Source organism: Paenibacillus radicis (ex Xue et al. 2023) (assembly GCF_024722015.1).
Taxonomy (GTDB): domain Bacteria; phylum Bacillota; class Bacilli; order Paenibacillales; family NBRC-103111; genus Paenibacillus_S.
In genome coordinates, this window is sequence record NZ_JANQBD010000014.1 from 173,015 (window position 1) to 230,685 (window position 57,671).

38 protein-coding genes and 1 riboswitch (2 of these 39 running past the window's edge) are annotated in these 57,671 nt (G+C 44.0%); of the genes, 10 read left to right on the top strand and 28 right to left on the bottom strand.

Annotated elements, in window-relative coordinates; translation table 11 throughout:
- Nucleotides 1-375, top strand: partial view of a GGDEF domain-containing protein gene (locus NV381_RS19630; RefSeq protein ID WP_258214974.1) — the 3' end only. Its footprint begins 735 nt before the window's first position; 375 of the gene's 1,110 nt are visible here — the last part of the coding sequence; the start codon falls outside the window, past its left edge; it ends in the stop codon at nt 373-375.
- A 26-nt stretch (nt 376-401) separates the two neighbouring features.
- Here the strand turns inward: NV381_RS19630 and mqnC are convergent, their stop codons facing one another.
- The 5 genes from mqnC to metA form a co-directional block, all read right to left on the bottom strand.
- Nucleotides 402-1,538 carry a cyclic dehypoxanthinyl futalosine synthase gene (gene mqnC / locus NV381_RS19635; RefSeq protein WP_258214975.1) on the bottom strand — a complete coding sequence of 379 codons (1,137 nt, stop codon included), beginning with the start codon at nt 1,536-1,538 and terminating at the stop codon, nt 402-404.
- Nucleotides 1,539-1,714: 176 nt separating this feature from the next.
- A complete protein-coding gene (locus NV381_RS19640) occupies nt 1,715-3,136 on the bottom strand; it encodes an EAL domain-containing protein (RefSeq protein ID WP_258214976.1) in 1,422 nt (473 codons plus the stop codon).
- 150 nt (nt 3,137-3,286) lie between these two features.
- Nucleotides 3,287-4,462, bottom strand: a complete 1,176-nt coding sequence (locus NV381_RS19645) for a trans-sulfuration enzyme family protein (RefSeq protein WP_258214977.1) — start codon at nt 4,460-4,462, stop codon at nt 3,287-3,289.
- A 3-nt stretch (nt 4,463-4,465) separates the two neighbouring features.
- Complete coding sequence (locus NV381_RS19650; protein ID WP_258214978.1) at nt 4,466-5,647, bottom strand: aminotransferase class I/II-fold pyridoxal phosphate-dependent enzyme; 1,182 nt, start codon at nt 5,645-5,647, stop codon at nt 4,466-4,468.
- Nucleotides 5,644-6,570: a homoserine O-acetyltransferase MetA gene (gene metA / locus NV381_RS19655; RefSeq protein WP_258214979.1), complete on the bottom strand. Its 927-nt coding sequence runs from the start codon at nt 6,568-6,570 to the stop codon at nt 5,644-5,646. The genes NV381_RS19650 and metA overlap by 4 nt, the downstream gene beginning before the upstream one ends.
- Before the next feature lie 149 nt (nt 6,571-6,719).
- Nucleotides 6,720-6,860: riboswitch (SAM riboswitch) on the bottom strand.
- Nucleotides 6,861-7,549: 689 nt separating this feature from the next.
- On the opposite strand from metA, the gene corA reads away from it, so the two are divergent.
- Both corA and NV381_RS19665 read left to right on the top strand, forming a co-directional pair.
- On the top strand, nt 7,550-8,485 hold the full coding sequence (gene corA / locus NV381_RS19660) for a magnesium/cobalt transporter CorA (protein ID WP_258214980.1): 936 nt from the start codon (nt 7,550-7,552) through the stop codon (nt 8,483-8,485).
- Between the two features lie 131 nt (nt 8,486-8,616).
- Nucleotides 8,617-9,048 carry a universal stress protein gene (locus NV381_RS19665; protein ID WP_258214981.1) on the top strand — a complete coding sequence of 144 codons (432 nt, stop codon included), beginning with the start codon at nt 8,617-8,619 and terminating at the stop codon, nt 9,046-9,048.
- A gap of 175 nt (nt 9,049-9,223) precedes the next feature.
- Here the strand turns inward: NV381_RS19665 and NV381_RS19670 are convergent, their stop codons facing one another.
- Nucleotides 9,224-10,231, bottom strand: coding sequence for an HRDC domain-containing protein (locus NV381_RS19670; RefSeq protein ID WP_258215014.1), 1,008 nt, complete (start codon nt 10,229-10,231; stop codon nt 9,224-9,226).
- Between the two features lie 233 nt (nt 10,232-10,464).
- On the opposite strand from NV381_RS19670, the gene NV381_RS19675 reads away from it, so the two are divergent.
- Entirely contained in the window at nt 10,465-10,770 is a 306-nt protein-coding gene (locus tag NV381_RS19675) for a hypothetical protein (protein WP_258214982.1), read from the top strand.
- Between the two features lie 76 nt (nt 10,771-10,846).
- On the opposite strand, the gene ilvD is transcribed toward NV381_RS19675, so the two are convergent.
- Nucleotides 10,847-12,532, bottom strand: a complete 1,686-nt coding sequence (gene ilvD / locus NV381_RS19680) for a dihydroxy-acid dehydratase (protein ID WP_258214983.1) — start codon at nt 12,530-12,532, stop codon at nt 10,847-10,849.
- A 200-nt stretch (nt 12,533-12,732) separates the two neighbouring features.
- Here ilvD and NV381_RS19685 point away from each other — a divergent pair, with 200 nt between their 5' ends.
- Nucleotides 12,733-13,026 carry a DUF3055 domain-containing protein gene (locus NV381_RS19685; protein ID WP_258214984.1) on the top strand — a complete coding sequence of 98 codons (294 nt, stop codon included), beginning with the start codon at nt 12,733-12,735 and terminating at the stop codon, nt 13,024-13,026.
- 123 nt (nt 13,027-13,149) lie between these two features.
- Entirely contained in the window at nt 13,150-13,812 is a 663-nt protein-coding gene (locus tag NV381_RS19690) for a GOLPH3/VPS74 family protein (RefSeq protein WP_258214985.1), read from the top strand.
- 116 nt (nt 13,813-13,928) lie between these two features.
- Here NV381_RS19690 and NV381_RS19695 read toward each other — a convergent pair whose 3' ends face one another.
- The 7 genes from NV381_RS19695 to NV381_RS19725 all read right to left on the bottom strand — a co-directional run bounded on the left by NV381_RS19695 (nt 13,929) and on the right by NV381_RS19725 (nt 28,192).
- Nucleotides 13,929-14,246, bottom strand: coding sequence for a cupin domain-containing protein (locus NV381_RS19695; RefSeq protein WP_171650321.1), 318 nt, complete (start codon nt 14,244-14,246; stop codon nt 13,929-13,931).
- 275 nt (nt 14,247-14,521) lie between these two features.
- Nucleotides 14,522-21,535: an S-layer homology domain-containing protein gene (locus NV381_RS19700; RefSeq protein ID WP_258214986.1), complete on the bottom strand. Its 7,014-nt coding sequence runs from the start codon at nt 21,533-21,535 to the stop codon at nt 14,522-14,524.
- A gap of 85 nt (nt 21,536-21,620) precedes the next feature.
- Complete coding sequence (locus NV381_RS19705) at nt 21,621-23,180, bottom strand: extracellular solute-binding protein (protein ID WP_258214987.1); 1,560 nt, start codon at nt 23,178-23,180, stop codon at nt 21,621-21,623.
- 42 nt (nt 23,181-23,222) lie between these two features.
- Nucleotides 23,223-24,290 carry an SGNH/GDSL hydrolase family protein gene (locus NV381_RS19710; protein ID WP_258214988.1) on the bottom strand — a complete coding sequence of 356 codons (1,068 nt, stop codon included), beginning with the start codon at nt 24,288-24,290 and terminating at the stop codon, nt 23,223-23,225.
- A 234-nt stretch (nt 24,291-24,524) separates the two neighbouring features.
- Entirely contained in the window at nt 24,525-25,934 is a 1,410-nt protein-coding gene (locus NV381_RS19715) for an extracellular solute-binding protein (RefSeq protein WP_258214989.1), read from the bottom strand.
- Nucleotides 25,919-27,004: a LacI family DNA-binding transcriptional regulator gene (locus tag NV381_RS19720; RefSeq protein ID WP_258214990.1), complete on the bottom strand. Its 1,086-nt coding sequence runs from the start codon at nt 27,002-27,004 to the stop codon at nt 25,919-25,921. Before NV381_RS19720 ends, NV381_RS19715 begins: the two co-directional genes overlap by 16 nt.
- Before the next feature lie 156 nt (nt 27,005-27,160).
- Nucleotides 27,161-28,192 carry a sugar phosphate isomerase/epimerase family protein gene (locus NV381_RS19725; protein WP_258214991.1) on the bottom strand — a complete coding sequence of 344 codons (1,032 nt, stop codon included), beginning with the start codon at nt 28,190-28,192 and terminating at the stop codon, nt 27,161-27,163.
- Between the two features lie 174 nt (nt 28,193-28,366).
- Between NV381_RS19725 and NV381_RS19730 the strand changes: the two genes are divergently transcribed.
- Nucleotides 28,367-28,813 carry a GNAT family N-acetyltransferase gene (locus tag NV381_RS19730; protein ID WP_258214992.1) on the top strand — a complete coding sequence of 149 codons (447 nt, stop codon included), beginning with the start codon at nt 28,367-28,369 and terminating at the stop codon, nt 28,811-28,813.
- Nucleotides 28,814-28,959: 146 nt separating this feature from the next.
- On the opposite strand, the gene NV381_RS19735 is transcribed toward NV381_RS19730, so the two are convergent.
- The 9 genes from NV381_RS19735 to NV381_RS19775 form a co-directional block, all read right to left on the bottom strand.
- Nucleotides 28,960-30,003 (bottom strand): lactonase family protein, encoded by a 1,044-nt coding sequence (locus tag NV381_RS19735; protein ID WP_258214993.1) that lies wholly within the window; start codon nt 30,001-30,003, stop codon nt 28,960-28,962.
- A 19-nt stretch (nt 30,004-30,022) separates the two neighbouring features.
- Nucleotides 30,023-30,955 carry an aldo/keto reductase gene (locus tag NV381_RS19740; protein WP_258214994.1) on the bottom strand — a complete coding sequence of 311 codons (933 nt, stop codon included), beginning with the start codon at nt 30,953-30,955 and terminating at the stop codon, nt 30,023-30,025.
- A gap of 101 nt (nt 30,956-31,056) precedes the next feature.
- Nucleotides 31,057-31,785 carry an SDR family oxidoreductase gene (locus tag NV381_RS19745; RefSeq protein ID WP_258214995.1) on the bottom strand — a complete coding sequence of 243 codons (729 nt, stop codon included), beginning with the start codon at nt 31,783-31,785 and terminating at the stop codon, nt 31,057-31,059.
- 1,029 nt (nt 31,786-32,814) lie between these two features.
- Nucleotides 32,815-33,894, bottom strand: a complete 1,080-nt coding sequence (locus NV381_RS19750; protein ID WP_258214996.1) for a Gfo/Idh/MocA family protein — start codon at nt 33,892-33,894, stop codon at nt 32,815-32,817.
- Nucleotides 33,895-33,979: 85 nt separating this feature from the next.
- A complete protein-coding gene (locus NV381_RS19755; RefSeq protein WP_258214997.1) occupies nt 33,980-35,146 on the bottom strand; it encodes a Gfo/Idh/MocA family protein in 1,167 nt (388 codons plus the stop codon).
- Nucleotides 35,146-36,666, bottom strand: coding sequence for a tripartite tricarboxylate transporter permease (locus NV381_RS19760; protein ID WP_258214998.1), 1,521 nt, complete (start codon nt 36,664-36,666; stop codon nt 35,146-35,148). The genes NV381_RS19755 and NV381_RS19760 overlap by 1 nt, the downstream gene beginning before the upstream one ends.
- Nucleotides 36,667-36,684: 18 nt before the next feature.
- Complete coding sequence (locus NV381_RS19765) at nt 36,685-37,188, bottom strand: tripartite tricarboxylate transporter TctB family protein (protein WP_258214999.1); 504 nt, start codon at nt 37,186-37,188, stop codon at nt 36,685-36,687.
- Between the two features lie 26 nt (nt 37,189-37,214).
- Complete coding sequence (locus tag NV381_RS19770) at nt 37,215-38,258, bottom strand: Bug family tripartite tricarboxylate transporter substrate binding protein (RefSeq protein WP_258215000.1); 1,044 nt, start codon at nt 38,256-38,258, stop codon at nt 37,215-37,217.
- Between the two features lie 15 nt (nt 38,259-38,273).
- Nucleotides 38,274-39,305 (bottom strand): LacI family DNA-binding transcriptional regulator, encoded by a 1,032-nt coding sequence (locus NV381_RS19775; protein ID WP_258215001.1) that lies wholly within the window; start codon nt 39,303-39,305, stop codon nt 38,274-38,276.
- Between the two features lie 552 nt (nt 39,306-39,857).
- On the opposite strand from NV381_RS19775, the gene NV381_RS19780 reads away from it, so the two are divergent.
- Nucleotides 39,858-41,666 (top strand): S-layer homology domain-containing protein, encoded by a 1,809-nt coding sequence (locus NV381_RS19780; RefSeq protein ID WP_258215002.1) that lies wholly within the window; start codon nt 39,858-39,860, stop codon nt 41,664-41,666.
- A 143-nt stretch (nt 41,667-41,809) separates the two neighbouring features.
- Here NV381_RS19780 and NV381_RS19785 read toward each other — a convergent pair whose 3' ends face one another.
- The 5 genes from NV381_RS19785 to NV381_RS19805 all read right to left on the bottom strand — a co-directional run bounded on the left by NV381_RS19785 (nt 41,810) and on the right by NV381_RS19805 (nt 52,130).
- Complete coding sequence (locus NV381_RS19785; RefSeq protein ID WP_258215003.1) at nt 41,810-46,666, bottom strand: discoidin domain-containing protein; 4,857 nt, start codon at nt 46,664-46,666, stop codon at nt 41,810-41,812.
- Nucleotides 46,667-46,701: 35 nt separating this feature from the next.
- Nucleotides 46,702-48,399, bottom strand: coding sequence for a methyl-accepting chemotaxis protein (locus tag NV381_RS19790; RefSeq protein ID WP_258215004.1), 1,698 nt, complete (start codon nt 48,397-48,399; stop codon nt 46,702-46,704).
- A gap of 270 nt (nt 48,400-48,669) precedes the next feature.
- Nucleotides 48,670-50,253, bottom strand: a complete 1,584-nt coding sequence (locus tag NV381_RS19795) for an extracellular solute-binding protein (RefSeq protein ID WP_258215005.1) — start codon at nt 50,251-50,253, stop codon at nt 48,670-48,672.
- 53 nt (nt 50,254-50,306) lie between these two features.
- Nucleotides 50,307-51,182 (bottom strand): carbohydrate ABC transporter permease, encoded by an 876-nt coding sequence (locus tag NV381_RS19800; protein ID WP_258215006.1) that lies wholly within the window; start codon nt 51,180-51,182, stop codon nt 50,307-50,309.
- 15 nt (nt 51,183-51,197) lie between these two features.
- Nucleotides 51,198-52,130 carry an ABC transporter permease gene (locus NV381_RS19805; protein WP_258215015.1) on the bottom strand — a complete coding sequence of 311 codons (933 nt, stop codon included), beginning with the start codon at nt 52,128-52,130 and terminating at the stop codon, nt 51,198-51,200.
- A gap of 448 nt (nt 52,131-52,578) precedes the next feature.
- On the opposite strand from NV381_RS19805, the gene NV381_RS19810 reads away from it, so the two are divergent.
- Nucleotides 52,579-54,237 carry a TIM barrel protein gene (locus tag NV381_RS19810; protein ID WP_258215007.1) on the top strand — a complete coding sequence of 553 codons (1,659 nt, stop codon included), beginning with the start codon at nt 52,579-52,581 and terminating at the stop codon, nt 54,235-54,237.
- 163 nt (nt 54,238-54,400) lie between these two features.
- Nucleotides 54,401-57,671: the 5' portion of an S-layer homology domain-containing protein gene (locus tag NV381_RS19815; RefSeq protein WP_258215008.1), read on the top strand. Its footprint extends 26 nt past the window's final position; 3,271 of the gene's 3,297 nt are visible here — the first part of the coding sequence; the start codon lies at nt 54,401-54,403; the stop codon falls past the right edge of the window.

A 57,671-nucleotide genomic window follows, 5' to 3' on the forward strand; every position in this document is an offset into this window, starting at 1 on the left:
AATGATACTTTCGGTCACCGGGCAGGAGATATTGTACTGAAGAAGGTCGCTCAGTCGATAACGTCTATGGTATCACCCAATGATTTTACAGCCCGTTATGGCGGCGAGGAATTCGCAGTTATTTTCACAGATATTGAATTAAACGAGTCATTACTGAATCTTGAAAATATTCGCACTTACATTTCTGAGCAGCACCATGAGGAACTGAAGGGCAATGCGGTAACTATAAGCATCGGTGTTCAGGATTATGTAAAGGGCTGTACGAAGGAAGCACTTTTCACAGGAGCCGATCAAGCCTTGTATGAGGCAAAAAGAAATGGCCGTAACCGCACGGTAGTCCATGATCCACAAAAAGAAACAACGAACCCGAATTAATCGGGTTCGTTGTTTTTTATTAGCTATTAATTTTGCATCATAAAGTCGTTTTCAATCTTTTCGTTAACATCGTCAAACACACGTAAAATGTCATACTTCGTATTGCGCTGCGCAGGGATTTTGCCAGCTTCACGAATAATGTCCAAGGTGGATGAAATGTTGACTTTGTGCGTGGTGCCTGCAGCCGAAACAACATTCTCCTCAATCATGGTAGAACCAAAATCATTACAGCCATAATGAAGGGATTGCTTCCCTACCTCCGGTCCCATCGTTACCCAGGAAGATTGGAAATTAGGGATATTGTCCAGCATGATCCGACTGATCGCAACATTCTTCAAATAATCCTGCGGCCCCAGCTTTTCAGCCTTCAAATTCGTATTGTCCGGCTGAAACAACCAAGAAATGAATGCCAGAAATCCTGGCGTCTTATGTTTATTCGCAATACATTCGTCTTGAGCGTCACGGATGCGAAGCAAGTGAAGGGCCCGCTCCTCCATCGACTCACCAAAGCCAATTACCATTGTGCCTGTAGTATGCATGCCGATTTTATGAGCTGTCTGCATGACATCCATCCAATCACGCCAAGATCCTTTCAGACGGCTGATCTTTCTCCGAGTACGGTCATCCAATATTTCAGCGCCACCGCCAGGCAATGAATCTAATCCAGCCTCGTGCAGCTCACGCATAACCTCTTCCAGCGTAAGCCCATCCGATACATCCTTCATCTTCAAAATTTCTGCCGGTGAGAAGGAATGCATTTGAATGGAAAACCGCTTCTTAATTTCGCGAAGCAGATTTGTATAATAAGTAAACGGAAGGTTTGGATTAGTCCCTCCTTGCATCAATATTTCTGTACCGCCCACATCCAACGTTTCTTGAATTTTGTTGAAGATGGTCTCGTCGGACAGAACATAACCTTCCTTGGAGCCAGGAGCACGGTAAAAGGCACAAAACTTACAATACACATCGCAAATATTAGTGTAATTGACATTACGTCCAATGACGAATGTAGTAATCGGCTCCGGATGATGTTTGAGCATAATCCGATTGGCTACATGTCCCATTTTCTCAATCTGATCAGATCCATATAATTCGATGCAGTCTTCAAGACTGATACGGTTTCCTGCTAAAGCATTATCAAGGATGCGGTCAACGGAACTCATCCTGCTCACTCCTTTTATTCTGGCTATATGTTTTGTATACGAAGAAAATCATCTAAACTATCGTACCATAAACGAAGGGCTTAGTCATTAAAAGAAAATCCCGTTTAAAAATTAACAAACAAGAGATTACCCTGAGCAAAATGCTCTTCGGCAATCTCTTGGGTTAGTTCATAGCTCTAGGCGCTGTATACTTGGCGGTTCCCTCTAATCTTCTCTTTCACCAACCGGAACTGTTGAGTTCGGTCTTGATTCGCTATGAAAGGCTCCGGTCTTGCAAAATAAAAGCCTTGCCCCATCTGTACCTGCATTTCATACAGGACATCGGCTTCTTCTTGCCGCTCTACACCCTCCGCAATAACTTGACAATTAATATTTTCCGCAAAATGAAGCATGGCACGAAGCAGTGACTGCTTTACTTCAAATTTGTCGATATTTTGAATAAGCGATCTATCGATTTTGATGATGTCCGGAACGAGCTCCGAGATCGTTTGCAGACTGGAGTATCCTGCGCCGGCGTCATCAACAGCAAAACGAAAGCCATGGGAACGATATTTGGTTAGTAAATGACCCATATAATCAAAATTTCGAATGGCATGGCGTTCTGTAATCTCCAAAACAATCTGCGAAGGTGAAACTTCTGGATGCTGAGACATGACGTCTAGCAGTTCATTTAAAAAAAGCGGATGACACAAGGTTACAGGTGTGATGTTAATAAATACTTGCTCCCGGATCTGTCTGACGGCAATTTCATTAAATGCTTTCTTGATAACTAAAAACTCCATTTTTGATAATAGATCAGCCTGATAAGCAAAATCAAACAATTCAATGGGGGAGTGAAAAGGAGTATTATGCGGGCCTCGAGTCAAAATCTCCCAACCGAAGATTTCACCGGTATTTAAGTTCATAATCGGCTGCGTCAGCACGGAAATATTCTCCGTTTGTATAATATCAACTAAGTGCTGCCTTGATTTAGTAAAATGGGGCGGCAATTTCTTGGTTGCGATCGAATGTGCATAATGGTAGGCACTATGTATGGCCGCTTTCGTATTTTCAATATCCTGGTTTATCATGTAGCAGCCGACCTGAAATGTATATGAAGCTTCCTCATGAAAACGGGCTGGCAAGCGCAGTCTCCGCTCCAACTCATTCCGTAATAGAATCGATTTTCGATGCATCTCGTCATAAGTGAAGCCTTGATGCTCCTTGATGAAAATGCAGAAATCTTCACCGCCAAATTGCTTAATTCCAAGAATATCTTGCTTCTTAAAAAATGTTGGTATAACTTCGCGCATCGTTATGCGTATGTGCTGCTGCAAATTCTGAATAAATGAGTGGGGATAGGTGGCAAAAAGATGATGAAAATCTTCCATATAAAACAAAAGCAAACCGCAATTACCGCCTTGACGCCGATATTGTTGAAGGATCGAGACTATAGGATCGCGTAGTGAAAAATCAGGGGGGAAATACTTCAATGACTTGTTGGAAAAAGGTAAATAACAAATCATTTTTAATTTTTCTTTCCAGTTAGAAAAAGAAAGTACGGTCATTGTATCCCCCATTTTGCCGCCAACAATTGTTGGAAATTTGAAATTAATCATATCATGAGTTAACCATTGGTGAATAGTATAATAACACAAAGATAGTGCTTTCAAAATAAAAATGATGCCGAAGAACTAAACAATTACTCAAAATATATAAAAAACAGCCGAAGAATGTCAACGAACATCCCTTCGGCTGAAAATCTGACATTATTCGGCAAATGATAATGCTTGCTCCAGATCGGCAATCAAGTCTTCGATGCTTTCCAGCCCTACTGAATATCGGATTAGACCGTCCGTAATCCCTCGCTCCAATCGAACCTCCCGTGGCATTGCCGCATGAGACATCATGGCTGGGTAGGACAATATACTTTCAACAGCCCCAAGGCTGACAGCAACCAATGGAATCTCCACCTTGCCCAGCACTTTCTTGGCACGTTCTCCTGAGCCAACATCGAAGGATACGACAGCTCCGTAACCAAGCGATTGTTTCTCGTGGATGGCACGGCCAGGATGACCCGGTAAGCCAGGATAATATACAGCTTCTACTTCAGGATGCTCTGAAAGCCACTCAGCCAAGCGTTGTGCACTTTTCTCATGAGCATCCATGCGTGTTTTCAAGGTTTTCATTCCTCGCATAAGCAGCCAGGAATCAGATACACCTAGAATGGTTCCAAGCCCATTTTGCAGCTGTTTCATACGGATACCCAAGCTTTCGTTGGCAACAACAGCAAGACCAGCAGTGACATCACTGTGACCGCCTAAAAACTTGGTGGCACTGTGCAATACAATATCAACTCCATGTTCTATCGGACGTTGATGGTATGGAGTCATGAATGTGTTGTCAAGCATCGTCAACAGGTCGTGCTGCTTAGCCCATGCTGTGATTTCCCCGATATCCGTAATCTTCAGCGTAGGATTCGATGGAGTTTCCATGAACACAGCCTTGGTATTCGGCTGGAGTGCCGCTTTTACTTTATCCAGATCGGTCATATCGACAAAGGTTGTCTCGACATTCATCCTCGTCATGATCGTGCTCAGCAGCCGATAGGTGCCCCCATACACATCTTCAGTGCATATGACGTGATCGCCTGCGGATAGCAGCATGGCAGCAGCCGAAATAGCTGCCATACCCGATGCGAAAGCAAAACCGCGCGTTCCGCCCTCCAGCACCGCAATGTAATCCTCTAGAGCTTGACGGGTCGGATTTCCTGAGCGTGTGTAATCAAATTCTTGCTGCTCATCCAAAGCTTCTTGATGAAAAGTTGAAGCCTGATAGATTGGAGTACTGGAAGCTCCTGTTGTTGAATCGATGGCTCTATTAAAATGAATGAGCTTCGTTGCGAACTGACGCTCAGCTTGTGCTTCGGTACGGTTGCGTGCCATCGACTAAACCCCCTCGACTTCCGCCTGTGCAAGATCAATCGCTCTAGATAGATCAGCAATCAGATCATCCACGTGCTCAATGCCTACTGAATAACGAAGCAACCGGTCATCCACACCAAGTTGTCGACGTATTTCTTCGGGAATGTCCGCATGAGTCTGGACCGCAGGGTAGGTCATAAGCGATTCTACTCCCCCAAGACTTTCCGCGAAAGCAATTAATTTAATATGACGCAAAATCGGCTCAATGAATCGGGCATCCTTAAGCTTGAAGGAGAAAATACCCGTATTGCCTGAAGATTGCTTCTGCTGAATTTCATAGCCTGGATGAGTTTCCAAAGCCGGATAATATACGCTCTCCACCTGCGGATGCTGCAGAAGGAAGTGGGCCATTTGGGTAGCATTATACTGATGGCGTTCCATACGAATCGCCAACGTCTTCATGCCTCTCATCAACAGCCAGCTGTCCTGAGGGCCTAGTACGGCACCCATGGAATTATGTAAAAATGCCATTTGCTCAGAGAGTTCCTTGCCCTTGGTTACAATCAGACCGGCAAGCACATCATTGTGTCCGCCCAAATACTTCGTCGCACTGTGAATTACAATGTCGGCTCCGAGCTCAATCGGGCGTTGGAAGAAAGGCGTTAACAACGTATTATCGACGATCGATAATATGCCTTTCTTCTGAGCCCATCCGCATACAAGCTCAAGGTCAGTAATCATCATCAACGGGTTCGTCGGTGTTTCGATCAGTATCGCTTTGGTATTCGCAGTATAATGCGATTCCAATGCGTCCAGATCATTCGTGTCCACATAAGTTGCCGTTACACCAAAGCGGGACATGATTTTCTCCAGCAAACGATAAGTGCCTCCGTATAGATCAAGCGAGACAATCAGGTGATCTCCCTGGCTAAACAAGGCAAAGATCGTTTGCAGAGCAGCCATGCCTGAGCTGCAGGCAAAACCCGCGTCGCCGGATTCCAGCTGAGCGATAGCTTCCTCCAGCACCTTGCGCGTCGGACTTTTCGTGCGGGCATAATCAAAGCCGGTGCTTTGACCCAGCTGTGGATGGCGGAAAGCCGTTGCCTGGTAGATTGGGAAGCTCACCGCACCCGTAACCGGCTCCTCGATGGAACCGATTTGAGCCAATCGACTCTCGATTTTCAAATCCTTATTTTGTTCGTTCATATAGAAAAGTCCTCCTTGTGTAAGTCATACGGGGTTTCTTGGTACACGTAGTAGTTCAACCAATTGGAAAACAGCAGATTCGCATGGGCTCTCCATGAAACAAGAGGCGGCTTGGACGGGTCGTCATTAGGATAGTAGTTTTTAGGTACCTTTACGTCCATTCCTTTATTCACGTCACGGTCATATTCAGCCTTCAATGTACAAGCATCGTATTCAGAATGGCCGGTTACAAATATATGCTTGCCATCTTTAGTTCCTACGATATACACACCGGCTTCAGGTGACTCCGATAATATTTCAAGATGAGCCACCTTATCGATATCCTCTTTGCGAACCTCGGTATGACGGGATTGCGGTACCAGAAACATCTCGTCGAAGCCGCGCAGTAATTTAACGTTTTGCTTGGTGGTCACATGCGGGAATACGCCGAACATTTTCTCATCCAAACCGTATTTCGGTATACCAAAATGATAATAAAGTCCTGCCTGCGCTGCCCAACATATATGCAAAGTTGAAGTGACGTTGCTGCGGCTCCATTTCAAAATTTGCTTTAGTTCTTCCCAGTAGGTTACATCTTCAAATTCCAGCTGCTCAACCGGCGCTCCAGTGATGATAAGACCGTCGAACTTCTCATGCCGGACATCCTCAAAGGTTTTATAAAATTGCTCCAAATGTTCAGCAGAAGTATTTTTCGAAGTATGCGTTCCCGGATGCAGCAGCACAAACTCCAACTGCAGCGGTGTATTGCCGATTAATCGCAAAATCTGAGTTTCTGTTGTTTCCTTGGTAGGCATCAAATTCAATATGGCAATCCTCAAGGGGCGGATATCCTGGTGATAAGCCACCGTTTCATCCATCACGAAAATATTCTCATTCAATAGGATGTCCTTAGCTGGCAAGTGGTCGGGGATTTTAATAGGCATGGGTAAATCACTCCTTTAAGTGGTTTCGCAGAAAGCTTGCTTCTTAAGCATTATCTCCGTTGTATATCATCGAAATCCCGCAAAAAGGCACAAAAAAGGCCTTTTTCGCGCAAACGAGAAAGGCCTTGTTATATACTTAACAATGTCCTCTCTCATCTCTCAGAAGCTTGAAGCTTCCGCAAGAATTAGCACCGTGCATTCTTCTATCTACACGCTGTTAGCGTATTGACAAAAGTTTGTCGGTTGCCGGGTGTCATAGGGCTAGTCCCTCCACCTGCTCTTGATAAGAGTTTAAATCTAAAGTTTATTAAGTTGTCATCTGGATCATTCAGCATGGCTGAATTATAAGATTCAGATGTTATAAGAAAAGCTTTCATTCGATGCTTATTCGATGAAGATACATTCGTGTATAAGCGGTAGCTTTTCTTGAAACACCTAAATCATTCAGCTTGGCTGAATTATAAGATTCAGATGTTATAGAAATACTTTATACGAAAACTTCTTTAACGTCAAGCGCTCAAAAAATGTTGAAATGTTGAACCGATCCGCCCATTCTGAGGACCCTCTCCCCGCTTTTTTGCATACAGTATCATACATACAAAAAACATATGGAATCCATTCATTTCACCTTGATGTGTGGAAAATGAAGGGTTATACTAGACAAGTATTAGACAACACTAGCAAAGGGGTGCAGCAATCGAATGGACGGAGACCCGAGGAGTAGTATCTGCGTTCAAGTACAACCGAATATTTCGTTTGGAATGCAGCCGGCTTACGCCGCCGATTTGCTTGCGCCGAACAGACCTTAGCCGCTTTATCCTAATTTTACGGTTGATCTCATCCAATTTTACCTAAGGAGCTGTCTCGCACAAATCGACGACGTTTCTTCTGTGCTGTATTCCTCACGGTTACAGTGCAACCATGACTTCAGACACTATGAAGTTTGGTTGTCACTTATCTATGTGAAGGGGTGGGGCAGATGAAAACACGTTTGGTGCAGGACGGTATTTTTACGTTGGTTGAAGATGTAACACATGCAATGGAAGCGCCGGAGCACGGCTTTTACTGGATTGATGCGGATACTGAGGATTTGGAGATTCTCCAGCCTTTATTCCATCTTCATGAATTGGCTGTAGAGGACTGCTTGACTGAAGAAGAACAACGTCCCAAAATCGAACTTTATGATTCTAATTATTTCATAGTGATTAATAGCATTCGTTTTGATGATGAGGAAATCTTTCTGCGAGCTTTGAACATTTTTCTTGGCAAGCATTATATTATTACGGTTACACGCCAAAAAATTAATGAATTGCGCGCTTTAAAACCCATTTTGTGGGAGGAAGAGGTTGCCGCGCCGGACCGTTTTCTTTATCACTTGATGGATCTTGTAGTTGATAATTATACCAGCGTTGGCGATCGGATTGAGGTTAAGATCGAGAAGCTGGAAGAAGATATATTAATGCACACCAAGAAATCTCACTTGAACGAAATCATCGGTTTGCGAAGTGAAATTTTATGGTTGAAAAAGGTTCTCGTTCCACAAAAAGAAGTAATCTCCACTTTAAACAAAAAGGAACTTAGGTTGATCAGCGAGCCGCTCAAAAAATATTTTGGAGACATTTACGAAAATGCCGTCAAAATCTCAGAAACATTCGATACATTCCGCGATTTGATGGCCAACTTACGTGAGGCCTACCAATCCAGCCTGGCCAACCGAGCGAATGAGATTATGCGTGTTTTTACGGCATTAACTACCATATTCATGCCGCTCACATTTATAACCGGTATTTATGGAATGAACTTCGAATATATCCCTGGTATTCATTGGGAGTATGGCGGGGTTGCCGCTGTCATTTTCATGGTGCTTGTCGGAATATCCATGTTGGTTTTGTTCCGAAAAAAGGATTGGCTGTAACCAATTTTTGCAAAGCTTCTGCCTTGGCATCCAGCCAGCGCGGAGGCTTTTTTCATGAAATTTCACCTCATGTTTCAAAATATTCTGAAATGTTTAATAAATTAGATAAACCGAATAGAGAGGTGATAGCCATGTTCAACAAAATATTGGTTGCCTATGACGGTTCCGAAACAGCGCAAAACGCATTGCATAAAGCTATTGAGATGAAAATGACATTAAAGGATTCTTATCTGGAAGTCGTACATGTATTCCAAGTCGCTAGTGCCGTTCTTGGCGATGCACTCTTAACCGCACCTGTAATGGTGCAAGACGATCTGTATGAAGCAGCTGAGACACTAACAAGTGAAGTCAGACAGCAGATTGCCCATCTTCCCTTTGCAGCGGCTACATTACTTGATGGCGGACCGCCAGCCAAAGTCATTTTAGACTATGCCGAAGAGCATCAATTTGATCTTATCATCTCGGGGAGCAGAGGTTTAGGAACGTTCAAGGAGCTGCTGCTGGGCAGTGTGAGCTACGAAATTGTACAACATGCCAAGATACCCGTGTTAATTGTTAAATAAATTAGCTATAAACCTACTTCAGCTAAACATTAGGCGCATTCACCTGCAGTGATATTTGCCATCATTCTTAATTGATATCTTCACAAAGCCCATATACCAAAAAGGCTTTTCACCCTGCCCTGCAAACCTATGAGGCGAAGTGAAAAGCCTTTTCAAATCATCCAAAAGCCCACTATTAGCCCGCTTCAGCCTGCCTCACCGTATTCACACGGCGGAACTTCATCCGCAGTACTCTTAACCATTCATAAATGCGGTCCACTTCCTTAGCTTCAAGCTCTTCTTGCTTATATAAAGCTTGCAGAACCGGCTTCAAATAACGGTCTCCTTGCAGCTCAAAGGCAGCCCAAGCCAATTCTTGCTCCTCCGCGGATACATCGAGGAGCATTCTCTCGATATATGGCTCCAGATCATAGCCTTCCCGATCCAGCTCCTCAATCCATAGCAGCAGATCTCTTCGCTGCAGCTGAGTCTGCTCCCGCAATGCATCCAAGCTGTCGCCGCGTGTAATAGCTTCAAGCAGCTTGCGCTTGGTATCCCGCTTATTCTGATCTGCCTTCAGCTTGCGGTCCTTCTCATGCTGCAGCCATGCATTGAACTTGGCTGGGTCAACCTCTGCTTCCACCCAATGCAGTGGAAACACAGTGCCTCTTTCATGCTTTTGCGTATACTCAAGCAAGTCATTGCCATAAGCTGCGATCTTGCTTGCACCTAGACCAGGAAGCTGCCGCAGCTCCTCCAGACTATGCGGAAGAAAAGTGCAGATCATACGCAGCAAGCGATTCGTAGCAACCAGAAATGGCGATTTCCCCTCCAAGCTTGACTGCTTTAGCCGCCACTGCCGCAGCTGCTCGTACAGCTCATCATTCACATGGATTTCACTATAATAATGCAAAAGCTGAGCTTGTGCCGCTCTGCTCTCAAGATTTACAGCATCCGACTGAACCCTGCCATCGAATATAGGTGTGAACCCTTGACATTGTTTCGTAAAAATATGAGTTCGGAATACGGTCAGCATTTCTTCCATGCTAATACCCTCATACCATGACTCCTGTAATAACAACACATGTCCATCCATTTCCTTCCAATCCACAAACCAATTCCCTTGATTTTCACTTATGGAAACCTGAGCACTGCGTACCTGATCGTCCCCCACCTTCATCTCCAGGCTGTTCAAAAACATCATATTCAACAAGCATCCCTCCAACATGTATTATTCAAACGCAAAAAAGCACCCCTCCTACAAAAGTAAGAGAGGTGCTTCCTCAACGGTTTGAAATTATTTCCATATTATCACAATATGGGGAATGTGGCAATAGACAAAAGAGAATTCCCTCGAAATACGGCGAAAAATGGATAATAGCTTAAGCAATGGACAACCTATACTCAAAATCACTATTTAAGGAGGTGCCCGCAGCCATGAGTTCTTTTCAAAAGAAAAATAAATTCATCGAAGAGGAACGTCATAAGTATACCGATCTGGCAAGCGTGGAATCTCAGCGCAATGACCTGATAGCCGAGGAATTTCCCGAAGGCCCCTACGGCTCAAGCCTTATATCTGAGACTCTTGGGAAAAGCACGCCTTGGCGTGAGGATCAGCGCCCGCCAAATCGCTTTACCTATGAAAACCGCGAGCTGCACGCAGGTATTTCACGTGATTACCCTGGAGCACACCCAACCCATGATTCCTCAGGCGATGACGATGTGGAAACTCTTGAAGAATAGGCCCTACCCAGATGGTGTAAATGCAAAAACGGCAGAAAGGACATTACTGCCCCTCCTGCCGTATCTTATATTAACATTAGATCTTCATAACTCCGCCAGTACTTGCGGAAGTAACCAGCTTCGAATAACGAGCCAAATATCCTGTTTTAACCTTCGGCTCGAAGCCCTTCCAGTTCGCCTTACGACGTTCCATCTCTTCATCAGAGATTTGAAGGTCAATCGTACGATTAACAAGATCCAGCTCAATAATATCGCCGTCTTCGACGAAAGCTATCGGACCGCCTTCAGCCGCTTCCGGTGAGATATGCCCAAGACTAATTCCGCGGGAAGCGCCGGAGAAGCGGCCATCGGTAATAAGAGCTACCTTGGCGCCTAAGCCCATTCCAACGATTTGCGAAGTAGGTGCAAGCATTTCCGGCATCCCTGGTCCACCCTTCGGACCTTCATAACGGATAACGACAACATGCCCTTCTTTTACTTTACCGTTAGCAATTCCAGACAAAGCTTCATCCTGGGACTCGAAGCAAATAGCAGGTCCTTTATGGTAGCCGCCAACTTCTTTATCGACTGCGCCTACTTTAATAATACTTCCGTGAGGAGCAATATTACCGAATAATACAGCCAATCCGCCTTGCTCGCTATGCGGGTTGTCCAATGGATGGATAACGTCCTTATTCAAAATTTCGCAACCAGCTACATTCTCACGAAGCGTTTGACCGGTTACAGTAATGCAATCCCCATTCAATGCGCCCGGTTTTTTCAACAGCTCATTGATAATTGCACTTACGCCGCCAGCATTATGAACATCCTCAATGTGATAATCGGAAGCCGGAGCAATCTTCGCCAAGTGAGGCACTCGCTTAGCTACTTCGTTGATACGCTCAATCGGATATTCAAATCCTGCTTCATGTGCAAGAGCCAATGTATGAAGTACAGTGTTAGTTGAACCACCCATTGCCATATCAAGAGCAAATGCATTATCGATAGCTTCCAATGTAACGATATCACGTGGCTTGATATCCAGCTTGATAAGCTCCATAAGCTGCTTCGCTGAGCGCTTAACAAATTCCTTACGTTCTTCTGCTACAGCAAGAATCGTTCCGTTACCCGGAAGCGCAAGGCCAAGACCTTCTGCCAAACAGTTCATAGAGTTAGCTGTGAACATGCCTGAACATGAACCACATGTAGGACAACCGTATTGTTCAAGCTCGGTCAAATCCGCTTCTTCAATTCTGCCGGCTTGGAAAGCTCCTACACCCTCGAACACGGAGGAAAGGGAGATCGATTTACCGTTCTTGTCTTTACCCGCTTTCATAGGGCCGCCGCTTACAAACATTGTCGGGATATTGACACGCAGTGCTCCCATCATCATACCCGGGGTGATTTTATCACAGTTTGGAATACAGACCATGCCATCGAACCAATGGGCTGCAACTACGGTTTCAAGGGAATCCGCAATAATTTCACGGCTTGGCAATGAATAACGCATGCCGATATGGCCCATTGCAATTCCGTCATCTACACCGATTGTATTAAATTCAAAAGGCACGCCGCCCGCTTCACGGATTGCTTCCTTAACGATTTTTCCGAACTCCTGAAGATGAACATGACCAGGGACAATATCGATGTAAGAGTTACATACAGCAATAAATGGCTTGTCGAAATCTTCCTCTTTGACTCCTGCAGCACGCAGCAAACTGCGATGTGGTGCGCGATCAAAGCCTTTTTTAATCATATCACTTCTCATTTTGGTTTTAGACATTTCAAGTACGGCCTCCCGTTTCTTTTAGGGTCAATTGCATGGTACTCATGATGCTTGCATTCTTTAAATTCTATCATGTTTGACCGAAAATGAAAACGTTAAGTACCGAAATAGATGCTCTTTCCTTTTGCCGGAACTCCAATGTTCATGTATAATCAGGTTACACTGCAATTATGAACTGAACGGAGTGACATGACATTATGTTTGATTTTGATTATTTATATGATACGAATGAGGAAACAACAACCCGCTTTGTCTGTTTTGTAGGGGCATCGCTGCATCGTTTCGATCTGGCTATCACTAATACGAACCGTTTTTATGGAAAGAAGCTTATTACTGATTTGCAGTCCGGGAAAACAGCCGTTATTGGTCCAGATGATTTGCAGGAAGAAGGCTATCTGGAGCATGTTTTCAAGATCTCGGAAGAAGAAGCCGGCGAATTGACTGAATTCCTGTCACAAATCGTAGGTACCATTAACTTTACAGACATCTGATCTGATCGGGTCCACCCGAAAGACCGGGCAAGCTGCGTATTAGCAGTTGGCAGCGGTCTTTTTTCATGACAAAATGGTTACTATCAGAAAAAATGCAGCTTCGTATAGAAGTGGAGGGATGTTATGCAATTATCCGTATCTGAACAATTTATATTGCTCGCGTTAGACAGAAGCTCCGGCTTATTCAACAAACAGCTATCCGGCATGCTCGGATTTTATTTGGCAGCATCAGGCCTGCTGGAATTGATTCTTTCGGATACCATTCGACTTACCAATAACGATCAAGTGATGTTCAACAAGACACCCCCCGCAGGAATTCAAGCCCATTTGGAACTAATTACCGATAAAATAAATAAGAAAACCCAAACTGATTCCATCAAAAATTGGATAGTTTCTCTCTATACTTGGAACAGCCCCACTATTCAACAGCAATTAACCGAGTCAATGGAAGCTCAAGGACTGATGGAAAAGCATCAAAAAAAATGGTTGTCACTCCTCCCGTTCACCTACTGGACCGTACAAGAGAATGTGAAGGAAAGCCTTGTCCATCGGCTAAAAAATGATTTATTAAAAGATGGAGCCATAAATAATGAGATCTTCTCTGTAGCTCTGCTTGCTGCCCATTCCAAAATATTGAACGATTACTTGTCTCCCGAAGAAAATGAACAGGTGAAACAGCGGCTCGTCCATCTGCAAAAAAATCATGATTCTCCCACTACCCTGCTTTGGTACAATCAAGTAAAACGAGCTTATACGGAAGCGGCTGCTTCGTCATGGTCCATCTAAGTCGGATTCGGAAAATTTTTATAATGCAAAAACAGAGCATGTACCTCCCCTACAACAGGAATGGTACTCACTCTGTTTCATTTGCAGTCGGTTATCCAATCAGGACACCTGTTAAATTAACGTTTAACCAAATCTTCCCGAACCGGTGTAAATGTATCCAGCAGGATGCTAGGCTCCAAAGCCTTGGCACCGTGTTTAGCCCCGCTTGGAATAAAGATTGTTTCCCCTACGCCGATTACTGTTTTTTGTCCGTCGATCGTAAACTCAATCTTTCCTTTAATCAAATAAGACAGCTGCTCATGCGGGTGGCTGTGCTCGTAGCCTTCGGCGTTCTCTTCAAAATGAACTTCCATCATCATAATCGTTTTACCTGGTTCAAAAATTTTCCGTTTTACGCCAGGCTCCGCATTTTCCCATACACCAATATTGCTCATCCCTATGTACCTCCCAAGTAATGAATAAGTGCACTTCATCTTAATGTCATTGCGAGTGTTCAGTGTAAAATCCTTTTAATTATACCGCAACCACCAGCTTGATGGCTAATACTCGGACAATAGCTGAGATTTCACTGTATACCCCATATACGGAGCCACTCCATAATCGAATAACCCTTAACCTTAAGAGTACTCTATATGTGGTTGTGGATGCTTGGGATTTTTTTAGATTTTGTTGTATCTTTTTCATATCTAAGCCCATTTCATTGCCTATCTTATTGCGCAAACGAAAGCACGGAAAGCATTCTGGATAATATAACCGCACTTTGAGCACGAGTCGCAGCGTCGGAAGGGGCGAAGCTGTCTGTAGAAACGCCTTCCATCAATCTCATACCGCTCAATCGGTTAACAGCCTCTTGCGCCCAGCCCGCTATTTTATCCTGATCCGTAAACAGCGTCTGCTTATTGACCGGCTGTTGCTCCTTGCTCCCTGCGAATTGAATAGTCCGGAAGATCATAAGTGCCATCTCCTGCCTGCTAATGGTTTGATCGGGACGGAAGATGCCGTCCTCATATCCGCTTACAATACCTGATTGTACAGCGGCTGCAACGGAGCTGCGGTACCAAGCATCATCTGGGACATCTTTGAAGCTGACCTCGCCTGATAACTTCACATGCTCCAATCCAAGAACACGGGTAATGAGTGCAGCGAATTCTGCGCGAGTAACCGATTCATTCGGACGGAATTCCTCCAATGTCACTCCTTGAACGATTCGTTTATTGGCCATTTTTTCAATGTCGGCCTTGGCCCAATGCTTCTCAATATCGTTGAATGTAAGATGATTATCTACCAGCATGTAGGTGCTGTTCGTTCTGCTGTAAAGAGTCACTTCATTGCCCTTTACAGTAAATGGTACAGGCGAGTAGCCGACATTTCCGCTGCTATCGGTCGAAACACGGACTGCAGCAAGGGTTCCTTCATTTACTGGGTGTTCCGATTTAATACTCCTTGCTACATATTGGGTAAATGAATCGATATTCAATGTTCTACCATCGGACGCAGTCACATGCATGGTGAAATCGACAGCACCAAGCACCTTTAATCCGGATGCTTCGGCACGCTGTTCAGCATTATCATTCCGGCTGATGATAATCTCAAGGCGCATATCCTCCCGTTTGACGTTCAATTGTGAAGCCCATTGCATGATGTTAATCTGCTGGCTCGGCAGCAAATACGTTCCCTGCTTGGTACTAATTGAAACGGTCTGAACCGATTGGGCATCGATTATTTTTTGCAGTGCTTTACTGTCCAGCGTTACATTCACTTGCTCGGCCTCGCGGCTATCAACAGAGATGGCGAGCAAACCATTGCTTGTGTTTTGCAAAGCTTTGCCAATCTGTGCTTCGTTTACAATTGTAAACGTGGCCAACTTGCCATCTATGTTTTTGATTTCTGTAATTCCTGTAACTCCTGTAACTCCTGTAACTCCGGCATCAGCAGCATTACCGGTTGGTGGCTCAGAAGAGGAAGAAGAAGTTCCGCCCGGGTTCCGGTTGCTGGAGCCGGATGATCCAAGCCGTTTAACAACCACTGTGTACGTTTTGACTGCTTTATTGGCAGCCGTAACTATCACCTGAATCGGGTTATCCCCCACATTCAAGCTCAACCCATTGTAAGTTGCTCCGCTCACACTTGCAGTACCGTTGACAGTCAGCGATGCTTTGCCATCCGCTGCAGTCGGTGTAACCGCGATGCTTGAAACCGTATTTGGTACGGTTGCAGTGTACGCTGTTGTGCCGGAATTGAATGCGGGAGCCAGCGTTCCCACACTAAGCGTAAGATCGCTCAGGTCGGCATTGGATGAGGCTTCTTCAATCGGCGGTTCCAGCCGTTTAACAACCACTGTGTACGTTTTGACCGCTTTATTGGCAGCCGTAACTATCACCTGAATCGGGTTATCCCCCACGTTCAAGCTCAACCCATTGTAAGTTGCTCCGCTCACACTTGCAGTACCGTTGACAGTCAGCGATGCTTTGCCATCCGCTGCAGTCGGTGTAACCGCGATGCTTGAAACCGTATTTGGTACGGTTGCAGTGTACGCTGTTGTGCCGGAATGGAATGCGGGAGCCAGCGTTCCCGCACTAAGCGTAAGATCGCTCAGGTCGGCATTGGAGGAGGCTTCTTCAATCGGCGGTTCCTCCTCCTCCACAGCGGTCACACCCGGAGCCTTCAAGTAATTCGTACCGCTGTTGTCCAGTTTATTGCCTCTAAGCACAATTCCAGTCCCGGCTTGAAGTTGAATGCCGTTGGTGTTCCCGGTAATCGTATTATTCAAAATCTTCACGTTGAGCGGATCGCCTTCACCGATATAATTCGCTTTCTCATCCCCTTTATCATGCTCCAGAAGAATAGCCCAATAATTAAGGGCTGTATTATTGCGGATCACATTATTTCTAATAATAGTTCCAGGTCCGTTCAAAACATTGATGCCTGCGGCTTCTTCAACATTAGTCGTATTTTCGATTAGATTGTTCTCAATAATCGTATCCGGTGTACCCATCGTAACCACAATACCTTCTCGTGAGTTTCTGATAATATTGTCGTGGATATAGTTTTTGGGACCCGATTTACTATGGTTGCTTGGCGCTGTGCCGCCTGTATTACCGAGACCTACAGCTCCGCCAGTGGTAATGTCGGTCACTAGATTGCCATAGATGTCATTTAGGTACTCCAGTTCCCCATGAAGATCAATAGCATCCAGCTTGGTCTTATTGAAATGATTGTTGCGTACCGTATTGTTATGTGCGACAAATTGAATGAGCGCTCCATGCCTTAAGTATGGCCCCTCAAAGGATGAGTTTTCCACCAAATTCCATTTTGTATCATTGTCATACCCAAGCCGATCCACCTTCGCCATCCCTTGGATAGCAACTCCATACCCCGACCCTCCCGGACCTACGTCGGTGGCATTGCGGAAGCTGCTGTTTTTTACAACTACATCATGACTATTGTCGATGCGAATTCCCATACGAGTAAACTTTTCAACCGTTACATGATCTATGGTGATATTGTAGGAAGGATAATCTCCATAGTTCGCAATGACGATCATGCTGTCCGGTCCGCCGCTTGCCGGATTGTTAACCTTATGGTCTGTTGTATAAGCACCTTCCCATGTTGAGGTTAGCGTCAGATTGGAAATAACCAGCTCATGCTGATTGGCTGCTTTTAACAACGTACTGTTTTTAACTTTATTAAGAGCTGTTTTCAAAACCGTTCCGGATTCACTTTCACCACGAAGGTTGACCCCGGTCTTCAACAATAGATTAGCTATGCCGTCAGGAGCTGAATTCAGGTTGTATGTTCCATTCGGCAGGTAAACTTCGTCCCCTTCAACAGCTGCATTTATAGCCGCTTGAATGGCTGGACGGTCATCTGTACGGTTATCTGAAGGGTCTGCACCATAATTCAGCACATTAATAACTCTGCCCGTTGTTACATGGGGCATATGAACAGGATGGTTCGTGCCATCCGCATTCGTCATCCCCGGTTGGGTGAAAGGTACGGCTCCAGGTGGCGGGCCCGGTACGATATAAGGAATAAGGGCAACCGGAGTGTCCCCGTTAGTGAATGGAGCATAAATATGGACATCTGTAAGACTTGTGAAGGTGCTGCCATCTGAGTTGCCATGGCCTGTGATTCGCACGTATCTGGCATCCGTATCCGGTATGTCAAAGGCTTGCATAGCCGTAGTTCGGCCGCTGCTGGAACCGCTGAACCGCTGTGTCCATGTTATTCCGTCAATAGACGTCTCGATTTCGAAATTCGTTGACCGCATATCTCCCTTGTAAAATCCGATACCGACATATCCGATGCTTTTGATTTCATCCAAGTCGAACATAATCCATTGACCGTCACCCGATGCAGACCAGCGAGTGTAAGAATTGCTGTCTATCGTGTTAATCTCGATGTTTCCATCGCTGCTGCTTGCGGTTACACCTATGACAGGTAGAGGTGTCAGCGGTTCCGAAAGCGTTGTTCGGCTAATAGTCAGAGGAGTCGTGCTGATATTTCCCGCTGCATCTACTGCTTCAACCTTGAATGTATAAGCTGCCCCTGGATTCAACCCTGCAGCGTTATAAGAAGTGCTTCCTTTTACCGTTGCAACCAGCGTATTATTCTGATAAACCTGGTATTGGGTTACTTTGGTATCATCTACTGCAGCAGGCCAGTATAAGTTGATGAAATCAGTCCCCAGGTTGGATACGGCTAATTTACTGCCGCTCAACCATGAAGGAGGCGTCTTGTCGTTGGAAATATCGATAATCTCCTTAACAACTAATCGTGGCTTTGGATTACTCGTGCCGTTGGCTTCCTTCGAATAGATGTTTATAGAAGTACCTGTGTTGGCTGCATCTCCTACTACAAAGGTAACCTTACCTTGAGACAAATGGCTTCTAACATAGTCGGATACATCCACACTGTACAATTCCGGATTGGATCCTTTATCAGCTGAAACCGTAAATTTACCGACAAATACAGCTGCAGCCAGATTATTGACCGGCGCATTGCCCCATGTCAGATCCGTTTCGGTCCAGTCCGTATTCTCTATGCCATAAAGTGACATCTCCACATTGGTGTTGGAGCTTCCCTTTTTCCCGGCCACTTGAAATATATATTTGTAAGCAGGATCGGTTAAGCCAGACAAATCATATTTGAAATATACATATTTTTTATTGGTATTTCCTGAGGAAACACTGAACAGTCCAGCACTTGTACCTGTGGCGGAATTGAAATTCGTATCTGCTTTGCTGCTGTCAATAAGTGCATCATCTGTAGGCAGCGGACTGCCTATATCCGTTTCCACCACAACTCCAGGCCCTGATGGCTGCTGAGGCATGACCGTTATTTCACTTTCCGCATAAACCTGCTGATTGACGGAGGTTGTAATGTTTGCCCGTATTTTCGTTTTGCCCGGACCTACAGCTGTCACCAAGGCAGATGTCAGCCCGGAGGAGGATACGGCAGCAACGCTGCTGTCATAAGTTGTCCATGTGACCGCCTTCGTCACTGCGTCATTAGGTGCAAGCGATACAGTCAACTCCTTTGTCCCGTTTGCCTCCAAAGTAAATGCAGATGGATTCAATACAGCTGAAACATTCGGAGCTCCCGGATTAGGATTATTAGGATCGGTTGGATTGCCTGGTGTGTGGCCGTTTTTGTATAAAATGTGTTCTGTCACGGTTCTGTTCTTAACATGCTGATCCATAAATGCCCATGCCTCCGCATTGGCTGTTTCGGATGCAGCTCCCGTAAATCCGTGGCCCTGGCCTGGAACAACTTTAAAGTCAACGACTTTAACGCCCGCTGCTGTTAGCTGATTAGCAAATGTTACGCTATCTGTATAGGGAATCGTAGAGTCGGCGTCCCCATGCCGGATCCAGAATGGCGGGTCATCCGGAGATGCATACGTACTGGGCATTGCGAGTCTGGCTTGGTCCGGAACCGTGAAGGCTTTCTTGCCGCCCATGAGCGCTGTTACAGAGCTATAATTGTTGGCAAAGGTTGTCGTGAAATCAGCAGGCCCAAACCAGTCAGCCACCGCCTGCACTTTATCCGAATATTCCTGCCAGCCTCCCGCGCCTTCCAGATCCGGAACTTGCACCGTGTTTCCAGTATCGAGAACTACCCGATCCGTAGTCATGAGATCCCCAGAGGTCCCGAGTAGGGAAGCAAGATGTCCCCCCGCCGATGAGCCCCAGACACCTATACGATCTGGATCGATATGATATTGAGCTGCATTCGCTCGCAAATAACGAATTGCCAGCTTCACATCCTGAATTTGAGCCGGAAAAGGCGCTTCAGGAGTAAGGCGATAGTCAAGCGAAACGCCAATATATCCCCTCTTCGTCACATATCCACATATGTTAGCCAGCGCTTGCTTCCTGTCTCCATGATTCCAGCCTCCACCATGTATATAAACCACGACAGGCATTGGAGCCGCAGGCGGAGTACTGGGAACCGCTATCGATGTATATAAGGGGCGGCTGCCAGCCGTTCCTATTGCAACATCTTCATACAAAGTAACCCCATTCGGCACTGGGAAAGGCACCGGGTCCGTTGTTGTCGGAGAATCAGGCACAGGTGTTACAGCAGGCGGAATACCCGGAATAGCCTGCCCTTTAATTGATACACTGTCTATGTACATATTCGCCTGCATCGGATTTCCAACCCTGAATCTTATCTTCAGGTTCGTGTTGTTATTGGCACCAGCCCCTAATACCCAAGCTTTCAGCTTGTTGGATTCGCTATTCTTCTGCTCCGCAGTGCCTTGAGGCAGCTTAAATTCTTCTAATGTCGTCCAACTGCTTCCTCCATTTCCCGACCACTCCACTACAATGCTTCCGCTAACATAAGAGGACGCCCTTGTATAGTAGCTCAGCTTGATGTTTCCATATCCAGTCGTGTTGAGTGGCAATCCCAGCGCATCGGTAGAATCGATTTTGACGAAGTTGGGAAGCGATGGCGCACTAGCAGAAACTGAAGTTTTCGCTGCGCTTCCCCCGGCACCTTCCTGTACCCAGGGAGATGGGATGGTTACATTGCCATCTGAACCGTAGTTGTCCGGATCATCGAAATTATCGGAGAAGAATTCGATTTCCGGCCCTTCGGGCTGTGGAGTCGAAGGCTCCTCCGGCGTACTCGGAATAGCTGTGCCTCTAACTTCCACATCATCTATATAGACGTTGCCGGCTAAAGGTACTGCCGAATCCACGCTAAACCTCACTCTGACATCCGGTAAATTATCCATAGATGTGTAAGTTGCTGCCGTGATGGTATACGTTCTTTGTTTAAAGGAACCTTGCGCCCCATTAATGGGATCTAAAGCAAACCAAGTGGAACCCCCGTTTGCGGAATACTCCACCTTTACACCACCGGCTGTGACACTGGATTTGTACCAATAGCTCATCTGAATATTTTGGTACCCGATCGTACTAAGATGCAGACTTAACGAATCGGTCGCATCAAGTTTTATACCGTAGGCTCCAGTATGCTTGCCACTGGTTGTCGTCTTCACGAGACTTCCGCCTGAGCCATCTTGAGACCACAGGGATGGCGACGCAGTCGGGACAGCAACTCCGTCACCATATTCAAAGCTGTCATAAAAAAGCTGTTTATCTGCAGACTCAGCCGAAAGCGTTTGAATTCCGAATATTGGTGTAATCATAGTCAGCAGCAGCATTATACATAAGGCTATACGTACCCCGATACTTCGCAGTAAATAGTTCATTTTATTTCCTCGCTCACCTTGTTATTTTTGCCCCTAAAGAAAAACTGCATAGATGCCAGCTCTACACAGTTTCATACCTTCGATATTACTTAGTTCTTGACAGGTTAACGCCATCATTCTTTTCAAATCTCTCCGTAGCTTCTTTAATGACATCATTGCCGCCCTTTTGCTTCCACTCTTCCAAAACCTTCGGATAGTCCGATATCGGTTCCTTTCCATAAACCATTTTCAATACATGTGTAAGAATAACCGGCGGAAGCTTATCTCCAGTTGGCGCAATATCGGGATTTTTCAAATATCCCTGCAGCTGAGGATCGAATTGAATCCCGTCTCGGCCTTCTTTGGCCAATACCGTGTCATATAGCTTCATCAAACCTTGCCCCTCCGGTGTAAGGCTCAACGTTCCTTTGTTATAGGTCGTATCCTGAACAAGCCATAGTAAAACCTGTCTGTACGTCTCCTCATCCACATCCTTTGCATTGGTAGGCGCTTTATAGTTGATCTTGCCGTTCTCTTCGGTGTAATTCTCTCCTTTAATGCCAAAGGTAAAAAATTTCTCCGCTTCATCACTAACCATCCAATCGAAAAATTTTATGATAGCCGCGGGATCCTTTGCCTTTTTATTGATCAAATAAGCTCTGGTAACGTTGCCTACAAGGCGCAAGCCTCCCTTGCCATCCGGCCCGGTTGGGGATGCAATCAATTTCATTTTCCCGGTGGGAACGCTTTCTTTCAGCTGCTGATCCCATTGAATCAACAAGTTGGCATTCATGTTCCAAATCCCCGCTTTTCCGGCTATAATATCATTTTTAAACTTCGTCGGATTAATCGTTGCAAACTCTTTGCTGACCAAACCCTCATCCACCATTGTTTTATAGGTTTGGATTGCCTTTTGCATATTTTCTACGTTAAAAAACTTAGGAACGACCTTGTCGCCCTGCTTCATAAAGAAATTTCCAAAAACATCATAAGCGCCGAAGAAAGCATCCGCATATACGAAATCCTCCCGACCCATGAATGGATTCTCAACACCCAGTTTCTTGAATGCGCGCATAACATTGAGGTAATCATCAACCGTTTTGGGCTCTGGAAGTCCTGTCTTTTCTAATAAATCCGTACGAATCCACGTTGCTCTTCTGGAAGGATTGGACAACCACTCCGGTATTGCGTAAATATTTCCTTTGGCGTCCGTTTCTTTCTCCCATGCTTCTTTAGGTATTTTTTTCAAAAGGTTTTTGCCATGCTTTTCCAACAAATCATTCAAAGGTATAAATACCCCAGCCTGCACCGACCCGGCCAATTGCGGATTGGTTAAGCCGGAGCTTGCCTGCACAACATCGGGAATATCGTTTATAGCAAACATCTGGATCATCTTCTGATCAAACTCTTTGTGCGGCATTAAACGGATGTCCAAATCCGTATTCGTTAGCTCCTCCAGCTTTTTCACCCATTTCTCATCGTTAATGTTTGGATGATTTTCCGCGTACGATATGTTCCCGGAACGGAAGGAGATGGAGAAGGCCGCTTTCCCTCCTCCAGGCTTGCCTGCGGTTTCCGCTTCCTGCTTCCCTGACTGCGAGCATCCCGCTGCTGTTGTGGCAAGTAATGAAGCGCTGACTATCGATAAAAGCCATTTCTTTCTCATATCAATCTCCCCTTAATAAAAGTAGTTGAGCCTTCAGAAACCTTACTTCTGCCCCAAGTGCACGGCATGCTTCAAAAGCGATTCCCGCAGTTTATTTACAGTTGGAAGCATTAATCCTGCCAGCATTTCCCCCATGCGAATATGGCCGTAATCGGAAGGATGAATAAGATCGCTAGTCAACGATGTAAAATCATCCATAATCTTGTTCCCATCTAAAAAATGCAGGAAAGGGTGGTTTCTGTTTGTCGTATACTTCTCCAAAACTTCATTGTAGCGTCTTTCTGCCTCGCTCAAAGCATGGCTATAGTCGCTGAAATAGGTGGCTCGGTTCGGATAAATATAAGTTAGAAACACCGGCTTCTCCGGCTGCCGTTCAATGATACGGTCTAGCAAATAGGACGAGCGCCGTTCAAATTCTTCAACAGGTACTACCGCCCTCATGTTGACACCGATTTCAAGATAAACCATATCCCAGTCATTGCGCTCCGCAATGTGATCTGACAGCTCCCGTTCACAGAAACAGGACCCGCTAAGGCCCAGGTTAAGGGCATCTATTTCCAGACGTCTGGCAGCCTGCTGTACATAGCCGTTGTAATGACTTAAAGCCCCTGCCCCTTGAGTTATAGATGAGCCATAGGCAAGCAGCGTCAATTGTGGCATCTCATGCTTATGAGGAGGCCTCACTTCAAATCCGAACGCATCGATGTCATAAAATACCGCGCTGAACCGCTCAAAGAAAATACGCCAAACCTTGGAAGAAAACGCCCTGTTGTTCAGCTTATCGGGGAACACCTGTGCAAATCTTTCGGGTTCTTCCAATTGGATCGTTGTAACAACCCCCGCTTCCAGCTGATGAGAGGAATGGAAGAAGTCGCCTTTGAACACCAGCACTTTACCGTTAGTATCCTGCGAGGCCAGCACCACTTGCACGTACTTCGCTTCTGTAACAAAACGAAGCTCGCAGCCGTTCGACTGTACTGCCTTCGTTCTTCCCTTCTCCGTTAAGCTGTGGCGAACCAGCCTCGGAAACCGGTGTAATCTTAGTCCCGGCAGATGCGGGCGCTGTTCAAGTTCCGTTACATTATGAAAATAAACATCCTTATGCTGCATGCTAGTTGCCCCACCAATCATTTTTCATTATTGTGACTCATATCTAACTCATTAAAACCATGATAGCACTAATGTAAGCGTAGTCAATGTGGTTTTTTTTAGTTCGACTTGTGATTTTATGGGGTAGATAATGATAATGTGATGACAAAAAAAGATGCAAGCTCTATTTCAGAGCCTGCACCTTTTATGTATAAAAGTATGCCTATTACGATTTAGTTTGGCAAAAGCAAAACTTTAGGACGATTGAATGATGTTGCTTTCTTTAGCCTCAATGAGCAATTGTTCCAGCCTCACGCTAAGCGCATCGCTATTTTGCAAGCCGGACAAAAATAACATAATATCACGTTGGATGCTTTTCAATTGGTAATTGCTGAGGCCGAGCTCCGTGAGCAACCGTAAGGTTGGGAAAATTTCTCTATACAAAAAAAATCTAGAGGGACGATATAAGGACTCCTCCCCCTCCCATTCCATAGCATGTCGGTGTGCGGTAATATTCAATGTTTTGCGGCGAAGCAGTAATTGGATTTCGTAGGAAGACAGGAAATCGACCAGCAGCTTGGCAGCCTCTTTGTTAGAAGACCGGCTGTTGACGGCAAGTCCATTAATAATGAGCAGTGTGCTCGTATCCTGCAACCCCGGCAATGGAGAAACATCGAAGGAAATATTGGAATCCCTAAGCTGATTTAAGAAAAAATAGGTTGTCATAATAACCGAAACTTTTCCTTCCAGAAAGAGGGCCTCCGCATCGGCATCGCTCTCTGACAAAATCCTTGGAAATACATCTGTCATCGCCAGCAATTCTCTGCACGCCTCCAGACTTTCTATTATCTTGCTCCCCCGCAATTGGTATTTTCCGTTAGCATCCGTTTGAAAGCTCGTTCCACTCTGCAGCATAAAGATCGGCCAGCGGTTACGCGACGGCATATAAAAATAAAATCCGAATCTTTCATTTTTTACCGACAATTGTTGGCCGTATTTAAAAAGATCTCTCCATGCCCAGCTGCTGTCTGGCTGTGGAACATGAGACTGCTCGAAATGGTTTTTGTTATAGCATAAAACTACAGGTGAATAATTGAATGGACGAACCAGCGTATCCTTTCCCTGTTGAAATGGTTGCGTCAGGAACGGATATATATCATCCATTTGCTCAATCGGCTCCAATAAGTCCGTACAGCCATTTTCAATGAAGTCCTGAAAATTGTTATTATTGATCAAAACTGCATCGAGGATCTCCGATTCCATATATTGCTTTAATGATTTGGAGTAGCTGCTTGACGACAGCTCTATCGGCTGTACAATAATATGCGGAAATTGCCGGGAAAACTCAGCCAGCAGCTCTTCCATCTCGACTAGTCGGGCAAAAGAATGGACATAGCCAAATTTAATAACGGTCTTTTGTTCAGATGAGGGATTCAGCACCTTATTGCCTACCCGTGGTATTTTCTCGATGTATCCATCCTCAACCAAAACCTTCAGACCGCTGCGAACGGAAGCATTGCTGAGCTCGAATTGCTTTTCCAAATCACTTTCGGAAGGCAAGTAGCTGCCAATCGCCAGTTTGCCAGACCGAATTTCTTGACGCAAAGTACCAATCATGACTTCCAGCCGAGCACGGAAATGTTTGCGGCTTAACCTTTTTTGCATGCTGAGACCTCACCATTTTGGCTTTTATATCCACAGGAGCTCCTTATTTGCAGCGAAGGCTCGATTTCAATTCTTGTCGGTTTGGACTTGGTAGTATGCTCCTGCTCGGTTATCAACCGATATAGCAGTTCTACGGCAAGAGTAGTTAATTCCTCTACCTTATAAGTTACACTAGTCAGAGGTATTTCAGCATATTGGGCTGCTTCCAGGTCATCAAAGCCAACAATAGCCACATCCTCGGGTACTCGCATTCCTTGCTCGCGGCACCAACGCAGCGCTCCAAGCGCCAAATAATCGCTGGATGCGAAGAGTGCAGTTACTCCCCCTTGAGGAAAAAGCTTCGCAGCCGACAGATAGCCTTGTTCGTAGCTATATTTGTCGACGGTAATAACAAGCTCCGGATTAAACTCGATCCCGTTATCCTTCAATGCCGTTTGATATCCCATATATTTTTCCATATTCGCTGCCCCGCCATGAATAAACGCGATCTTTCGATGACCTAACTGTGCCAGATGGGCTGCAGCTTTATAAGCGCCCTTATACTGATTCATGTAGACGGAATCGCTCGCCGGCTCATAATTACCACCGGATAAAAGGACCATCGGGATATGAGCATTTCGTATTGACCTGATTTTATCCTGATTTTGTTTATTCGTAGGAAACAGGAATATGCCGTCCACCTGCCGGGATACAAGGATGTCCAGAGCGAAGGATTCATAATCTCTATCGCTATCGGTGGTCATCAGCATCATATTGTATCCGTTGGCCATAAGTTTTCTTTCAATAAGCTGGGCCGTCTCTATTTGGACAGGATTCGTTATTTTCGGTAAGATGAATCCTATGATTTTCGATTTCTTTTCTACAAGAGAACGGGCGATGGAATTCGGAATATAGTTTAATTCTTTGGCCACCTGCTGTACTCTTTGTCTTGTTTCCTCATTAATTCGCTTGCTATTTTTTAAAGCTAAAGATACGGAATTGATCGATAATCCAAGTTCTTTGGCTATGTCCTCTTGGCGTACTCGCTTGCTCACTTTACTCACCTCTGCAGTTAATCCATTCCTTATCATGAGAACTGTCATCCACTCTATACAATTCTGCAATGGTATTCAGAATTCCTTTAATCCCAGGAAAAACACCCATACTACCAGCTTGCCTTTTTTGAGCAAAAAAATAACTGCGCCTATGTCAAAATCAACAAATAGGGCAGTTTTATTTTTATGGTACTATTTCGTTAATGTTTTCGTACTTTCTGAGGCGGCCTTCATCTTGCCAAGAAAATCTTTTATTTGTTCGAAAGGCGGCTCGGATAGGTCCTTGGGATGATCCTTGTCACCATTCACCCACAATGTTTCTAATGGAATATAACCGCGGTAATTGCTGTACCTGATTCGGGTAAAGAGCTCCTCCAGATCCACCAGAATGTCTGTATTAGCCCCGGCCGGCTTTCTTTTCACCTGGAAGTTCACCGTGTAAGGAAGCACTGCTTCAATATCATCATACCAAGCATAGCCTTCACCGGTACATTCAAGAAACTTTTTGAAAAAACCGGAATCATTGATTAGTCCAACGTTAGGATGATCTACCCAATTCAGAATCCGAATTACCTGATCAGCTGTACACACCATGTCTCCATGGTTCTGCATACCGATGATGACTCCTTTTTCGGCACCATATTCAGCACATTCTCTAAGAGCCGGTACAATTCTCTCTCTTGCTATGGTTTCCCAGTTAGAGTCCTTTATATCCTCTGGAACCGCACCATTAAACACTCTCATGACAGGAGCTCCCATCACAGCTGCCACATCAATCCAATATTTGACACGTTTAACGTCCAATGCACGTCTTTCATCGCTAGGATCGGCAAAATCATTCTTTACCCCTGTTCCGCTGATTGCAATCCCTAACTCTTCACACAGCTTCTTAATACTTCTTGCATATTCAAAAATCTCTTCATCTGATCGGGTTGGCATCGTATAATTATCATATCCCGGGATATAGTACGAGGTAATATCGACAGCGTCGAAGCCTGCCTCTTTGGCGAACCGGATAACCTCCATCGTATCGATTGGGGGGGCTCCATCCGTGCTGCCATTCACCCATGAGCTCAAGTTATGACTGAAGCTGTAAAAGTTAAGTCCCATCTTGAAATCGCCTGTATAATAAGGGCCTTTACGGCTGTCAACCAAATAATGACTGGTAGGGATTTGTTCGTAAACTTGTGAGGACGGTTCTTCATTGGTATGTACAATACTCATATCATTTCTCCTTCTCCATGGCTCTTTTTTTTAGATTGCGGAAATAATGCATTACTTTGAAATTCTCAATATTTTACAACAGCTTGACGATTGCCGTACGGAAGGTTACCCTATTCCTAGCTTTCATTTTAGCCATTCGACAAAGGTTCTTTTGAACAAAAAGGAGACTTATCTGTGAAACAAACTCTTATCGTTACAACTAGAGAACAATTACAGCAGTGCTTAGCTATTAGGTATGAGGTGTTCATACAAGAACAGCAGGTAGATGAAAGCCTCGAGATCGACGAATTCGATCAAAGTCCCGATGCATGTGTGCATGTACTGCTACTGGACAACGGACAAGCTTTGGCTACCGGAAGAATGCGTCCTTATGATGAAGCAACGATGAAGCTGCAGCGAATAGCCGTCCGCAAGGAACTGAGAGGTACAGGAGCAGGTAAAACCATTGTGCTCGCTCTGGAGGATCTGGCTCGCGAGCAAGGCTTTGACTACTCGCTTCTTGATGCACAATGCCAAGCGGAAGCATTCTATCATAAGCTGGGATATGTTACGGTATCGCCTGAAATCTTTCTGGATGCAGGCATCCCTCATGTCCGTATGAAAAAGAAGCTGCAGCCCTAAGTAGATGTCATTCCCAATCGAATCGGTGCAGCTCGTATACAGTCTTGCTCGCATACCTGCGTGCAAGACTTTTTCCTGTTTGCTTAGAGCTCAGACTCTAACCATAAGCAATCAAGTTAGGTTGCAGAGAATCGGAAAGCTTCCCCTTATATCATAAAATTGATGCAAATAGGACTCGATTCCAAATTCAATTGTCCGGCCGGAGTCAGTTCGCCTGTGTGCTGGTTAATCGCAAATGAGGCAACATGATTTGCCCCTTCGTTGGCAACCAACATGTATTTGCCGCTTGGAGAAACAGCCATACTCCGAGGCTTGTTTCCTCCTGAAAATACATGTCCCACATACGTGAGCCTTCCGTCTTCATTAATTCGATATTGGACAATACTATCATGGCCGCGATTGGAACCGTATACATATTTGCCACAGGCAGATAACTGTATATCCGCACATTTGTTGAACTCATCAAAATCTGCGGGTAGAGTTGATACGGTTTGAATCGTCTCAAGAACACATTGCGAAGCATCATGAGTAAATATGGTAATAGTCGAGCTATACTCGTTGATCATATAAGCGCAATGGTTAGTTGGATGAAATAAAAAATGTCTGGGACCAGATCCGGGTTCAACAAAAATAGCTTGTTTCAGCTTCAAATCATGGTGGGCATAATCAATTTCATAAATGTACAGCCGGTCGGTCCCCAAATCCGGTACGACTACAAACCGGTTTGTCGGGTCTACCACAATACTATGTGGACGTGATTTGTTCTTCGAGCCAAATCCTATACGGTGAACTTCAAAGGAGATGCAGCAGGAAATGTCCTCCATGATCCCGCCTGGCTTCAGTGGCAGAGCGATAATGCTCCCACCCGTGAAATTAGCCGCAAATAATGCAGTGAAATCTGGATCTGTGCTAACATAGATTGGATTTTTACCTAATGTTGCTTGTTTGCTAACTAACTGCAATTGTTTCGTGTCAGGATTGAATATATACGAAACCGCTATTCCTTCATTTTCAAAATCCATCCCTACTACATATAAAATATTTCTGGATGCATCAACAACCAAATAGGATGTTTTGGACATGTCATTATAGGAGTTGACCAAAGTAAGGGACCCGTCTTCTTCATGAAACTCGCACAGGTACAAGCTCGGAGATGCCTCGGCAGTCATACAGCCCGCATAAACATACATACTAAAAACCCTTCTTCCTTTATTCAGCGTCTATTTCAGCAATGACTTTACGGCTTAGGGTATCCAGAGCACTTAGCTCTTCCGATGTCAAAGCAATATCCACTGCTTCAATATTTTCTTTCATATGCTTGATGCTTTGGGAGCCCACTATAGCTGTAGTCAGAGCATGCTGATGAAGCAGCCAGCTGATAGCAACCTGTGAGATCGCCTTATTTTTTCCTTCTGCAATATCTTTGAGCAGTACAATCAATTCTCTTGATTTTTCCATATGCTCGGGGGAGAATAACCGCCGTTTACTTCGGAAATCATCTTCGTCCAGTTGTTTCCCCTTCAGGTGAAAGGCTCCTGTTAATATTCCTTTAGCGATAGAGCTATAGCTCATTATGCCAATGTTTTCTTGCACACAATAAGGAACGATATCTTCTTCAATAGACCGATGCAGCAGGCTGTATTCAGGCTGAACGACATCAATTTGTGCGTAGTTCGATGCTTCCTTCAACTGCTCTAACGAAAAATTAGACACCCCAATTGCACGAATTAAGCCTTCTTCCTTCAGCTTATTAAATTCATTTAAGGTTTCCGATACCGGAATCTCAAAGCTTGGCCAATGGATATAATAAATATCCACATAGTCTGTTCTCAGCTGCTTTAAGCTTCTTTCCGCAGAGCGGCGTACGTTAGCCGGTGCCAGATTAGCTCGACTGACTTTAGTTGAAATTACTGTTTCCTTACGCTTTCCTTCCAGAGCAGCGCCAACAACTTCCTCTGAATGGCCATCCCCATAGCCCTCCGCCGTATCAAAGGTAGTAATTCCCATCTCGAATGCTGCCTGAATCGCCTTAATATTATTATCATCGCTTGTAAACTCCCAAGGTCCTCCTCCGAGCTCCCAGCAGCCAAAAGTAATGCTTGAAACCTGGATATCCGTTTTACCTAACGCTTTTGTCTTCAATTGTACTCTCTCCTTCATGATACTTCACTTATAAGTGATACATTCTAAGAAATCAGAAATTTACTGCAAAGGATCCTGGTCCAGCCCTCATCTTACGGAATTCACCGATACCAGGGAGTCACCGTAATATTCTCAATATGCACTTCAGGAGGTTGACTCACAAGGAATAGAACAATATCGGCAATACTCTCCGCCTTCAGCATCGTGTCTCTGCTTTCCTGTGAAACAGGATTTAATTTATGACTCCAGATGTTCGTGTCGATTGCCCCTGGGCTGATAGAAGTTACCCGTATTCCGGAGCGCCTGTTAGCTGCAATCATAGCTTCCGTTAAAGCTCTTGCGCCAAATTTAGAAGCGGCATAAATACTGTTCCCTCCTGAGACTTGAAAAGCCGCCGTTGATAAAATATTAATAATATATCCGGAGTTTCTCTCTGTCATCTTGAGGAGCGCTTCACGGCACATAAGAAAAGTTCCAGTTAAATTCGTTTCCATAATCCGATTCCACTCAGCGAGATCAATTTCCTGTACCAATTGCTTGCCACTCATGCTGACTCCAGCCGCATTAATTAAAATATCAATATGACCGAATTGGGTAGCTGCATGGTCAATTGCAATTTTTACGGATGTCTCATTTCTAACATCTGTGGCAATAGTGATTATGTTCTTTTTTAAATCTGGATGAATGGACTCTATAGCTTGTATCAAATTTTGCTCATTCCTGGCAAGTGCAACTACATATGCACCTTTCTGCACCAAAGCCTTCAAGGTTGCGAGACCTACGCCTGAGCTCGCACCAGAAACTACGGCCACTATTCCCGTTAACTCCATATAACGAATCACCTCTAATCTTCATACTGTTTACTGATTATGCAGCTGCTTGGTGTATTAACGTTAATACTGTACAAGTTAATTTTAGCGTTTACATTGTCTAGTGTCAATCGTTTTTTAGCAGGACAACCTTCATATTATGGATGGTAAAAAAACCAATGCTTACATTTCAAAGATGAAAACGTTAGGAACACTAAGAGGTTGAACAAGTACTGTAAATGAAAAACCAAAGAAATTAGCAACATTACGGGGCTCTCGCTGTCCTAAGTTGATATGCTCCCCATACGGTAAACAGGTGAAATATTAAAACCTGGTTTCCGTGTGAACTGTACCTTAATAGCTAGACACATTAACAATTGCAATTGCAGTTCATACTTTTCCAACGCGCGCGAATCCCAGGCGCGGGTTGCGGCATTGCATGGCGGTCGGTCGAACCCCTTGAGATAGCTTAAGCGAGGGCGCGAGAACCAGATGTTCAAAGTTTTCTTTCATTCCACAGGAGATTGGGATTTTCAGGGGTGTTCGCAAGAAAGGGAATAGATGGAAATCCTCCCTTTAATCCAGCCTGGATATCGTTTGAATTCATTCTAACTGGAAAAACTCCAGCTAATAAAGGTGATTCTGATGATATCAACCCAAATACATAAAATTAACATGAGTAATTCCAGCTATAAGGCTGTGAACGCTATTTTCGGAGCTATTAACCCGACATTTTCCTGATATTTGTGTGGAGTTCCCTAGATTGCCATGCAATGTCGTAACCGAACCCGAATCCGATACTCAACATTAACACACGTTGGAATGCGACCTCATCTCTGCATCGCTGAGAATACCCGCAGTCTCAAAAGAGTACCCTCGTGAAACCCATAAAATGTGTAAAAAGAACCTTTAATTCCAAATCGGAATTGAGGGTTCTTTGCAACCAGCTATTCAGAATAAAGTAGTGGGTGGGCCGTCCCAAAATGGCTTTTAGGACAGACCCATATAATACTTTTTAAAATGCAAATTCGCTTTCAGGTAAACGTTTACTTATACAGCTCCAACCAGCTTTGAAAGCTGAACAGTTTGACCTGTACGTGCAGATTCGTAAATAGCCAAGATGATCTCCAGAGGCTTGTAACCCTCTTCTCCATTAATAATCGGTTCACGATTCTCCTCAATGGCAGCTATCATATCATTCATCTGTTTAATATGACCTGCACCTTCAATCGCTGTTGGATCAGCAGCCGTTGTTCCGTTCCCTCTATTGCTCTTACTGACTGAGCTATGGCTTGCGTTACTTCCATCCTCACCCGATTCAGACTTCACATTTCTAAATACCAGCTCATCTCCTTCAATAACGGCACTGCCATCTTGTCCGAAGATTTCGACACGGGTCGTAAGTCCTGGATACGCGCAAGTAGTGGCAACTAGTGTTCCTACAGCTCCATTACGAAAACGCAATGTGGCTACGGCTGCATCCTCTACTTCAATTCGCTCATGACCTAATGTTTCGCAGACGGCATGCACACTTTCAACAGGCCCCATCAAGTATTGCAAAACGTCAACCGTGTGTACGCCTTGGTTCATTAATGCTCCGCCACCATCAAATGCCCAAGTCCCGCGCCATGCCCCACTGTCATAGTACTCCTGCGATCGGTACCAGTTGATTGCACCGGTTCCAATAATTAATTTCCCGAATTTGCCGCTTTCAATATCTTGCTTGATTTGTTGTGTAGAAGCCTGCAATCGATGCTGGGATATAACCGCTAGCTTCACGCCTGCTTTACGGCATTCCTGGATCATTTGCAAAGCATTGTCTGAAGTGATATCCATCGGCTTCTCAGTAATAACATGTTTGCCTGCTCGTGCAGCTGCTATCGTATACTTGGCATGCATTCCACTAGGCAAACAAATATTAACTATATCCACATCCGTGCGCGCGAGCACTTCATCCAAATTGCTGGACCAATCGCAACCATATTTTTCAGCAAGCTCCTTCGCTTTGTCTGCGACTTCATCGCAAATGACTACCAATTTCCCTTTATCTACACTTAACAATCGCTCCGCATGAGTTTGCCCTATTACTCCAGCACCAACAATTGCAAATCCATATTGCTGTTTGTCCATGTCTCCGCTCCTCCTCATGAAGATTCTTATCCTGCTTATGCAAGTAATCTGACTGAATCTTCATACTCTCTATAAATATGATTTTTTAAAAATAAATTCTTTTGCCTTCACTAGCCGACCAATAAGCTGCATATATCGTTTTCATTGAATCATAAGCAAGATCGAAATCCGATTTGGGCTGTCGATTATAAGCCACACATTCCATAAAATCCTGAAATTCATCGACATAGCCTCTCATGATATCATCCAATGCGCTAACGAACTGCCAGCCTTGTTTCGTTTCTACTTTCTCACTAATAAAAGTGTTCTCCAAATTCGACTCATCAGCGAAATAAGACAGCATATGATTGTTTGGCGTTAGATTACACAGATATGCGCTTTCGGGGGAGTAGACCTCCACAATGTTTCTTACCCCGCCAACAATCATATCTCCTGCCATAACGTTAGCCTTCGTTCCATCCGAGAAAGTCAGGGTCACATTCGCCCAGTCTTCGACGTCAACGGGACGGGCAGCGATAACTCCTCTATCTTCTTCGCTCAAATGATTGGTAATATTTCCAATCTCCGCAACTACACTCTGAATCGTAATTTGTTCATTTCTAGCCTCTATCTCTACTTTCTTCAAGTAAAGAATCGCCGATAATGGGTGACAGCCTTGCCTGATCAACGCTCCGCCTCCCGTATGATTCCATAGAGCAGCATGAGCTGCATGGGAACCGCTGTGGCTTTCTTCACCTTTCAACAGAAGCAGCTTGCTTTTTCTAGCTTGAATGATTTCTGAGCATTTGGTAATGGAGGGCGCATAAACCCAGTTCTCTGCATACATGAACAGCTTCCCGCTTTGCTCCGCTACTTCTCTAAGCTTATCCATGCGCCTGATCACATCGTGATACATCTTTTCTTTGGAAACGTTAAGTCCTACATTAGCGTCACCCAACGTTCCATAATATCCTGTCATCGGCTTTTCACAAATGACATGTTTACCCGCTTGCAGCGCGCGAACCGTCATTTCCTCGTGCAGGTATGCGGGGGTACAAATATCAACAACATCAATCTCTTTATTCTCCAGCAGCTGTTCAAACTCGGTATAGATCTTCTCTATCCCGAATTTCTCGGCGAATGACTTCGTCCTTTTATTGGTTGATGCTACCGCTTTTAGACAGACGTCAATGCCGAATACTTTTTTATAACAGTCACCATGAGTCGTTGCGATAAATCCACTACCGACAATGCCTACATTAACCCTTATCATTAGCGATGTTCCTCCACGGTGTCCTTCTTCTTGAAGATAACTGTCTTCAGCTTACTAAACATGTTAAATTGCGACATAATTAAGATCAAAATGCAGAACACCAATCCAAGGCACAATGGTCTTGTAAAGAAAGGCTCAAGACTGCCGTCTGACAGCACCAGTGCTCGTCTTAAATTGGAATCCGCCATTGGCCCAAGAACAACTCCGAGCAAAAATGGAGATGCCGGATAATTCATCTTCGACATAAGGAGCCCTATAATACCGAAAATAAACATGACGTAAATACTAGAAATTTTGCTATCAATTACGAATGAGCCTACAGCACAAATGACGAAAATAACCGGCATGAGAATTCGTTTGTCAATCCGTAAAACCTTAACTGTATATCGGGAAATGAACAGACCCAAGATTAGCATAACAAAAGCACTTGCAACCAAATACATACTCATCGTATAAATAAATCCAGGATTTTCGCTCATCATAAGCGGTCCAGGTCTTAAACCATGCAGCCACATCGCAGCAAGAAGTACGGCAGAAGAGGTACTGCCTGGTATAGCCAAAGTCAGAAGTGGGATAATGTGTCCGCCGATAGTGGAATTGATACCTGTTTCTGCGGCAATAACTCCTTCATAAGCCCCATTACCGAATTCTTCTTTATTTTTACTGCGCAATTTGGCCGCCCAGTACGATACCCAGCCAGCAACATCCTCTCCTACCCCAGGGATAAGTCCAACGACGACACCGATGAAACCGGATCTGAATACCGTTGGCATTTTGCCCTTAATGATAGACAATCCCCTTTTTACTCTTAGGGTGAGAACTTCTGTGGGAATTTTTAGCTGATTTTGTTTGAATGAATTTACGATTTCAGGGAAACCAAACAATCCAATCATGATGGGAACTAAGGAAAGGCCTGCCATCAATTCAATGTTGCCAAAGGAAAAGCGCGGATACGAGTTCATTTGATCTAATCCGATCTGTGCTACGAATAAACCGAGCGCACCGGAAATCCAGCCCTTTATCGAGTCCCCTCCTGATGTCAAGCTGCCACAAATCAACACTCCGAAAAGAGCCAGCAAAAAGAACTCCCAAGAACCGAACTTTAAAGATAACGTTGAAAGAAGCGGAGTTAAAAGCAATACGCAAATGGCACCGAACACAGTTCCAAGAAAAGCAGAGGCATTTCCGAGAAAAATACCTAATCCGGCTTCTCCTCTCTGTCCAATTTTGTAGCCATCCAAGGCTGTTGCCGCCGAAGCAGGAGTTCCCGGGATGTTGAGCAGGATAGCTGTCTGAACCCCTCCTGATATGGCACCGACATAAACGCCTACCAAGGATAAAATAGCTGACTCAGCACCGATTCCATAAGTCAATCCAGTCAAGAGAGCTATAGCCATTGTTGATGTTAGTCCCGGAAGCACGCCAGCGATCAGTCCGAACAATACAGAAAGGACGAGCACCAAAATATTAACCGGCGTAATGAGCAAATAAATAGATTCCAGAAAATAATGTAAGCCCATGTTTTCCCTACCCTTTCCTTATGGTAATGTCACGTTAAAGCCAATTTCGAAAAGCACATAGATGAAAATACTTACGGAAGCCGCTGTCAGAATGATTTTACGATAAGATCCAGCCTCCATAATCTTCATCAGAAAAACTAAAAAGATGAATGAGGACAGCATGAATGGAAATCTTGGTATCAGAATAAATGTGAAGATTCCGATAATTGCGATGCCTGCCAACATGTTTAATACATCTTTATTTTTAATGAATTGTGGAAACCATGCACCTAAAGCTCGGATATTACCTGAGATTCCAACATGTTTCAAAGTTTTGAAAAATAACAGAATCGAACAAAGCATAAGCATGCTGCCAATAAATAACGGCAGTAATCCTGGCGATGAATAAATCGGCCCTCCAGCGTTTACACGAATATTATTGCTTTCCCAAACAATAAATAACGATAGCAGAAACAAACAGATCGATGATGCAAAATCAAGATGTCTGATCTTCTCTACCCTTATTTCTGAATTTTTCTCCATCTGCTGCTCACCTTATTTCATTGAAATTATTTAGCTGGTTTTTTGATATTAAATTTCTCTGGGGAAATCTTAGCTACTCCGCCATCAAACAATGCCCAGTCTACAGTTGAAGCAAGCTTTTCCACATATTTTTGGGATTCTTCACCACTGTAACCTAATATCTCCACGCCTTTTTCTTTGGCGAATTTCTTGATGCTTTCGCTAGCTACTGCTTTTTTGAAAGCCTCATCGATTTTTTTCACAACAGCCTCAGGAGTATCTTTGGGCACTGCAATACCGAATGCTTCACCGAGTGGAACGGACTGTTTCATTTCTGGCACCAATTCAGCAATGGAAGGAATCGGGTCAGCCCCTTCAATAATCAATGGTTTATCTGTCAATGCGGCAAGACCTTTTAATTTTTTACCTCTGAACATATCAACCATCTCCATAGACAATTGAGGAACAGCATCCACTTCACCAGCAATAGCAGCGATTATTGCAGGATTTCCACCTTGATAAGGTACATGCTTGTAGTTAAAACCAAGAGAAGACTTTAACACTTCGCCTGCAATATGCCCACCTGTACCAATACCTGCAGTCCCGAAGGATACGCTACCTGGATTGTCTTTGATGCCTTTGATCAATTCTTTGACATCCTTGTACTTTGAATCCGCTTTCACAGAAATGACATTTGGAGAAAAGGCAGCAATCCACATATGCCAATCACGATGTGTTTTCTCTGTATAGCCCATAACCGGGTAGCTTACAAAGGACATGAAACCGTTACCCATAATTGTATATCCATCATGAGGAGCGTTTTGAACGTTCAAAGTTCCTACCGATCCGCTTGCTCCCGGGGTGTTGACTACAGAGATATTTTTCCCCAATGCTTTGCCCATTTCGTCAGCTACTGCTCTTGTGGTAAGATCCGTCCCTCCGCCTGGATTATAAGGAACCACAATAGTAATATCTTTGGCCGGCCAGCTTGCTTCCGATGCTTTGAAAACTGAGGAAACCTTTGGCCAAGCTATAGCAAGGCCAACCACAACAACTGCTGCAATACCCCAAACAACCGCCTTTTGATTCATAAAATACAACCTCCATTAGTTTAGTTTCTTGACCGATTCGCCCAGCATAAGCTCACAAGCTATTTTCTCCTGATGCCATTGCTCGGTTTCCGATTCGTCTAAAATACTTCTCATCAAAGCTTTCATAGCTACCTCACCGATTTGCTGCTCAGACTGACTGATACATGTAAACTTAGGTACATTCAATTGAGTCCAACTCGGTGTTCCAATAATTACCACAGAAAAATCTTCCGGTATTCTCACCCCTTTCTCTCTTAATAACTGTATTCCCCCCTCTGCCATAATATGGTGTCCAAAAACGATAGCGGTTACATTTGAATTAAGAAACGGCTCCGTTAAGCGATAACCTTCCGGAGAGCTAAGGTCACCTAATTGAATCCACTCAGATTCCAACTGTAAACCACATTCGTGCATAGCTGCTGTATATCCCAGCTTCCTCTCTTGGACGTTGATAAATGTATCCCAGCCAATAAACCCGATACGGGTATGACCTTGAGAAACCAAATGCTTGACGGCGGAGTAACCACTGTTCCAGTTGTCGGAACCGACGAAGTCATAATGCTCAACGCCAATCAAAGGCCTTTCCAGAATAACGTAGGGGATACCCAAGCTGCGCAGATGATCCGTATTTTCGGTCCCGCCAATACTAGGGCTGATAATTAATCCGTCTACTCGCTGCTCAATCATCTTCTGGATGATTTGTCTTTCCTTATCCATATCATCCACGGTTGTACTGATCGAAATAAAGTATCCGTGGCGATGTGCAGCTTCCTCTATCGCGATTATAATCCGGGTAAAGAATGGATTGTCGAACTGCGGAACCAGAACAGCAAGGATGCCCCGCTCCTTACCTTTCAAGCTGCTGGCCACGGCGCTCTTCATGTAATTCAGCTCTTTCGCTGCTTGCAGCACCCTCTCCTTAAGATCCTCACTCACATAGCGTTTATTGGAGTCGTTAAGGATATATGAAACGGTGGCTATCGATGTCTCTGCCAACTTGGCCACGTCATTTAGGGTAGCGTATTTCTTCTTTTTCTGCTTTTCCATTTGAAAACACCTCTCCTTAGGTAAACGTTTACTAACTTATTAATTATATCAGGGAAACGTTTACTTTCCTAATGTTATAAAAAGCAACCAAGTTGCTTCATTCTGTTTATGCACACGTGTTCCAAACAACTTAAAAATTTTTATGCACACGTGTTCTAAAATTAATATTATGCTGGAATGTAAGCGAAGTCAAGAGTTATTTTTGGGTAAATCAACCATTCTTTCTGGGTATTGTAATATCAAAACAGGGTATGTTATAATCTCTCCAATTAGACTTGGATTCAATAAATACGGGGCTTTCTCCTGTGTATAGCAAGTATGGCTGCTCAAGGATAGGCTTTATTTTAGGTCGTTAATTATGCTTCATTAGAGAATGGAGGAGTGCGCTAATCATTCAATATTTTAGAGGATAGGTAAACGTTTACCTAAATGGACGTTAAAATGCTTTCTAAGGACTCTTTTGGACTGCAAATTTAGTGTTTGGAAGCGCTTCATTTATGGTTTCAGCTTCTCCCCTTACTCTCCAGTGATAATCGAAAGGATGGCATCCCAATGTCACGTAAAGCAAACCATCTTATTTTTGCGGCTGTTTTGTTATTTGCAGTGTGGTTTAATCCTGGACCCGCATTAGCTGAAAGCTCTCCAGTCTACAGCTTGGCCTTAGACAATGGGCAGGTGACAGTAGGAAGTGAAGTGAAGGTAACGGTCACAGCTGAGCATGCAGTCAATCTGTATGGCTATGAAGTTGTATTGGAATATGAACCGGATAAATTGGATTATGTCCGAACCGTCAATATTATGGGTGATGGCGGTTTATCGATTACTCCGATCCTGCAAGGAAACCGGATCACTTTTGCCCATACCAATATAGGGAAGGATAGCGTGAATAGCGGTAATTTTAATCTAAGCACATTCACATTTAAAAGTAAAAGTTCTGGAAATTCCCCCCTTATCCTGCGGTCTGTAAAAGCCGTTAACCAGCATGATGATTACCTTGATTACCAGTTATGGAACTCGGGATCTCAAGCTGATCTTTTAATAATTAACAATGGCAGCAGCGGTAGTAGTAGTGGTAATGCTACCCCCGATATTGGAAATCCGACTGCAGATGGACCCAGTAAATCATCTGATGGAGTACATATTATTAATTCTTCCCCGCTGCTTGAGCAAACCTCGGATGGAAGTATCATTTCCAAATGGAGTTTGGATGCGACAGCTTTAAATCAAGCGGTTGATCAATTAATTGCTTCCGGAAATCAAAGTAAAATAGAGCTGGAAATAAAGGGAAACACTCAAGCCGTACAGGTACAGCTGCCCGCTGATAGTTTGGCATATGCTCTATCCAAAATATCCGAGTCGGTCATTTCCATAAAATTCGATACCGTTAGCTATGACTTGCCTCTTAAAGCGCTGAATATGGCTGACTTGACCCGTGCACTGAATTCAGATGCAAAGGATATAAAAATCAAAATATCCATTCAAAAGGTTGAAGGAGTTGCAGCTGCTCAACTTGACTCTAAAATAAAAGAAGCCGGATATCAATTACTAACAAATGCAATAGAATTTAACATCACAGCAGAAGCCAACGGCAACTCGCTTTCGGTCAATGACTTCGGTTCGACCTATGTGCCCCGTACGCTGATTTTACATGATTCAGTCAATGTAAACACGGCTGCTGCTGTAATTTACGATCCCAGCACCGGGGAAATTAACTTTGTCCCAGCCCTCTTCACAGAGTCGAACGGTACCTTGCAGGTTACTATCCAACGAACCGGTAACAGCATCTACACGGTTGTAAAGTCATCCAAGACATTTTTAGACATGGAGGGCCATTGGGCAAAAGCAGATGTCGAGCAATTGGCTTCTAAACTGCTCATCAAAGGCATAAGCGACACCCGCTTTGCTCCTCAGAACCAAATTACCCGTGCGGAATTTGCTATACTGCTGGTTCGCGGACTTGGACTTACAGCATCTGATACATCCAAGTTTGTTGATATCCAATCCTCAGATTGGTTTGCTCCAGCAGTTGGGGCCGCAGTTAAAGCTGGTTTAATAGACGGCTATGAGGACAGCACCTTCCGTCCAAATGCCAATATTACGCGAGAGCAGATGGCCGTAATGATCACACGGGCTATAGCATTGACAGGTAAAAAATTAGATGCAGATCCTGCACGGACTCCCTCATTCGTGGACGCCTCATCGATCAGCGGGTGGGCGAAAGATGCTGTTGCCCGTTCTGTTAGTATGGGTATCATGAACGGTGTTACAGACAGCACATTTGCGCCAAATGACAATGCAACCCGTGCCCAAGCGGCTGTAATGCTGAAGAGATCATTGCAATTACTGCAATTTATGAACTAATTCAGATAATCCAATATAACGGCATTTGCCTTACAAATGAGAGGCTGCGATGGAAAGATTCCATCGCAGCCTCTTTGTTGCTATCTAAGACAGAGCTAATGGAGGATTGCCCCACTAGCTCTCGAACGTCATTCTGAAGACGTTCAAGGAGTAATGATTTTCTGTGCTACCGCTGCGAGGTCCACAATGTCAATCACACCATCTTTATTGATATCCGCACTATTAAGCCAATTAGGGCTTCCCAAGGTTTCTCCATAATGACTCGCAACAATGGCCAAATCCCCGATATTAATGATGTTGTCTCCGTTCAAGTCTCCTTGTAATGCAATATGAACGGAAGCTACGAAGCTCTGCACGGAAGCATTCAAATGCTGGAGCTCCTGAGTCACCTGCTCTTGTGAAGCAGTCACGCTGCCTGCTGCAGCCCTAGCCTTATCAATAGCGGCCTGCAGAATCGCTTTTGCCCCCGCTGGGTACTGTCCCGGCTGGTTGCCCTCCACAGCTGAATTATATAGAGCCTGAGCATCTTGAATTAACGCATTCAGAGGTGCTTTATCGACCACATGAATTTGTACCGTATAAGTGGCTCCTTCTGCTTGGCTCACTATCCCGTCACCGCCAGAAACAGCAACCTTAGTTACAGTTACTGCACTTGTTGCGGATTGGGAAATGGAGCGGGCTTTAAAGCCCAGCTTCAGAATAGCTCCGCTGTTGTTTGGGTTAATTGCATAGTTAGAGCCTTCACTTGCTGCAATAATTCGGACCTGCCCTAAGGTTTCGGACTTACTGATGAAGATACCGTTAAGCAATGGAGTTACAGAGAGCCATTCCAATTGCACCGGATCATAGTTTATAGTCAGATCTTGAGCATAGATCTTTCCATTTACAGTCTGAATCCCATTGTTTAACCCATAGATCAAATCAAGGGGCTGCCCTGAATTCACGCTGGAGCTGCCAAGTAAAGTGGCTGACAGAGCGGGAGCAGCGTCTTGACCGCTGATTGTGATCATCATTTGTCCTTTGACGCCGGAGCTGTCTTTGGCTGCTGCCTCCACTTTAACGGTTCCATTCAATAATGCAGTCAACAACCCGTTTTGATCAATTGTTCCCAAATTAGTGGCTGATCCGTCGATGTTATATACCGACCAAGTAACCGATTTATTACTTGCATTAACAGGCAATACCGTGGCAGATAATTGTAGTGTTCCTCCTTTAGTATGGATTGCGGAACCGCCACTACTAGATAAGTTGATATAGGTGACAAGGCTTACGGAGGCGTTTGTTGGTGTATGAATTGAAGCGCTAGGGCCATACATGCTCCAGTTCCCAGCTCCGTCGGCTGCTTTGACTGTAAACGTATAGTTAGAGTCCGGATTTAATTGCGTCAAATTATATTGGGTCAATGGGCTGCTTAAGGAAGCGATCTCAGAATAGGTATTGCCTGTAACTGTGTAAATCTTATATCCGGTTACCCCTATATTATCAGCTGCAGCTGACCAATTAAGAGTAGCCCCCGAAGGGCTAACATTAGAAGCTGTCATACTACTGTTAACTGGCCATACTGGCGGTATTGTATCCACCGTGCCGCCATCCGTGACTCCAAGCTCCATTGAGAAATAGCTGTTAGCAGTAGCTGTTCCTGTACCGGTACCTATTCGGGTCCCGTAGCCGGTTATGCGAACCAGTCGTGCCTGCACGGGCGTCCCCAATAAGAACGTTTCAACATCAGACAGGGAAGACTCTGTTCCAGGTAAAACCTGGTGACTCATAATATGGCCGTTTCCAAGATTATCAAGCTGCCAAGCCGGATTCGATTGCTTCGTCCAGTTGATTCCATCCATTGATGTTTCAATATCAAAATAGTATTGTCTCCTGTTTTGCGTATCTTTATTGAAACCTATAGAAACACTGTTTATCATCTTTGGCATATCGCCAAGGTAGAAACGTACCCAAACTCCTCCATTTGACGAAGCCGACCAGCTGGTATCCTTATTGCTATCAATTAGATTGATTACACTGCTGCTTCCGTTGCTTGCTGTAATTGTTTCTGTTTTGGGGATGATGTCATAATTAACTGAATAAGAACCGTCAATATCAGTACCTTTATGAACCGTAATTATAAACGGACTTTTTGCAGCATCGTTTGGCATGGTTATCGTTACTGTAGAGCCATTCTCCCCTACAGCCGTAAGAACAGGCAAATTTTCATAATCTAGTGGAATGGGTACCGTATACGTTGTTGTTTCCGGGTTAAACCCGTTAATAAGCTGACCATCCAGATATATGCCTGTCAGCTTCGGAACATAGGTGTTCAGCGTACCAGACTCATCAATATAATTTGGAACGGTCGATGAGCTTATGTTAGCTACAGCCTGGAGACCAAGCCTATCCGTAAGCTGCTGAATATAGAGGCTTGCCGGATTAACGGCTGTCCCATTACTGTACTCATATGCCGGAAAATTGGGAACTTTTCCAGGGTCCACATTCTCCATGATAAAGGGTACTCTAACCGATGCGGCTGACTGTCCGAATAAATAGTTGGCATCGAGTGGCGGCTGACTTATGATATACGGACCATTGTTGTTCCACAACGTATAGTTGACGCCCGCCCAGCCATGGGCTGTACCATTATTCCATCTGTTCTGAATGTAAATCCGAGCATTCATACTGTCATAAAGTCCCCCTGAAGACCATCTAAGATGCGGCTCACTTGCATCCATTGAATAAGTGGCTGTGGAGTTGTAAAACACATTAGGTCCCGATATACCACCCATAACGATATATCCGTGACGAGGATATCTGGCAAAGGCCCTTTGTGTCAAAACCAGCTGCCCTCCCGATATGGAGAAACCATAACGGCGTTCACCCGCCGTAGTTTTGCTTACAGGCTCCAATACATTGGCATCCTGAATAGTTAGCCATTTCACGCCATTGGTAGCAGTTACTGCCACATCAATATGATAGGTGGTATAGTTTCTTACCCAAACATTTTGGGCGTCCGAGAATCGCACACCAACCTGTGCATGGAGTTCATCCTCATATTGCTTATATGTCATTCCGAATGATGTGCTTACACTTGTAACTGCTTTATCAAACCTTGATATCAGTTGAATATTCTCTATTCCAACGTTTTCTATTCTGCCTAAAGTGCTGAATTTAGTAACGGTGGACACTCCATATTTCATATCCAGAGAATCATCCAATGGTTCCTTTAATGTAATTGTATTTGTAGCTTGATCTACTGCCTTAATAGTTCTTTCCTTTACCAGACTATCCCAATAGCTCATGTCACTTGACCACTGATTTTCAGAAATAACTCCTGGCATTTCGGTTATTACATCCATATAAAGATCTTGAACCCATGCAAGATTAGTTGCTTTTTTCACATTCACGGTATCTCCCGCATTAAGACCATTGACACTTTCAAGCCGGAAGGTATGTGCTCCTGCCGGAACATATTGGTCAACCACATGAATCGCAGCTTCACTTACGGATTCTCTGCCCCCTGCAACATTGATAATTGCCGTGCTTTTATCATAGGCTAACGACTTCCAGGTTGCGACAATCTTCGTGACACCCGATTCAGGATTTTCGGACTGAGCATAATCATACCAATTGTCCGGGGTAATAGCGGGGGCATTCTTGTCAATCATGCCATTGCCTTCTCCCTTGATTACGATACCGCTCGCGCTAATTTTGAGCGTATTGCTCGTTCTATAAGTTCCCGCTTTTAAAAGAATAGCTCCCCTAAAGCCGTTCGCATCCGGGGCAATACGACTAAGGGCATCGATAGCATTCTGTATGCGGGTATAATCATCTCCATTACCTGGAATCGGCTCAAGAATAATTTTTACTGGAACATTCGGTATCGCAACTCCCCCACCCTTATAACCTACGTCAGAATAATCTATAACCCGATTTCCCTTATAGTCAGGGAAGTAAACCAGCTTACCGTCACTGCCTTTATCCACAGCCGGATAGGGTGTGCTGTCATTATAGGCAGATGAACCTGTAACTGCGGTAAAATAATAGCTGTCGTAGTATTGTTTCCCGTTATCACTCAAATTGAAATTCATAACATACGTGCCTTTAAGACTTGCTGTTGCAGATGGCGTTATTTCTAACAGCGCATCTTTGCCAAGGTTCTGTTGGGGGAATGTATATATCGGGTTGCCGCCAGGGTCCTTTAGCACACCGCCAATTACAATATCTTTTTTGGCTTTAACAGTGAATTTAGGGACATTTCCATTTAGTTCAACCAAGGCTGGACGGCCTATAGTCTGACTCATGCCCGAGTATACCGGAAGAATATCTGCAATGTTCTCGGTCGGATAAACTACTGGCGGCTTCGGATCAATCTCCTGTTTGCCATTGGCCATAAAGTTATAAATCCGTATAAAGCTCGCTCCCTGTATCATCTCTCCTGTCAGCATGACGTATCTGGCATTAATCATGTTATCGAGTGTATAAGTCATGGTCTTATTACCGTTACCATCAACTAAATCTGCAGTATTCTGGGTTACCGCAGTAGTCCAACCAACCGGTTTGTTATAATTAGCAAGGCCGCCAGAGCCCTCTATTGTGGTGGTTGACAGCGCACTCCACTTATCGGTGTCATTGGTATACTCGATGCGATACTGTGATACTCTCTGCTTTAACTGGGTAAAATTAGTTTGAAAATTAACAACAAACTGAAAAATATCTTTTTGCTCTTTCAAGTCAACCGCAATCCAAAATTGGTTTTTCCCCTGAGAAACGGAAGCCGATGTTGATTGTGACTGATCAACATCCCAATAATCGGATATTCCAGCTTTAAATACATTTTCCGGCTTGGAGCCTGCCCGTATTGAGCTTGTCTTAATGCTGCCTACTGTTGAATTCAATGCGTAGTCTATCGGGATAAAATCAGCATAAACAGGCACTGAACTTAGAGCCATTACAATAGCAATAATGAATCCTGTCAGAATGCGAAAGCCGGCACGTTTTTTAACTCTGCTCATAAAGAAGCCTCACTCCTAATAATGAATTTCAAAAACTACACCTTAAATTTGGTAATTAACATTTGCAATTGTTCCGCCATCCGAGCAAGATAACTAGCCGACGATGAGAGTTCTTCCATCGAAGCCTGCTGTTCCTGGGATGCGCTTGAAACAGTCTGTGTACCTGCCGCAGTTTCTTCAGATAATCGCTTAACTATTTGTATAGAATTTACTGCCTCATCCGCACTGGCAGCCATCTCTTCAATAGCTGCAGAGACTTCTTGAATTTGCCCGGATACTTGATATACGGATAATTGAATCTTGCCAAATGCTTTACCCGCTTGATCTATGACCATGGTTCCCTCGTTTACTTCTTTAAGGCTTACATCCATAGAACTCATTGCATGGCTAGTATCCGTTAGAATCGTATGAACCAGCTCAGTAATTTGTTTCGCTGAACCATCCGATTGCTCGGCGAGTTTTTTCACCTCCTCTGCAACAGCTGCGAACCCTTTCCCTTGCTCACCAGCACGTGCAGCTTCGATTGCTGCATTAAGTGCCAACAAATGCGTTTGTGAGGATATACCCGTGATGACTGAAGCGATTTGATCAATTTCATGTGAGCGTTCACCAAGATTTTTTATTATATTGGCTAACCTCTGTATGGAAAGTTCTATGGAATTCATTTGTCGTATGGCTGTTTGTATCGTTTCGTTACCTATGGATGCAATATCGGAGGATTGATTGGAGGCCGTGGAAACATCCTGAATGTTCGAAGCCATTTCATGAACACTCCTGGACATATCATTAATGGTTGCAAGGCTGTCATGCAAGCAAGCTGCTTGCTTCTCAGATCCGGAAGCTATGGTCTGCATAATCTGCGCTATATGCTCGGTCGCCAAGTTGCTTTGTTCGGAACTGACAGTTAATTGCTCTGAAGAAGCAGCAACCTGATCCGCAGTGGAACCAACATGCTGTATCATCATTCGAAGATTATTGATCATTTGATTAAAATACAGCGCCAAATCTCCAATCTCATCCTTTGTAGTTACAAGAATGTGCTTCGTTAAATCCCCTTCACCTTCCGCGATCTGCCTCAGCTGTTGATTTACTTGAAGCACTGGCTTGACTATCCTCTTGGATAAGATCAGCGCAAGACTTATTGCTATTAGAAATGTAACGACAATAACGGAAATATTAAATCGATTAGCAAAGGAATTAAAAGAGGTAATTTCTTTTTCCTGCTCTGCTATTACCTTCGATAACTTATCCGTATAGGAATTTAAAGAATTCAGTACCGGCTCTAAAGGAACCGCTATATATTGAGCTTGGGCATTTTGTGTTGTTTGAGATGGATATTTTGTAAAAACCGCATCAATTTGCTTCAAATATTTATTCCATTCCATATCGAAGGTAGTGATAGCTGACAGCTCTCCGCTGTCATGATAATGGCTTTTGATAATAATCGTTAATTGATCGGATACTTCTTGGACGTCTTTTTCATATAAGGACAAATATTTCTTCTTTCCTTCATCAGTCGAGCTCATCAGATACCAAGCACCGTCTGCATTCGTGCTGCGGACCAGATAGCTCAGCTTCTGCAGAACGGATTGCTCATTCTCGTTATAAAGGATTCCATTCGATAATGAATTTACTTTAGTCTGAATTAACATATTACAGCCAATCGCAATTAAAAATAACAAAGAAACAGCCAAAAATCCTAAAAGAAGCTTGCTGCGTATAGTAAACCTCATTCCAAATATCCCGCCTTCGTTAATGCTGCTTCTTTTCATGTGAGTAGGTAAACGTTTACATAATGGTATACAGTAAGCGTTTACAAATCTTTTTCTCCTTTCTTCCTAGAAATAACTATTCCCTCAATATCGGAATTATACCATGTACGCTTTTGAATACAAGACTCAATTGTAAATTTATTCCTCTAAAATTCATTGAGGTTGTGGGGCGCCGTGGTTGAAAATGAATGAAACGGGACCCACAGTAAGTACCAAGGGTCCCCCACCTGCTTAATCTTTAACAACGGGAATCGGATTAACTTTTATTCTTAAAGGATGATAGGCTTTGCTTTTGTATGCATTAGCAGCTTCTGCAAGTCCTTGGTCCCCTCCTTGCTGCTTCCACTGAATAATCACTTTAGGCCAATCGCTGACCGGTTTTTCCCCAACCACTATTTTACTCATCGCTTCCAGTATCATAGGCGGAATTCCAGTATTCAAGTTGAGTGTCGGCTTGGCATCCAATGCGGTTAAAGGAGGATTCCAACGTATGTTTTCCCGTCCTTCCTTCGCTACGATATCTTTGAAATCTTTAATTAGCTGCTGTCCCAATGGAGATGCCTCCAGCAATAACTTGTTGTACGTATTGTCTTGAATCATCCACATCCAGCCACGGAAGCTTTCTGCTCTAATCTGCTCATCGGTTTTGGGATCGTATTTAATTACACCATTCTCAACGGTATGGTCTTTGCCTTCAAGCCCGTAGGTGAAAAATTTGGTCGCTTCATCCGTCAGCATCCAGTTCAAAAATTTAACAATGACTTCGGGATTTTTGGTTTCTTTTGTTATCATAAAAGCACGGGTTACTTCATCTATCAAGCTGTAACCGCCTGATCCGTCAGGTCCTATTGGCGAAGGAATAAGTGCCAGCTTGGCCTCAGGGACATTTTTCGACAAACCGGTTTGTAAAGGAATGAAGTTGTTCGCATTGGCTTGGAACATTCCCGCTTTGCCTGTATTGATTACATTCTGGTATTGAACTTTAGTTTGCGTAAGGAATTCCTTGGACATTAAGCCTTCTTCATACATGGTCCTATAGGTTTGAAGTGCTTGCTGCATATTGACGGCATTGAAAAATTTGGGAACCGGATTGCCCGCAGTATCTACTGTCCACTGGTTAGGCAGAACATCAAAGGCACCAAAGAATGTATCCATCTGTTCAAAATTTTGCCGTCCGACATACGGTTGCGCTACTCCCAGCTTTTTAAACGCACGCAATACATTGACCATTTCATCTACCGTCTTGGGAACCGGCAATCCGGTTTTTTCCAATAAATCCATCCGAATGTACGTCGAAGAACGTTCTGCAACCGTAATAAACTGCGGTATCCCGTATATCTTCCCATCGTAAGTTTCCTTATCCCAGGCGTCCTTAGGAATAAACTTCTTCAATTCGGGGCCGTATTTATCAATGAGGTCATTCAATGTCATAAACATTCCGGCTTGCAAGGCCTGTTGAAGGGCTATACCGTTAGATGATCCAAAGCCTCCCCCTGTAGCAATAACATTCGGTATGTCCCCTGAGGCAAACATAACATCCATAGACTTTGAGAAAGGATCCGCCAGCACCTTGAACTTTATTTTGGTATTGGTTAATTGTTCCAGCTTTTTTACATAGGGGTCATTATCAATATCAGGGTTTTTCGACAAGTAAGTCGCATTGTAAGGCATTGAAATGCTAAAATTCGTGCTTACAGGAGCTTTCGACACCGTCGTTGCACCCGTATCATTACCAGGACTGCAACCCGCTATCGCCACCACGCCCATTAAGGAAACTGTACTGATTGCTACCGTCTTCTTCATTTTCTTTTTCAAAGCTTAATCCCTCCCTTTTTAGGTTCAAAGCCAATCAAAATCATACGGAAACTTTATTCTTTAATCGATCCAAGCAGCATTCCTTTCATAAAGAAACGTTGCAGAAACGGGTAAAGTGCAAGAATAGGTACTGTCGCGACTAGTATAGTCGCCATTTGCACTCCAAAAGGTGAATTCTGCAATATCGATTCAAAGAGATCGCCTGAGCTCGTGCTCAAATTATCGTGAGTAACCATGTCATGCAATATAATTTGCAACGGCATCAGCGTCCGGCTTTGTATATAGTAAAGTGCGGATTGATAGCTGTTCCAGAAACCAACTCCATAAAACAAGGCCATTGTCGCCATAATCGGTGCAGATAAAGGAAGGATGATTCGGAGTAATATACCAGCCTCTCCACATCCATCGATACGTGAGCAGTCGATCAGCGCATTAGGGATTCCCATAAAAAAGGTACGCATTACGATTAAGTTGAACGGGCTGATCATCGCAGGAATCATTAATGCCCATAGCGTGTTAACCATATGCAAATTTTTAATCACCAAGTAAGTTGGAATCAAAGGTGCCGAGAAAATCATCGTTAGCATCACCATCATCAGCACGGCCTTGCGGTACTTGTATTCCTGGCGTGAGAGTGAATAAGCAAGTGTAGAAGTCATGATTAAGCTTAGCAAAGTTCCGACAACGGTAATGTAAATGGTAATCCCATAGGCATTCCAAATTTGCTTATCCTGGAACACAAACTGATAGTTAATAAGAGTTGGATGGACCGGCCATAGGCCTACATCCCCGTTTACTACGGAGGAGGGTGAACTGAAAGAGACGGCAATGAGGTTAATAAAGGGTAAAAAGATCGTTAAAGCAAGCAACGTAAGACCAACAAGATTGAGGATTTGAAACAAATCTCTGCTTGGATTTGACTTCCTCATAGGAAAGTCCCCCCTTTAAAACAAGCTGTTTTCAGTTAATTTTTTACTGATATAGTTGGTTGTCATGATTAAGATAAATCCGATTACCGATTTGAATAAACCTATCGCCGTTGTAAGGCTATATTGTGAGCCCAACAAGCCTATTCGGAAAATAAAGGTATCCAGAATGTCACCGTTGTTCATGTTTAGCGGATTAAGAAAGGGATATACTCGTTCGAACCCAATATCCAAAAATTTGCCAAGATGCAGCAGCAATAAGATCGTAAAGGTCGGCATTAAAGAAGGTATCGTGATAGCCCACAGCTGCTTCCATCTGTTAGCGCCATCAATGGATGCCGCTTCGTACAGCTCGGTGTTCACCCCTGCCAGTGCAGCCAAGTAGACAATGGTTCCCCAGCCAATACCTTGCCAAATACTGGAGCCTACGAGAATTGACCGAATATAGGATTCCGATCCTAGAAAATAAATCGGTTCAAACCCTAACGACTGGATAACATGATTGATGATACCTGTGGATGGAGACATTACTCCCATAAAAATTCCGCCGATAATAACCCAGGATAAAAAATGGGGCACATAAATTACCGTCTGGATGACTCTTTTATAAAACACAAATCTCATTTCATTCAGCATCAATGCCACTATCATCGACAAAGGGAAAAATAGCAGCTCATAGCCGCCCAAAATCAATGTATTAACAAGTGAGTGCAAGGCATCGGGAGCGCTAAAAAACTGACGAAAGTATTTCAGACCGACCCACTGGCTTTTCCAAATTCCTGCGAAAATGTTATAGTCCTTAAACGCAATTACGGAACCAAAAAGCGGGATATATTTGATGATGATAAAGTATAGAATCCCCGGCAGCGATAATAAATAAAGCATTTTATACTTGCGAATATTAAATAACAGACTATCTTTATTTACTTTAGATTTTTGAATTTTTCGCATGCTTGTAACTGCAGCTGACCCTTGAGTCTGATTCAATAGTCCCCCCACCTTATGATCTTAGTCGAGAAAAATTTGTAAGAAATGATGAAATGATAACGCATTCAAAACCGCAGCAAAGGGAATTTTTTTCCGGATGAACCTTCGTTGAATATTTTAAATTCATCTCCTCCTTGAGTTAGGCTGGTGTTTATTGTATAATTGCATTAACGTTAATACAGCTTATGAATTTGATATTAACTTCAATATCCGTTAGTGTCAATTCCTTAATTTTGAAAATTTTTCTTTCTTAGAAGAAGCGTTTTATTTTTCAACAGCTCTAATGCTTCTGAATGCTGGAATGCCGCTCATGGATGCAGCGAATAAATACGGGGGAGGAAATATGAAGTCATGTAAACGTTTACTTCATTGTATTAGTTACATTTATTGAAAATAAGGAGGTACGGAAATCATGGATGTTCTAAGAACAAATACAGCTGAAGCTGCAATAACCATCGCTACTTGTGCAGAAGGCGGAGGACTGAAGGATGCCATCGATGCGGCGGGTGCCGGGTACTTAACTATCCAAAGCCTCACCGTAACTGCCGGAACATTGAATTTAGTTGACTGCCAATTTATCAACCACAACCTCATGAATCTTATCACTCTCGAAGTTGCAGGCACGGCTGATTTTGAGCATTCCACTGTACCAGCTAGCGCTTTTAAAGCTAATAAAGTATTGGAAAACATAAAGCTATTACATACAGCGACGATTAATGAAAGCGCTTTTGAGGAATGCTCCAATCTGTTGACAGCAGATCTGCCGGCTGTAACCTTGTTGAATGGCCGAGTATTTTATAACTGCTATGCATTAAAGCAAGCGAGCCTGCCTCAGTTAACCTCCATGGAAAACAGAACATTTTACCGATGCACCTCCCTCATCTCTCTTTTACTTGGGGAAGAACCGCCCGCTCTTATTGGTTCCTATTGGTTTAAGGAAATTATTTCATTGAAGGTTTTTGTCCCGTCGCAAGAGTCTATTTTGAAATATAAGGATGTTTATGAATTCTCAGATTTCAAGGTGAAATTAGTAGGTGATGTCAGCGTTGACAATGAAGATGAGAGCAGCAGCAGGTCCTATTATGATTACAAATACGATGCTGATTTAATTTACGATTACACGGGTCCCTATTACACAGGTGAAATTAAGGTAGGCCTTAATCTGTACAGCTTTAACGCGAACCTGAATGCATGGCTTACAAACGGCGGCAGCGCTGCACCTCCGATGGATACTTTGCAAGCTATTCGATTCGCCAAAGAAGCCGGTTTTGACGCTGTCGACGTCACAGCCTACTATATTCCCGGGTACAGCAACCAGACGATGCCAACCAAGCCCCATGAAGAAATCATACAATACGCACGGAAAATAAAGGAATTCTGCAAAGAACTCGATATTGAAATTAGCGGTACCGGTGTGGGAAATAATTTTGCTGATCCGAGGGATGAGAAGCGTACTCTCGACCTTGAGCGGGTTAAGTATTGGATCGATATTGCTGCTGAGATGGGCGCTCCAGTTATCCGATTGTTCTCAGGAAATGTCCCCAGAGATATTATGGATTCCGATTGGGAAACCATTGCAAGGGATAGAATTGCTCCAGCCTTGAGGGAATGTACAGAGTATGCTGCGGCAAGAGGCGTTAAGGTAGGGCTGCAAAACCACGGAGACATGACAGCTACAGCTGGTCAGATCATCCAAATTATAAAATGGGTCAATCATCCTAATATTGGTATTATCAACGATACCGGTTACTTTAGAAAGTTCCGCAGCCATAACGGTTTAGGCTATGATTGGTATTCCGATATTAGGGCGGTTCTCCCCTATACAAATAATTTCCAACTGAAGACGAAGCCTGCCGGCCAGGAAACGGACAGCTTTGTTGATCTAACCAGGCTTTTCACCGATATTCGAAATAGCAGTTACCATGGCTATGTTCCCATTGAATTGCTATGGCGGCCGGGTGACCCGGGTCATCCTAATGATCTTGCTGAGCCCCCTTATGAGGAAATTAAACAGTTCCTTGCACAGGTTAAAGCGGCCATCCACGATACCCAAATAGCAAAACCGTTATAATAGCCACGAGCTCCGGGCATTCTACGGTGTCCGGAAACTATCTCAAGCTTATCAGCACAGACAGCAAGGGTAATAGGAATGAGTTTGAGTAAACGTTTACCTATACAGTTCATCAACATTTTCTAATGATCTATCCATTTATAGCTATTTCTAGGAGGATACAATGAATACTTTGAAAAAAGCTTTGAGTTCGATCCTTGTTGCACTGATGTTAACAGCGCTCCTGCCTGTCGCCGCCTTTGCAGCGAATTCAGTGGCGGCCCAAGCAACTGGCAGCGCAGCAATAACCGTCACCACGTCAACCTATGGACAATTGCAAAGTGTAGTTAACGCTACCAATGTCCCCTACTTGGATGTTAATAGCCTCACCGTTACAGCCGGATTGTTGAACTCAACGGACATTAAATTTATCAATGAGAAGCTAACCAACCTTGCGATCCTTCAAGTTATAGGAACAGCAGACTTTGTGGATTCCACATTGCCAAGCAAAGCATTTGAGGGAAATAAATCTTTGCAGACTGTTAAACTTCTAAATACCAAAACCCTTCAATCAAGGGTGTTTTATCAGGCTATTGCTGCAGAAGGAGGTAATCTAAAAACAGTAGAATTGCCTAAAGTAACCAGCATCGCCGACAGAGCCTTCTATAGAAGCCCCATTAAAGCTTTAATCATGGGGGAAGTACCTCCCACAATGATAGGCAGTAAAGGCGGCGATGAAGGTTACTGGTTTAAAGAAGCAACAGGAGATGTAAAGATATACGTCCCAACTCCAGAGGCTATTGAGAAATACGAGAATGTTTTCGCATTTGAAGGCTTTGTTATAAAGGTCATCGGTGATAACAGCGACGATGGGCAATCCGGGCCTATTGACACCTACGGTTATACCGGATATGGGAATGGCAAGGTTGTTCCCCGCAAAAATGCCTATTACACAGGTGATTACAAGCTTAGCCTTAACTTTTACAGCTTCAACTCGAATTTAAATGCATGGAAGTCTAAATGGAATGTTGTACCTCAAACCGATCCATTGGCGCTGAATCCCCTTGATGCTATTCAATGGGCGAAAAATGCCGGATTTGATGCTGTCGATGTGACAGAATATTATATACCCGGATACGATGATAAGCTGACGGAAGAATCGGCTAAACCGGCAATAATGGACTGGGCTAGAAAAATCAAGGCAAAGGCCAAAGAAGTTGGAATTGCCATTAGCGGAACAGGCGCGCAAAATAATTTCGTTCAACCTAGCGATGAGAAGCGTGCGATCGACATGGAACGTTATAAATTTTGGATTGATGTAGCTGCTGAAATGGGAGCTCCAGTTATTCGAGTGTTCGCAGGCGCTACGCCATCAGATGCGAAACAATTGGGATGGGAGAAAATAGCCAAGGAGAGACTTGTTCCTCACCTTAAGGAGCTAGCAGCCTATGGTTCAGCAAAAGGTGTTCAAATCGGATTGCAGAATCATGGTGATTTTACATCTACGGCCGATCAAATTATCCAAATTATCAAATGGGTTGATCATCCTAACATTGGAATTATTGATGATACGGGTTACTTCAGACCTTTTCGCGGCTCGGCCCTAGACTATAATTGGTATGCTGATATCAATGCGGTTCTTCCATATTCCAACAATTTTCAAGTAAAGAAAAAACCGGCAGGTGCGGAAACCAAAGAGCTCATGGATTTGAACAGACTTTTTACGGGGGTCAGATCCAGCGATTATCGCGGATTTATTCCAGCAGAGCTGCTTTGGAACCCAGGTGATGCGGGCCATCCTTCGACTCTTACCACACCGCCTTACGAAGAGGTAAGTGGATTCTTTGCTAAAATGAAAGAAGCTATGGAAAAATCTAAAACTTCAGGGAAAATTGGTATGTCTACCTTATCAGCAAAAGACTTAAACCAATCGGTCGGATTGTCATGGACTCCATCTCCGCAAGCTACTCAAGGTTATTTTGTAAAAAGAAAAATGAACGATAATACGTATAAATTAGTAGGCACTGTAGGTGCTGCAACCTATTCGTTTACGGAAACCGACTTAACTAATTACCAAACGTATACTTATGTGGTTACTGGTTTTGACTCCGAAAGAGAATATGCGGAATCCAATGAAGTCAGCGCCAGACCTTATAAACAGGATTCTCATTCCACTCCTTCAGGAGGAACCTCCGGTGGCGGAAGTGGTGGTGGTCCTGTCAGTACAGGAACTGATCCTGCCTCTGGAAGCAATTCGAACGTTAACAAGGATGGCGTGAAGCTCGATGCTGCTACAGTAAAAGAGAAAGCCGGCGATAAAACAGTAAATAAAGTTACCATTAATTCCGAAAGCTTAAACAAAGCAATCGATGCCATTAAAAACAATCAGTCCGGCCAACAAAAAATTACTATACAGGTAGAAGGCAAGGAACCTGTTGCCCTTGTTCAGCTAACAGCCGACGCCTGGCTAAATGCACAAAATTCTGCTGCTGGGATAGTACTCTCTATTAAGTCAGACACATCCACCTACGATCTCCCCATTAAAGCGCTTAGTGCAGATATAATTACAAAGTTACTTAACGGCGACGCCAAAAATAATGTGATCAACATTCAAATTGAAAAAATCGGCGGTCCATTGGCTGATGAAATCTCAAAGAAGGCAACTCAGAGCGGTTTGAACCTGCTTGGAGATATGGTTGATTATAAAATTACCGCTAATATCGTTGAAGTAGCTGATTTCAACGGGGTTTATGTTTCAAGAAGCTTAGCCTTACCGAATTCGGTGGACGACAAAACAACTACAGTGCTGCTTTATAATCCTGGTACGGGTAAGTTTTCGTTCGTTCCAGCTATATTCAACAACTCCGGATCGCAAGTTACATTCAAACGTTCAGGCAACAGCATTTATACAATCGCTCAAAATCGTAAAACATTTAGCGATATAAGCACTCATTGGGCTAAAAACGATATTGAGCTGTTAGCCTCCAAGCTTGTAGTGGAGGGCTCCACAGACCAATTATTTACACCGGATAAGAGCATTACCCGAGCAGAATTTGCCGCTTTATTAGTTCGTTCGCTTGGATTGAACCCGGTAAAAGATGGAATATTCAAAGATGTGAATTCCAACATTTGGTATTCCGAGACGGTTAACGCTGCTGCCAAGGCAGGACTCGTTAATGGCTTCGAAGGCGACAACTTCAAACCAAACGACACGATCACACGTGAGCAAATGGCTGTGATGGTTTCCAGAGCTATTGACTTCACAGGCAACAAGGCCAAGGGAAGCCTGAATTCAACAAGCTCGTTCACGGATAGCGGCACGATCAGCAGCTGGGCTCAAGCTGCAGTAGCAGCTGCCGTTAATGCTAAAATCATTAATGGCGTCAGCGATACAACATTCGTGCCTTCCGCTAACGCTACACGAGCTGAAGCTACCGTTATGCTGAAACGTTTGC

Coding starts and splice junctions, on each gene's coding strand:
- NV381_RS19675 (WP_258214982.1), top strand. CDS start 10,465: ATGAGTTCTTTTCAAAAGAAAAATAAATTCATCGAAGAGGAACGTCAT.
- NV381_RS19690 (WP_258214985.1), top strand. CDS start 13,150: ATGCAATTATCCGTATCTGAACAATTTATATTGCTCGCGTTAGACAGA.
- NV381_RS19650 (WP_258214978.1), bottom strand. CDS start 5,647: ATGAACGAACAAAATAAGGATTTGAAAATCGAGAGTCGATTGGCTCAA.
- NV381_RS19805 (WP_258215015.1), bottom strand. CDS start 52,130: ATGCGAAAAATTCAAAAATCTAAAGTAAATAAAGATAGTCTGTTATTT.
- NV381_RS19700 (WP_258214986.1), bottom strand. CDS start 21,535: ATGAACTATTTACTGCGAAGTATCGGGGTACGTATAGCCTTATGTATA.
- NV381_RS19665 (WP_258214981.1), top strand. CDS start 8,617: ATGTTCAACAAAATATTGGTTGCCTATGACGGTTCCGAAACAGCGCAA.
- corA (WP_258214980.1), top strand. CDS start 7,550: ATGAAAACACGTTTGGTGCAGGACGGTATTTTTACGTTGGTTGAAGAT.
- NV381_RS19755 (WP_258214997.1), bottom strand. CDS start 35,146: ATGATAAGGGTTAATGTAGGCATTGTCGGTAGTGGATTTATCGCAACG.
- ilvD (WP_258214983.1), bottom strand. CDS start 12,532: ATGTCTAAAACCAAAATGAGAAGTGATATGATTAAAAAAGGCTTTGAT.
- NV381_RS19645 (WP_258214977.1), bottom strand. CDS start 4,462: ATGGCACGCAACCGTACCGAAGCACAAGCTGAGCGTCAGTTCGCAACG.
- NV381_RS19640 (WP_258214976.1), bottom strand. CDS start 3,136: ATGATTAATTTCAAATTTCCAACAATTGTTGGCGGCAAAATGGGGGAT.
- NV381_RS19785 (WP_258215003.1), bottom strand. CDS start 46,666: ATGAGCAGAGTTAAAAAACGTGCCGGCTTTCGCATTCTGACAGGATTC.
- NV381_RS19745 (WP_258214995.1), bottom strand. CDS start 31,785: ATGGAGTTAACGGGAATAGTGGCCGTAGTTTCTGGTGCGAGCTCAGGC.
- NV381_RS19790 (WP_258215004.1), bottom strand. CDS start 48,399: ATGAGGTTTACTATACGCAGCAAGCTTCTTTTAGGATTTTTGGCTGTT.
- NV381_RS19685 (WP_258214984.1), top strand. CDS start 12,733: ATGTTTGATTTTGATTATTTATATGATACGAATGAGGAAACAACAACC.
- NV381_RS19720 (WP_258214990.1), bottom strand. CDS start 27,004: ATGATAAGGAATGGATTAACTGCAGAGGTGAGTAAAGTGAGCAAGCGA.
- NV381_RS19810 (WP_258215007.1), top strand. CDS start 52,579: ATGGATGTTCTAAGAACAAATACAGCTGAAGCTGCAATAACCATCGCT.
- NV381_RS19710 (WP_258214988.1), bottom strand. CDS start 24,290: ATGCAGCATAAGGATGTTTATTTTCATAATGTAACGGAACTTGAACAG.
- NV381_RS19760 (WP_258214998.1), bottom strand. CDS start 36,666: ATGGGCTTACATTATTTTCTGGAATCTATTTATTTGCTCATTACGCCG.
- NV381_RS19715 (WP_258214989.1), bottom strand. CDS start 25,934: ATGCAAAAAAGGTTAAGCCGCAAACATTTCCGTGCTCGGCTGGAAGTC.
- NV381_RS19695 (WP_171650321.1), bottom strand. CDS start 14,246: ATGAGCAATATTGGTGTATGGGAAAATGCGGAGCCTGGCGTAAAACGG.
- mqnC (WP_258214975.1), bottom strand. CDS start 1,538: ATGAGTTCCGTTGACCGCATCCTTGATAATGCTTTAGCAGGAAACCGT.
- NV381_RS19770 (WP_258215000.1), bottom strand. CDS start 38,258: ATGAATCAAAAGGCGGTTGTTTGGGGTATTGCAGCAGTTGTTGTGGTT.
- NV381_RS19780 (WP_258215002.1), top strand. CDS start 39,858: ATGTCACGTAAAGCAAACCATCTTATTTTTGCGGCTGTTTTGTTATTT.
- metA (WP_258214979.1), bottom strand. CDS start 6,570: ATGCCTATTAAAATCCCCGACCACTTGCCAGCTAAGGACATCCTATTG.
- NV381_RS19670 (WP_258215014.1), bottom strand. CDS start 10,231: ATGATGTTTTTGAACAGCCTGGAGATGAAGGTGGGGGACGATCAGGTA.
- NV381_RS19725 (WP_258214991.1), bottom strand. CDS start 28,192: ATGAGTATTGTACATACCAATGAAGAACCGTCCTCACAAGTTTACGAA.
- NV381_RS19735 (WP_258214993.1), bottom strand. CDS start 30,003: ATGTATGTTTATGCGGGCTGTATGACTGCCGAGGCATCTCCGAGCTTG.
- NV381_RS19800 (WP_258215006.1), bottom strand. CDS start 51,182: ATGAGGAAGTCAAATCCAAGCAGAGATTTGTTTCAAATCCTCAATCTT.
- NV381_RS19765 (WP_258214999.1), bottom strand. CDS start 37,188: ATGGAGAAAAATTCAGAAATAAGGGTAGAGAAGATCAGACATCTTGAT.
- NV381_RS19775 (WP_258215001.1), bottom strand. CDS start 39,305: ATGGAAAAGCAGAAAAAGAAGAAATACGCTACCCTAAATGACGTGGCC.
- NV381_RS19705 (WP_258214987.1), bottom strand. CDS start 23,180: ATGAGAAAGAAATGGCTTTTATCGATAGTCAGCGCTTCATTACTTGCC.
- NV381_RS19750 (WP_258214996.1), bottom strand. CDS start 33,894: ATGGACAAACAGCAATATGGATTTGCAATTGTTGGTGCTGGAGTAATA.